The organism is Neisseria sp. DTU_2020_1000833_1_SI_GRL_NUU_006 (assembly GCA_032388755.1).
Taxonomy (GTDB): Bacteria; Pseudomonadota; Gammaproteobacteria; order Burkholderiales; family Neisseriaceae; genus Neisseria; species Neisseria sicca_C.
Window position 1 is genome coordinate 230687 of the sequence record CP135593.1, and the last position, 57220, is coordinate 287906.

General features: G+C 51.3%; 54 protein-coding genes and 2 pseudogenes (1 of these 56 only partly in view). 27 read left to right on the plus strand and 29 right to left on the minus strand.

Going from position 1 to position 57220, the window contains the following annotated elements; genetic code table 11:
• Positions 1–92: 92 nt before the first annotated feature.
• From RSJ68_01030 to RSJ68_01050, 5 genes are all read right to left on the minus strand, one after another.
• On the minus strand, positions 93–1283 hold the full coding sequence (locus RSJ68_01030) for an LD-carboxypeptidase (protein WNU97380.1): 1191 nt from the start codon (positions 1281–1283) through the stop codon (positions 93–95).
• 102 nt (positions 1284–1385) lie between these two features.
• Entirely contained in the window at positions 1386–1784 is a 399-nt protein-coding gene (locus tag RSJ68_01035) for an HIT domain-containing protein (GenBank protein ID WNU97381.1), read from the minus strand.
• 97 nt (positions 1785–1881) lie between these two features.
• Positions 1882–3141, minus strand: a complete 1260-nt coding sequence (gene rho, locus RSJ68_01040) for a transcription termination factor Rho (GenBank protein ID WNU97382.1) — start codon at positions 3139–3141, stop codon at positions 1882–1884.
• A 256-nt stretch (positions 3142–3397) separates the two neighbouring features.
• The gene (locus RSJ68_01045) at positions 3398–4315 is read right to left on the minus strand and encodes a BPSS1780 family membrane protein (protein WNU97383.1); all 918 of its coding nucleotides are present in this window, start codon (positions 4313–4315) and stop codon (positions 3398–3400) included.
• A 255-nt stretch (positions 4316–4570) separates the two neighbouring features.
• The gene (locus RSJ68_01050; GenBank protein ID WNU97384.1) at positions 4571–4729 is read right to left on the minus strand and encodes a hypothetical protein; all 159 of its coding nucleotides are present in this window, start codon (positions 4727–4729) and stop codon (positions 4571–4573) included.
• A 151-nt stretch (positions 4730–4880) separates the two neighbouring features.
• Between RSJ68_01050 and RSJ68_01055 the strand changes: the two are divergent.
• The 3 genes and pseudogenes from RSJ68_01055 to RSJ68_01065 all read left to right on the plus strand — a co-directional run bounded on the left by RSJ68_01055 (position 4881) and on the right by RSJ68_01065 (position 6207).
• Positions 4881–5650: pseudogene (locus tag RSJ68_01055) on the plus strand (IS5 family transposase).
• Positions 5651–5686: 36 nt separating this feature from the next.
• Positions 5687–5947 carry a transferrin-binding protein-like solute binding protein gene (locus RSJ68_01060; GenBank protein ID WNU98325.1) on the plus strand — a complete coding sequence of 87 codons (261 nt, stop codon included), beginning with the start codon at positions 5687–5689 and terminating at the stop codon, positions 5945–5947.
• 56 nt (positions 5948–6003) lie between these two features.
• Positions 6004–6207, plus strand: a complete 204-nt coding sequence (locus RSJ68_01065; protein WNU98326.1) for a hypothetical protein — start codon at positions 6004–6006, stop codon at positions 6205–6207.
• On the opposite strand, the gene RSJ68_01070 is transcribed toward RSJ68_01065, so the two are convergent.
• Positions 6166–7257, minus strand: coding sequence for a histone deacetylase family protein (locus RSJ68_01070; GenBank protein ID WNU97385.1), 1092 nt, complete (start codon positions 7255–7257; stop codon positions 6166–6168). The two genes, RSJ68_01065 and RSJ68_01070, sit on opposite strands and share 42 nt — an antisense overlap.
• Before the next feature lie 231 nt (positions 7258–7488).
• On the opposite strand from RSJ68_01070, the gene yajC reads away from it, so the two are divergent.
• The 3 genes from yajC to secF all read left to right on the plus strand — a co-directional run bounded on the left by yajC (position 7489) and on the right by secF (position 10623).
• On the plus strand, positions 7489–7755 hold the full coding sequence (gene yajC, locus RSJ68_01075) for a preprotein translocase subunit YajC (protein WNU97386.1): 267 nt from the start codon (positions 7489–7491) through the stop codon (positions 7753–7755).
• A 75-nt stretch (positions 7756–7830) separates the two neighbouring features.
• Entirely contained in the window at positions 7831–9684 is a 1854-nt protein-coding gene (gene secD / locus RSJ68_01080; protein WNU97387.1) for a protein translocase subunit SecD, read from the plus strand.
• 3 nt (positions 9685–9687) lie between these two features.
• Positions 9688–10623, plus strand: coding sequence for a protein translocase subunit SecF (gene secF / locus RSJ68_01085; protein WNU97388.1), 936 nt, complete (start codon positions 9688–9690; stop codon positions 10621–10623).
• A gap of 418 nt (positions 10624–11041) precedes the next feature.
• On the opposite strand, the gene RSJ68_01090 is transcribed toward secF, so the two are convergent.
• Positions 11042–11599: a hypothetical protein gene (locus tag RSJ68_01090; GenBank protein WNU97389.1), complete on the minus strand. Its 558-nt coding sequence runs from the start codon at positions 11597–11599 to the stop codon at positions 11042–11044.
• A 350-nt stretch (positions 11600–11949) separates the two neighbouring features.
• Here RSJ68_01090 and RSJ68_01095 point away from each other — a divergent pair, with 350 nt between their 5' ends.
• Positions 11950–13386 (plus strand): NAD-dependent succinate-semialdehyde dehydrogenase, encoded by a 1437-nt coding sequence (locus RSJ68_01095; GenBank protein WNU97390.1) that lies wholly within the window; start codon positions 11950–11952, stop codon positions 13384–13386.
• 180 nt (positions 13387–13566) lie between these two features.
• Here the strand turns inward: RSJ68_01095 and RSJ68_01100 are convergent, their stop codons facing one another.
• Positions 13567–14886, minus strand: a complete 1320-nt coding sequence (locus RSJ68_01100) for a DUF445 domain-containing protein (protein WNU97391.1) — start codon at positions 14884–14886, stop codon at positions 13567–13569.
• 270 nt (positions 14887–15156) lie between these two features.
• A complete protein-coding gene (locus RSJ68_01105) occupies positions 15157–15837 on the minus strand; it encodes a sulfite exporter TauE/SafE family protein (GenBank protein ID WNU97392.1) in 681 nt (226 codons plus the stop codon).
• Positions 15838–16284: 447 nt separating this feature from the next.
• Between RSJ68_01105 and RSJ68_01110 the strand changes: the two genes are divergently transcribed.
• The 3 genes from RSJ68_01110 to RSJ68_01120 all read left to right on the plus strand — a co-directional run bounded on the left by RSJ68_01110 (position 16285) and on the right by RSJ68_01120 (position 22421).
• On the plus strand, positions 16285–19554 hold the full coding sequence (locus RSJ68_01110; protein WNU97393.1) for a TonB-dependent receptor: 3270 nt from the start codon (positions 16285–16287) through the stop codon (positions 19552–19554).
• Between the two features lie 200 nt (positions 19555–19754).
• A complete protein-coding gene (locus RSJ68_01115) occupies positions 19755–20624 on the plus strand; it encodes a Slam-dependent surface lipoprotein (protein WNU97394.1) in 870 nt (289 codons plus the stop codon).
• A 330-nt stretch (positions 20625–20954) separates the two neighbouring features.
• Complete coding sequence (locus RSJ68_01120; GenBank protein ID WNU97395.1) at positions 20955–22421, plus strand: surface lipoprotein assembly modifier; 1467 nt, start codon at positions 20955–20957, stop codon at positions 22419–22421.
• A 240-nt stretch (positions 22422–22661) separates the two neighbouring features.
• Here RSJ68_01120 and RSJ68_01125 read toward each other — a convergent pair whose 3' ends face one another.
• Positions 22662–24020 (minus strand): MFS transporter, encoded by a 1359-nt coding sequence (locus RSJ68_01125; GenBank protein ID WNU97396.1) that lies wholly within the window; start codon positions 24018–24020, stop codon positions 22662–22664.
• A gap of 579 nt (positions 24021–24599) precedes the next feature.
• Between RSJ68_01125 and dnaG the strand changes: the two genes are divergently transcribed.
• Positions 24600–26372 (plus strand): DNA primase, encoded by a 1773-nt coding sequence (gene dnaG / locus RSJ68_01130; protein ID WNU97397.1) that lies wholly within the window; start codon positions 24600–24602, stop codon positions 26370–26372.
• A gap of 223 nt (positions 26373–26595) precedes the next feature.
• The gene (rpoD, locus tag RSJ68_01135) at positions 26596–28545 is read left to right on the plus strand and encodes an RNA polymerase sigma factor RpoD (protein WNU97398.1); all 1950 of its coding nucleotides are present in this window, start codon (positions 26596–26598) and stop codon (positions 28543–28545) included.
• Between the two features lie 90 nt (positions 28546–28635).
• Here rpoD and RSJ68_01140 read toward each other — a convergent pair whose 3' ends face one another.
• Positions 28636–29187: an NAD(P)H-dependent oxidoreductase gene (locus tag RSJ68_01140; protein WNU97399.1), complete on the minus strand. Its 552-nt coding sequence runs from the start codon at positions 29185–29187 to the stop codon at positions 28636–28638.
• A gap of 93 nt (positions 29188–29280) precedes the next feature.
• Between RSJ68_01140 and RSJ68_01145 the strand changes: the two genes are divergently transcribed.
• Positions 29281–29655, plus strand: coding sequence for a helix-turn-helix domain-containing protein (locus RSJ68_01145; GenBank protein WNU97400.1), 375 nt, complete (start codon positions 29281–29283; stop codon positions 29653–29655).
• 94 nt (positions 29656–29749) lie between these two features.
• On the opposite strand, the gene RSJ68_01150 is transcribed toward RSJ68_01145, so the two are convergent.
• Both RSJ68_01150 and RSJ68_01155 read right to left on the minus strand, forming a co-directional pair.
• Entirely contained in the window at positions 29750–30499 is a 750-nt protein-coding gene (locus tag RSJ68_01150) for a lysophospholipid acyltransferase family protein (GenBank protein WNU97401.1), read from the minus strand.
• A 114-nt stretch (positions 30500–30613) separates the two neighbouring features.
• Positions 30614–31363, minus strand: a complete 750-nt coding sequence (locus RSJ68_01155) for a GNAT family N-acyltransferase (GenBank protein ID WNU97402.1) — start codon at positions 31361–31363, stop codon at positions 30614–30616.
• A 230-nt stretch (positions 31364–31593) separates the two neighbouring features.
• Here RSJ68_01155 and RSJ68_01160 point away from each other — a divergent pair, with 230 nt between their 5' ends.
• The 9 genes from RSJ68_01160 to RSJ68_01200 all read left to right on the plus strand — a co-directional run bounded on the left by RSJ68_01160 (position 31594) and on the right by RSJ68_01200 (position 38950).
• Positions 31594–32733, plus strand: a complete 1140-nt coding sequence (locus tag RSJ68_01160; protein ID WNU97403.1) for an NADH-dependent flavin oxidoreductase — start codon at positions 31594–31596, stop codon at positions 32731–32733.
• 178 nt (positions 32734–32911) lie between these two features.
• Positions 32912–33691: a 16S rRNA (adenine(1518)-N(6)/adenine(1519)-N(6))-dimethyltransferase RsmA gene (gene rsmA, locus RSJ68_01165; GenBank protein WNU97404.1), complete on the plus strand. Its 780-nt coding sequence runs from the start codon at positions 32912–32914 to the stop codon at positions 33689–33691.
• Positions 33692–33708: 17 nt separating this feature from the next.
• Positions 33709–34437 carry an amino acid ABC transporter ATP-binding protein gene (locus tag RSJ68_01170; GenBank protein ID WNU97405.1) on the plus strand — a complete coding sequence of 243 codons (729 nt, stop codon included), beginning with the start codon at positions 33709–33711 and terminating at the stop codon, positions 34435–34437.
• A 95-nt stretch (positions 34438–34532) separates the two neighbouring features.
• Positions 34533–35024 carry a MepB family protein gene (locus RSJ68_01175; GenBank protein ID WNU97406.1) on the plus strand — a complete coding sequence of 164 codons (492 nt, stop codon included), beginning with the start codon at positions 34533–34535 and terminating at the stop codon, positions 35022–35024.
• Complete coding sequence (locus tag RSJ68_01180) at positions 35011–35370, plus strand: hypothetical protein (protein ID WNU97407.1); 360 nt, start codon at positions 35011–35013, stop codon at positions 35368–35370. Before RSJ68_01175 ends, RSJ68_01180 begins: the two co-directional genes overlap by 14 nt.
• 4 nt (positions 35371–35374) lie before the next feature.
• Entirely contained in the window at positions 35375–35809 is a 435-nt protein-coding gene (locus tag RSJ68_01185; GenBank protein WNU97408.1) for a protein YgfX, read from the plus strand.
• Between the two features lie 134 nt (positions 35810–35943).
• Positions 35944–37218 (plus strand): bifunctional tetrahydrofolate synthase/dihydrofolate synthase, encoded by a 1275-nt coding sequence (gene folC, locus RSJ68_01190; protein WNU97409.1) that lies wholly within the window; start codon positions 35944–35946, stop codon positions 37216–37218.
• A 12-nt stretch (positions 37219–37230) separates the two neighbouring features.
• Positions 37231–38451, plus strand: a complete 1221-nt coding sequence (locus RSJ68_01195; GenBank protein ID WNU97410.1) for a cell division protein FtsN — start codon at positions 37231–37233, stop codon at positions 38449–38451.
• Positions 38444–38950, plus strand: a complete 507-nt coding sequence (locus RSJ68_01200) for a CvpA family protein (GenBank protein WNU97411.1) — start codon at positions 38444–38446, stop codon at positions 38948–38950. Before RSJ68_01195 ends, RSJ68_01200 begins: the two co-directional genes overlap by 8 nt.
• A gap of 324 nt (positions 38951–39274) precedes the next feature.
• Here the strand turns inward: RSJ68_01200 and rplS are convergent, their stop codons facing one another.
• The 8 genes and pseudogenes from rplS to RSJ68_01240 all read right to left on the minus strand — a co-directional run bounded on the left by rplS (position 39275) and on the right by RSJ68_01240 (position 46608).
• Complete coding sequence (gene rplS, locus RSJ68_01205; protein ID WNU97412.1) at positions 39275–39640, minus strand: 50S ribosomal protein L19; 366 nt, start codon at positions 39638–39640, stop codon at positions 39275–39277.
• A 13-nt stretch (positions 39641–39653) separates the two neighbouring features.
• The gene (trmD, locus tag RSJ68_01210; GenBank protein WNU97413.1) at positions 39654–40403 is read right to left on the minus strand and encodes a tRNA (guanosine(37)-N1)-methyltransferase TrmD; all 750 of its coding nucleotides are present in this window, start codon (positions 40401–40403) and stop codon (positions 39654–39656) included.
• Positions 40403–40912, minus strand: a complete 510-nt coding sequence (rimM, locus tag RSJ68_01215; GenBank protein WNU97414.1) for a ribosome maturation factor RimM — start codon at positions 40910–40912, stop codon at positions 40403–40405. Before rimM ends, trmD begins: the two co-directional genes overlap by 1 nt.
• An 18-nt stretch (positions 40913–40930) precedes the next feature.
• Positions 40931–41179: a 30S ribosomal protein S16 gene (gene rpsP, locus RSJ68_01220; protein ID WNU97415.1), complete on the minus strand. Its 249-nt coding sequence runs from the start codon at positions 41177–41179 to the stop codon at positions 40931–40933.
• 76 nt (positions 41180–41255) lie between these two features.
• Positions 41256–43652 (minus strand): GNAT family N-acetyltransferase, encoded by a 2397-nt coding sequence (locus RSJ68_01225; GenBank protein ID WNU97416.1) that lies wholly within the window; start codon positions 43650–43652, stop codon positions 41256–41258.
• Positions 43653–44126: 474 nt separating this feature from the next.
• Positions 44127–45542 carry a HAMP domain-containing sensor histidine kinase gene (locus RSJ68_01230; GenBank protein ID WNU97417.1) on the minus strand — a complete coding sequence of 472 codons (1416 nt, stop codon included), beginning with the start codon at positions 45540–45542 and terminating at the stop codon, positions 44127–44129.
• 15 nt (positions 45543–45557) lie between these two features.
• Positions 45558–46235 (minus strand): two-component system response regulator MisR, encoded by a 678-nt coding sequence (misR, locus tag RSJ68_01235; GenBank protein WNU97418.1) that lies wholly within the window; start codon positions 46233–46235, stop codon positions 45558–45560.
• Positions 46236–46503: 268 nt separating this feature from the next.
• Positions 46504–46608, minus strand: a pseudogene (locus RSJ68_01240) (IS5/IS1182 family transposase).
• Positions 46609–46707: 99 nt separating this feature from the next.
• Between RSJ68_01240 and pheA the strand changes: the two are divergent.
• Positions 46708–47796: a prephenate dehydratase gene (pheA, locus tag RSJ68_01245; GenBank protein ID WNU97419.1), complete on the plus strand. Its 1089-nt coding sequence runs from the start codon at positions 46708–46710 to the stop codon at positions 47794–47796.
• Positions 47797–47865: 69 nt separating this feature from the next.
• Here the strand turns inward: pheA and RSJ68_01250 are convergent, their stop codons facing one another.
• The 3 genes from RSJ68_01250 to plsY all read right to left on the minus strand — a co-directional run bounded on the left by RSJ68_01250 (position 47866) and on the right by plsY (position 50908).
• On the minus strand, positions 47866–48609 hold the full coding sequence (locus RSJ68_01250; protein ID WNU97420.1) for an epoxyqueuosine reductase QueH: 744 nt from the start codon (positions 48607–48609) through the stop codon (positions 47866–47868).
• Between the two features lie 73 nt (positions 48610–48682).
• Positions 48683–50134, minus strand: a complete 1452-nt coding sequence (locus tag RSJ68_01255; protein WNU97421.1) for a patatin-like phospholipase family protein — start codon at positions 50132–50134, stop codon at positions 48683–48685.
• A gap of 162 nt (positions 50135–50296) precedes the next feature.
• Positions 50297–50908 carry a glycerol-3-phosphate 1-O-acyltransferase PlsY gene (gene plsY / locus RSJ68_01260; GenBank protein ID WNU97422.1) on the minus strand — a complete coding sequence of 204 codons (612 nt, stop codon included), beginning with the start codon at positions 50906–50908 and terminating at the stop codon, positions 50297–50299.
• Between the two features lie 56 nt (positions 50909–50964).
• Between plsY and folB the strand changes: the two genes are divergently transcribed.
• Both folB and RSJ68_01270 read left to right on the plus strand, forming a co-directional pair.
• Positions 50965–51315 (plus strand): dihydroneopterin aldolase, encoded by a 351-nt coding sequence (gene folB / locus RSJ68_01265; GenBank protein WNU97423.1) that lies wholly within the window; start codon positions 50965–50967, stop codon positions 51313–51315.
• 157 nt (positions 51316–51472) lie between these two features.
• Positions 51473–52006, plus strand: a complete 534-nt coding sequence (locus RSJ68_01270; GenBank protein WNU97424.1) for an NUDIX hydrolase — start codon at positions 51473–51475, stop codon at positions 52004–52006.
• A gap of 68 nt (positions 52007–52074) precedes the next feature.
• Here RSJ68_01270 and RSJ68_01275 read toward each other — a convergent pair whose 3' ends face one another.
• Together RSJ68_01275 and RSJ68_01280 are read right to left on the minus strand one after the other, a co-directional pair.
• Positions 52075–52497, minus strand: a complete 423-nt coding sequence (locus RSJ68_01275; protein ID WNU97425.1) for a YidB family protein — start codon at positions 52495–52497, stop codon at positions 52075–52077.
• A 193-nt stretch (positions 52498–52690) separates the two neighbouring features.
• Positions 52691–53674 (minus strand): hypothetical protein, encoded by a 984-nt coding sequence (locus RSJ68_01280; protein ID WNU97426.1) that lies wholly within the window; start codon positions 53672–53674, stop codon positions 52691–52693.
• 166 nt (positions 53675–53840) lie between these two features.
• Between RSJ68_01280 and RSJ68_01285 the strand changes: the two genes are divergently transcribed.
• Complete coding sequence (locus RSJ68_01285) at positions 53841–54809, plus strand: hypothetical protein (protein WNU97427.1); 969 nt, start codon at positions 53841–53843, stop codon at positions 54807–54809.
• A gap of 89 nt (positions 54810–54898) precedes the next feature.
• Here RSJ68_01285 and ruvX read toward each other — a convergent pair whose 3' ends face one another.
• The 3 genes from ruvX to RSJ68_01300 are packed head-to-tail and all read right to left on the minus strand — an operon-like array spanning position 54899 to position 56468.
• The gene (gene ruvX, locus RSJ68_01290) at positions 54899–55366 is read right to left on the minus strand and encodes a Holliday junction resolvase RuvX (GenBank protein WNU97428.1); all 468 of its coding nucleotides are present in this window, start codon (positions 55364–55366) and stop codon (positions 54899–54901) included.
• On the minus strand, positions 55359–55907 hold the full coding sequence (locus tag RSJ68_01295; GenBank protein WNU97429.1) for a YqgE/AlgH family protein: 549 nt from the start codon (positions 55905–55907) through the stop codon (positions 55359–55361). The genes ruvX and RSJ68_01295 overlap by 8 nt, the downstream gene beginning before the upstream one ends.
• Positions 55908–55919: 12 nt before the next feature.
• Entirely contained in the window at positions 55920–56468 is a 549-nt protein-coding gene (locus RSJ68_01300; protein WNU97430.1) for a CreA family protein, read from the minus strand.
• A gap of 197 nt (positions 56469–56665) precedes the next feature.
• On the opposite strand from RSJ68_01300, the gene RSJ68_01305 reads away from it, so the two are divergent.
• On the plus strand, positions 56666–57220 hold the 5' end (the start) of the coding sequence (locus RSJ68_01305; protein ID WNU97431.1) for a peptidoglycan DD-metalloendopeptidase family protein. It continues 1203 nt past the right edge of the window; only the first 555 of its 1758 coding nucleotides appear in the window; the start codon lies at positions 56666–56668; the stop codon falls past the right edge of the window.

A 57220-nucleotide genomic window follows, 5' to 3' on the forward strand; every position in this document is an offset into this window, starting at 1 on the left:
TACAAAAAAACATTAATCGGTTCAATGATTAGGGGATAAAAAAGGTCGTCTGAAAGCTTTTCAGACGACCTTCTCTTGGATCGGCATCTTGTTTATTCGGTAATTTCTTCAATTATAGGGCTGTAAGTAGCGCTGTCAAAGGTAGGCATAGGCGGGGGCAGCAGGTTGTTGAGGGTTAGGGCTGCGGGGTTCAGGGTAGGGTAGCCGCTGAAGGTTACGGTGTAGCCGCCGTTGGTTGTACTGTGGATTTTGGCATGTGCGCCTAATGGGAAGGTGCTTTTATTGGTAATGTGTCCGAAGGGGAAGCCTGTCAGGACGGGGACTTTGGCGGTGCGTGAGACGTGGTTGACGACGGCTGAGAAGTCGTAGCTTGAGTCGTATACGTCGCGGATGGTGCCCATGCGGAAGTCGCCGAAGATGATGGCGCGTTGTTTTTGCAGGATGCCTGCAAGATAAAGCGTGTTCAACATGCGTTCGATGCGGTAGGGTTGCTCGCTGACGTCTTCGACGAACAGGATGCCGCCTTGGATGTCGGGCATATAGGGCGAGCCTGCGAGGGAGGCTAGGACGCTGAGGTTGCCGCCCCACAAAGTACCTTCGACGTTAACGTTGGCGCGTTGGATGGCGGGAACGTCGATAATGTTGACGTTGTTGGTGGTGCCGCGTATGAACGAATCCATGGTGAAGACGCTGGGTTCGGGTTTGCCGAATTCGCTGTAAACCATAGGGCCGGCGAAGCTTGCCATATTGCCTTTGGCGAGCAGGGCGAGTTGGACGGCGCAAACGTCGCTGAAGCCGAAGAACAAGGTGCCGCGTTCGCGCATTCTGGCGCCGAGTGAGGCAAAGTCGATTTGCGGCAGGATGCGTGCCGCGCCGTAGCCGCCGCGCAAGCCCATGAGGACTTTGGGTGTTTCAACGCGGCCGGTGGCGACCTCTTGGAAGTCGGCGGCACGTTGGGCGTCGGAGCCGGCGAAGCGTTGATAGCGTCGGCTGCCTGCTTGTTGGTTGGTCACGGTAAAACCTGCGTTATAGAGGCGGGTCAAGCCTGCGTTGACGCGGTTGGGGTCTTCGGCAAAGCCAGAAGGGGCGACGACGCGGAGGAGGTTTTCGCCGGAGCGTGGGGGATGGTTGGTTTTGGGCTGCACGGGTTGGGCTTTCGCTGTGTTGCCGGTTTGAGTGGACGGGGTGACGGTAGTGCCGGTGCCGCAGGCTTGCAGCAGTCCGGCTCCGGCTGCGGCGGAGCAGGCGCGGAGGAAATGGCGGCGGGAGGTTTGCCAAGTCATATGGTTTCCTTTGGTTGGGTTTCAGACGACCTTTTCGGCAGGGGTCGTCTGAAAATCGGTTGATATGCGGTATCCGATACGCCTATTGAGGTCGTCTGAACGTTACGCCAGCAGGGCTTTGACTTGTTCCGTCCAGTTGTCCGGCAGGGTCATGCCGTGTTCGCGGACGGGGGCTGCCCAAATCGGGGCGGGAAAGTTGGCATCGTTTTCAAAGCGGGCGATGACGTGCCAATGCAGATGGGGGACAACGTTGCCCAAGCTGGCAAGGTTGATTTTGGCGGGATGGAATACCTGGCGCATGGCGGCTTCGACTTTATACACCATTTCCATGATTTCGGCGCGTTCGGCGGCTGAAAGGTCGGTCATCTCGGCGATGTGGTCGTTCCAGATGACGCGGCAGAATGCCGGGGCTGAGGCTTCGTTGTGGACGGCGATGACGCGCAGGTTTGGGGTTTGCAGCAAAATGTCTTCGTTGTCTGCGGTGCAGATGGGGCAGGTCATGGGGTTTTCTCGTTTGGATATGAGGGGACAGGTTGTCGGAAATGAGAAAGGTCGTCTGAAAACTTAATCCATCGTTTTCAGACGACCTTCGATGATTTTATTTTCCGCGCATCAGCTCGAAGAAATCGTCGTTGTTTTTGGAGTCTTTGAGTTTGCCCACCAAAAATTCGGTCGCCTCAATTTCGTCCATCGGATGCAGGAATTTGCGCAAGAGCCACATGCGCTGCAACTGGTCGTTCGGCACCAACAATTCTTCGCGGCGTGTGCCGGATTTGTTGATGTTGATGGCGGGAAACAGGCGTTTTTCCGCCATGCGGCGGTCGAGGTGCAGTTCCATATTGCCCGTGCCTTTAAATTCTTCGTAAATCACGTCGTCCATGCGACTGCCGGTTTCCACCAGAGCGGTGGCGATGATGGTAAGCGAACCGCCTTCTTCTACATTGCGCGCTGCGCCGAAGAAGCGTTTGGGGCGGTGGAGGGCATTGGCATCTACGCCGCCGGTCAGGATTTTGCCGGAAGTGGGTACAACGGTATTGTAAGCGCGGGCGAGACGGGTAATCGAGTCAAGCAGGATGACCACGTCTTTTTTGTGTTCGACCATGCGCTTGGCTTTTTCAATCACCATTTCCGCCACTTGGACATGGCGCTGCGCCGGTTCGTCGAAGGTAGAAGACACGACTTCGCCGCGTACGGAACGGCTCATTTCGGTAACCTCTTCGGGGCGTTCGTCAATCAAAAGGACGATGAGTTCGACGTCGGGATAGTTGGCGGTAATCGCGTGGGCGATGTTTTGCAGCATCACGGTCTTACCGGTTTTCGGCGGCGCAACCAAAAGGGCGCGTTGTCCGCGGCCGATGGGGGAAACTAAATCAATGGCGCGGCCGGTAAGGTTTTCTTCGGCTTTAATGTCGCGCTCAAGTTTGAATTGCTTGGTGGGGAAAAGCGGGGTGAGGTTTTCGAAGAGGATTTTGTGTTTGCAGACTTCGGGATGATCGCCGTTGATGCTGTCGAGACGGACAAGGGCGAAATAGCGTTCGTTGTCTTTGGGTACGCGCACGCTGCCTTCGATGGTGTCGCCCGTATGCAGGTTGAAGCGGCGGATTTGCGTGGGTGAGACGTAGATGTCGTCGGGACCTGCGAGGTAGGAAGTGTCTGCGCTGCGTAAAAAGCCGAAGCCGTCGGGCAGGATTTCGAGCGTGCCGGAGCAGGTGAAGCTTTCGCCCTGCTTCATCATTTGGCGGACGATGGCGAATACGAGGTCTTGTTTGCGGAAACGGTTGGCGTTTTCAATGCCGTGTTCTTCTGCCATTTCCAAGAGTTTGGAAATGTGTAGGGTTTGTAGTTCTGAAACGTGCATGATTTTTGACAGTTGTATTGGAAAAGAATGGGATTCGGAAGACAGAGGTCGTCTGAAAAGAATGGTGTACGGAATGTACGGTGATTTTTGAGAAACCTGAATTGTAGGCAGTCGGAGGGCGGGTGTCAAATTTAGGCGGGGCAAGGTTTGTATGGCATAGGTTTTGTTGCATGGCTGGTAACATCGAATTGAAAAAGTCGTCTGAAAATAGGTTTCAGACGACTTTGAGAAGAAATAATCATCTTCTACTGAAAGATTAGTATTTGTTCAGACGACCTTGGGGGAAAATACTGCGATAGGCGGTGTATATGCCGATCATTGCTACGGGGTAGAGAACCAGGTAAGTAATCAATAAGAAGATGAAGAACAAAATAAGGAAAGGGCCGGAGAGCGCGGTTGATTGCTGTATTGATGCTTCTGTTGCAAATGCGGAAATCATGACTGTCATAAATATGAAGCAAAACGCGATACTGATACCCAGCCAAATTAAGCCGTATACCAGCAGGGCGGGGATATTGCGGCGACAGGCATTGAAGCTGGCCTTAATGGCGGCAACAGGGTTCATATCCTCCAACATGATAAAGGCGGGAGCCAGCCAAAACATCATGGAGTAAATGGCGATAATAACCAACAGGATAATAAATAAAATCGGAAAGGCCGGCATAAAGTCTGCCCTTAAGAAATTTCCGTTGGCTAACATGCCGAAAGGAATAACAACGGCCAAAGCTAAAAGCAGGCATACGACGATACTCAGCAGTAAAAGAATCAGGAATGCTCCGCTTTTTTTAATCGAAAATCCGGCAAACAGAGAGCCGAAGTTGAAATTCTTACCTTGCGCGGTTTGGGCTGCAAGCAGCACGATGCCACCGAGGAAACAAAAGCCTACCCAATAGAAAAACAGATTGAAGAGCAATTCTCGGATTATTATGGTTGAGGTGAAATCATTGAAATCAGCGGGCGGGCTTTCAACGCCTAGCAAACCGAATAGAAAACCTACAAAGAGCGGAATAAGGCTGACTAAAATAATTGCGCCCATCCATTTGAATTTGTTTTTACTGAAAATACGCCATGAGTCGGTAAACCAGCTTACTCCTTCGCCTGCGCGTAGACGTTTGGGTTCGTTGACGGAGTTTTGGGGGGTGATAGGGTGCTGGGGAGGTTGCAGTGTTTCCATAAAAATAATTTCCAAGTTTACAGATGAGAAAGGCTATCATTATATCATAAGTGTATATGGTTATTTGTTGAGAGTTTGACAAAAGGTCGTCTGAAAATTTTTCAGACGACCTTTGTGTTTGGCATGAGGCAGTTTATAGCGTACCAAGATAAATTGCAGATGGGTTATTGGGCGATATGTTTCGAAATCTATCGGCAGACGGTTTTCTGTTTTGGGAAGGATACACTTAAAGAAACGATGGCGGCTTGTTGTCTGTCAGCTGAACCAAAAGCGGAAAACCAAATAAAAAACCAATGCCAACACGCCTGCCCAAACGATCAGCATAAATCCTGCAACGGCCTGCCCTAATCGGTAAACGGGATTTTTACGTTCGTCTTCGGGCAGGGAAGGTTGGGTGTTTTTAGGTTCGGTCATGTTGTCGGCTCCCGTCGGTAATCGGATAAAGGCGTAAGGTTACGCCGTGGCGGGGAAAGATTCAAGTTTGCTGCATTTTTACAGCGGGAGACCTTTGCAAAATTCTCCCCAAATCCCCTAAATTCCCACCAAGCCATTTAGGGAATTTTCCATGAGCACCTTCTTCCGGCAAACCGCACAAGCCATGATCGCCAAACACATTGACCGCTTCCCACTATTGAAGTTGGAACAGGTGATTGATTGGCAGCCGATCGAACAGTACTTGAAACGTCAAAGAACCCGTTACCTTAGAGACCACCGCGGCCGTCCCGCCTATCTCCTGTTGTCCATGTTCAAAGCCGTCCTGCCCGGAATGGCACAGCCTCTCCGATCCCGAACTCGAACACAGCCTCATCACCCGCATCGATTTCAACCTGTTTTGCCGTTTTGACGAACTGAGCATCCCCGATTACAGCACCTTATGCCGCTACCGCAACCGGCTGGCGCAAGACGACACCCTGTCCGAATTGCCGGAACTGATTAACCGACAACTGGCCGAAAAAAAACCTAAAAGTAGAGAAAGCATCCGCCGCCGTCATTGACGCCACCATTATTCAGACTGCCGGCAGCAAACAGCGTCAGGCCATAGAAGTCGATGAAGAAGGACAAGTCAGCGGTCAAACCACACCGAACAAGGACAAAGATACCCGCCGGACAAAGAAAAACGGCCTCTGCAAACTCAGTTACAAACAACATACCCGTACCGATGAGGAAGGCTATATCGAGAAACTGCACATCACTCCTGCCAATACCCATGAGTGCAACCATCTGTCCCCTTTGTTGGAAGGCATTGCCGAAGGTACGACCGTCTATGCCGACAAAGGCTACGACAGTAAGGAAAACCGGCAACATCTGGAAGAATATCGGTTGCCGGATGGCATTCGCCTTGTTTGTTCAAGGGGTAATGTTCAAGGGGTAATGAGTGTCTCTCTACCATCAGGGACAGCCAAGTATGCCGGCGAAGTGTTGAATTTCCGTGCACGCAACTTGGATGAAAAAGCAAACTGGATGGATGCAGGTAACAGCTACCGTACTGCCGGTTCGTTTACCGCCGATGTCGATGATGTCGATTTCGATGCTGAAACCATCGCAGGTAAAATCAATAGTGGTGATAACCGATATATGGATGAACAAGCCTTTACCGCAGGTATTTCAGGCAGTAGCTTCAACGGCAAGTGAATTCCGGTGTCGAAGGTTATATCTCAGGTGGATTCTATGGTGATAAGGCTGCCGAAATGGCGGGGCGTTACAGTTACAATAAGACGCCAGGCAATAAAGGTTCTTTGAGTGACAATGCCTTTGGCGTATTCGGCGGTAAAAAACAGTATCCGTCTGTTCAAACTGAAAACAAACCGCCTGAAAGGGCGGTTTGTTTTCAGTTTGGGCAGGAAGGGTTTTCAGACGACCCTTGTGGATGCAGGCGGCTGTTTACGGTCTAAAGATTTTTTTTCTTCCTGGCGGTTTTTCAAATGTTTTTCATAGGCTAAGACAAAATCCGCCTTGGGTAATCCCGCTAGAACACCAATATGCGCTGCAGCGGATTTTGCCAAAGGTTCGAGCGTGTAGCCGCCTTCCAGTACCGAAACGATTCTGCCGGGACAACTTGGAGCGGCTTGGATGATTTTGTGTGTCAACCAGGCGAAATCGGCTTCGTGCAGATTCAGACGACCTGTTTCGTCTTGTTTGTGTCCGTCGAAACCTGCGGACAGTAAGACCAGTTCGGGTTTGAATGCGGTCAGTTTGTTCAACCATTTTTCGCGTACGGTAGTGCGGAAGACGCGGCTGCCGGTGTTGGACGCGAAAGGCAGGTGTAACATATTGGCGCCGTTGGCGGAATGGTTGGTTTCGGGAAATGGGAAGAGGTCGGTTTCAAAAAGGTTCATAAACAGGACGCGCGGGTCATCTTTGAAGATTTCCGCTGTGCCGTCGCCGTAATGGACGTCGAAGTCGATGATAGCGATGCGTTGGAGTCGATATTCGGCGATGGCGTGCATGACGCCTGCGGCGACGTTGTTTAATAGGCAGAAACCGCCTGCCTTATCGCTGTGCGCGTGGTGTCCGGGTGGACGGACGGCGCAAAAAGCGTGCCATGCTTTCTTATTCATCACCATATCTACCGCCTGAACGACAGCCCCTGCGGCGTAACGGGCAGCTTTGAGCGAACCATGGCTCATGACGGTATCGTCGTCGAGGCGGTAGATTTTGTCCGCTTGGGGCTGGCAGGCTTCGAGCGAGCGCAGGTACTTGCGCGGGTGAACCAAGGCGAGGCGGGTATCGCTGATTTCTTCGGCTTCGGCAGTTTGAAGATGCCGCCAAATATCCTGGCCTTTGAGTTCCGCCTCGATAACGGCAGTGCGTTCGGGTGAGTCGGGATGACCTGCGTCGGGTTGGTGTTGCGCAAAAACGGGATGAGAAATCCAGACCGTACGCGCATTTTTACCCAAGAGGCGGCGTAGGCGCGTACGCAGTCGTCGAATGAGTTTTTTCATGAGGAAAAGGGCGCGGGGCTTGTCGTTGGTAGGAAGGAATCAGGTTTTAAATGTCGTTGAAACTTCATTTTCAGACGACCTGACATGATAAATATGGTTAATAAATAGGGAAAGGCTTGGAAATTTTTCAGACGACCTTTAGAATAGCTTAATTTTGCGGCTGTACCAATGCTTTTTTCTGTCGCAAGCAGTGTTTTACTTAATTTTAATCTCTTAGAAAACGGACAAATTATGAATCAAACTGTGGCCCAATTTGCCCCTTTAGTGCTGATTATGGTGGTGTTCTACTTCCTGATCATGCGTCCCCAACAAAAGAAATTCAAAGCACACCAAGCCATGCTTGCCGATCTGAAAGTCGGCGATAAGGTGGTTTTGGCAGCAGGCTTCAAAGGCCGTGTTACCAAAGTCGGCGAACAGTTTTTCACTGTGGACATTGGTCAGGGTGCAAAAATCGAAGTCGAAGTGGAACGTAACGCGATTGCCGCTAAAGCCGAGTAATCGGTATTTTTGCCAAGAGCCGCCTCGGAAAGCTGAGCGCGGCTGTTTGTCTTCATAATAAATCGAAGGTTTACCATGAACCGTTATCCTTTATGGAAATACCTGCTGATTGCGTGCTCGATTTTGGTTGCCGTAGTGTATTCGCTGCCCAACCTTTTCGGTGAAACGCCCGCAGTACAGGTATCAACCAACCGACAAGCCATAGTTATCAACGAACAGACCCAGTCCAAAGTGGATGCCGCGCTGAAACAGGCTGGTATTCAGACTGACGGGATATTTATTGCGAACAACTCGCTGAAAGTGCGTTTCAAAGATACCGAAAGCCAGCTTAAAGCCCGCGACGTTATAGAAAACACTTTGGGCGATGGCTATATTACTGCGCTCAACCTGCTGGCAGACAGCCCCGAATGGATGGCAAAAATCGGCGCCAATCCGATGTTCTTAGGCTTGGACTTGCGCGGCGGTGTGCATTTCACCATGCAGGTGGACATGAAAGCTGCGATGCAGAAAACGTTTGAACGTTATTCGGGCGACATCCGCCGCGAAATGCGCCGTGAAAAAATCCGCACCGGTACCGTCCGTCAGATTGAAAACGGTCTGATTGTCCCGATGCAGGACGCTGCCGACGTACAAAAAGCCATGCCTAAGCTGCGTCAGCTTTTCCCTGAGGCAAATTTAAATGCCGACGGCAATAACATCACGCTGACATTATCCGAAGAAGCGATTAACAAAGTACGATCCGATGCGGTGAAACAAAACATCACCACCTTGCATAACCGTGTCAATGAGTTGGGCGTGGCTGAACCTGTCATCCAGCAATCCGGTCTTGACCGAATTGTTGTTCAGCTGCCGGGTGTACAAGATACAGCCAAAGCAAAAGACATCATTGGCCGTACCGCGACTTTGGAAGTGCGCATGGTGGAAGACGACCCTGTCAAAGTGCGCGGAGCTTTGGAAGGTAATGTTCCGAGCGGTTTCGAGCTGTTGTCCAGTGGTGGCGATCATCCTGAAACCTTGCTGATTAACAAACAGGTTGAATTGACCGGTGACAATATCAATGACGCGCAACCCAGTTTCGACCAAATGGGTGCGCCTGCCGTCAGTCTGAGCTTGGATAGCGCAGGCGGCAGTATTTTCGGCGAATTGACCGCCGCCAACGTCGGCAAACGCATGGCGATGGTGTTGATCGACCAAGGCAAGTCCGAAGTGGTTACCGCACCGGTTATCCGTTCCGCTATTACCGGCGGGCGCGTGGAAATTTCCGGCAGCATGACGCAGGCGGAAGCCAATGATACTTCCTTGTTGCTGCGTGCCGGTTCTCTCGCCGCACCGATGCAAATCGTGGAAGAGCGCACCATTGGTCCGTCTTTGGGTAAAGAAAATATTGAAAAAGGTTTCCATTCGACCTTATGGGGCTTTGCCGCCGTTGCTTTGTTCATGGTGGTTTACTACCGCCTGATGGGTTTCTTCTCGACCATCGCCCTGAGTACCAACATCTTGTTCTTAGTCGGTATTTTGTCTGCCATGCAGGCAACGCTTACGCTGCCCGGTATTGCCGCATTGGCGTTGACACTGGGTATGGCGATTGACTCCAACGTATTGATTAACGAACGTATCCGCGAAGAGTTGCGCGAAGGCGTGCCGCCGCAACAGGCAATCAACCTCGGTTTCCAACACGCATGGGCAACCATCGTCGACTCCAACCTGACCTCGCTGATTGCCGGTATCGCCCTCTTGGTATTCGGTTCCGGCCCGGTCCGCGGTTTTGCCGTCGTACACTGTCTGGGTATCCTGACTTCGATGTACTCATCCGTCGTCGTCTTCCGCGCCTTAGTGAATCTTTGGTACGGACGCCGCCGCAAATTGCAGAACATTTCCATCGGCGCAGTATGGAAACCTAAAGCCGAAACAGCGGCTGGCAAGGAGTAAGACATGGAACTCTTTAAAATCAAACGCGACATCCCGTTTATGAGCTACGGCAAACTGACGACCTTTATTTCGTTGGTAACTTTTATTGCTGCCGTATTCTTCCTCATCACCAAAGGTTTGAACTTCTCCGTCGAATTTACCGGCGGTACCGTGATGGAAGTGCAATATCAGCAGGGCGTGGACGTCAACAAAACCCGTGAAAAACTCGATACCTTGAAAATGGGCGATGTCCAAGTTCAGGCGTTGGGTACGAACAAACACATCATGATCCGCCTGCCCAACAAAGAAGGCGTAACTTCCGCGCAGCTTTCCAATCGGGTTATGGAATTGCTGAAAAAAGAGCAGCCTGACGTTACCTTGCGCCAAGTCGAATTTATCGGCCCGCAGGTCGGCGAAGAGCTGGTGACCAACGGTCTGATGGCATTAGGCTTTGTTGTAGCAGGTATCATCGTTTACCTGTCGATGCGCTTTGAATGGCGTTTCGCCGTATCCGCCATCATCGCGAATATGCACGACATCGTGATTATTTTGGGCTGCTTCGCCTTCTTCCAATGGGAATTTTCACTGACCGTGCTGGCGGGTATCCTTGCCGTATTGGGCTATTCCGTAAACGAATCCGTCGTCGTCTTCGACCGTATTCGTGAGAACTTCCGTAAACCGAGTATGCGCGGACACACCGTTCCGCAAGTCATCGACAATGCGATTACCGCCACCATGAGCCGTACCATCATCACCCACGGCTCGACCGAGGCAATGGTCGTTTCCATGCTGGTGTTCGGCGGCGCAGCGTTGCACGGTTTCTCAATGGCATTAACCATCGGCATCGTGTTCGGTATTTACTCTTCGGTATTGGTCGCCAGCCCGCTCTTGCTGATGTTCGGCCTGAGCCGCGAAAATATCGCGAAGGAAGTGAAGAAAAAAGAAGAAGTCGTGGTCTGATGGCTATGATTGCGATGTGAAGAGGTCGTCTGAAAACTTGGCAACAGGTTTTCAGACGACTTTTTTATTTTGGGCAGTTGATTTGATAGTTGTGATGCGAATATGGCGGTATTGTTTTGACTGTATGGAAAGGAACACACTTTTCTTGTTTCAGATAGAGGAAGGGAAAGATTGGCTTAAAGGGAAGGGGTAATCGATTGTATAGTGGATTAACTTTAAATCCGGACAAGGCGACGAAGCCGCAGACAGTACAGATAGTACGGTAAGGCGAGGCAACACCGTACTGGTTTAAAGTTAATCCACTATATAAAACGGACACGTTTATACCTTTCTTGGTAATGTACTGCACAAAATGCAAAAAGGCCGTCTGAAAATTTTCAGACGGCCTCAAATTACCATTTACGGTTAGAGTTAGAAATTAACGTTTTGCTTTTGCGGCAGGTTTTTTAGGAGCCGGTTTTCCTGCTTTGGCGGGAGAGTTGGCAACGGAGCAGTATTTGGCAACGATTTGATCAACGACTTCTTCTTTGCCGTTAACGGTCGTTTTACCGCGTACGGTCAGCATATTGCCGTCTACTTTGTCGATATTGCCCAAATTGGCACGACCGGCCACCCATGCGACATTTTCGCCCCAGAAGGCGTTGACATCATCGCTGGAGCCGACGACGCGGAACAGGTTGGGTGTCAGTTCGTTTTTGTATTTCACTTGTGCTACAACAGGTTCGTTGCCTTTGAAACCGTACATAACGCTCAATGGGTCTTGACCGTTTTGACCGCAGCGGTAGTGTACTTCTTTGGTGCTGTCGATAGCGTCCACTTTAATAGTTTGAGGAGTGAAAGGTTGGTTTTGTTGCGCTGCTTGTTGCGGAGCTGGGGCAGGTTGCGCGGCAGGTTTTCCTTTGGAAGAGCTGGAACATGCAGACAGCGCGGCAGCGGCGATAACGGCAGAAATCATTAACTTGGTATTTTTATTCATCGGTTTACTCCATATAAATTTTTGATAAAAGGTTGGCGAAACATTAACACAATATCAGAGATGGTATATTTTGTCTTCAATTTGGACAAATCTTTAATAAAAGCATCAAAAGAATAAGTAAATTTACTTATGAAAAGATCATCCAAGTTCAAGCGTTTCGGCTCCATCTGTCCGCCCTGCTGACTGCCGGATACATTACGTCCACGGTGTTTTTCGGCAATCAAACCATTACAAAACTGCAAGGTCTGAAAATCGATGTTGTGTTATGTCATAGGTTTGCGCTTTACCCAAATAAGGGGAATAATGACTTTTCATTCATCAATTAAACTTCTATACACACGAGGGCAGGCATGAATTCTTTTGCATCATTGTTAAACCATCCCGATATTTCTTTTCTTCCGATTCCAGACAGTATCAAAGTCGGCAATCCGGCAACGGGCGAGACCTTGGCGTTTGTCCGCACGACTCGTTCAGACGGCCTCAAATTGCTGATTCAAAAGGCGGAGGCGGCACAAAAATTATGGGCGGCAAAAACTGCGTTGGAGCGCGCCGATGTGTTGTGGCGTTGGTATTTTTTGATTAAAGAAAACAAAGAAGAACTGGCGCGTATCATGACGATGGAGCAGGGAAAAAGTCTGACTGAGGCGCGTGGCGAGATTGATTATGCGGCTTCGTTTGTGCGCTGGTTTGCCGAAGAGGCGCGGCGGATTGACGGCGATGTGTTGACGAGTGTGAAAGCGTCGCAAAAACTGGTTGTGTTGAAACAGCCTATCGGTGTTACTGCGGCGATTACACCGTGGAACTTCCCATCTGCGATGATTGCACGTAAGGCTGCACCTGCTTTGGCGGTGGGCTGTGCGATGATTGTCAAGCCCGCGTCGCTCACGCCTTTGAGTGCGTATGCGTTGGCTGTACTGGCCTACGAAGCGGGTGTGCCTCAGGATTTGTTGCCTGTTGTCAGCGGTAGTGCTTCGGAAATCAGCAATGAATTTGCCACGAATCCGACCGTGCGCAAAATCAGCTTTACCGGCTCAACTGAAATAGGTGCGAAAATTTTTGCCGACAGTGCGGCGGACATTAAAAAACTCAGTTTGGAACTGGGCGGCAATGCGCCGTTTATCGTGTTTGACGATGCCGATTTGGACAAAGCCGTCGAAGGCGCGCTCGCCAGCAAGTTTCGCAACAGCGGCCAGACCTGCGTCTGCACCAACCGCGTGTACGCTCAATCGGGCATTTACGACGAATTTTGCCGCAAATTAAGTGAAAAAGTGGCCGCGCTCAAATTGGGCAACGGCTTGGATGAAGGCGTGAACCAAGGGCCGCTGATTGAGGAAAAAGCGGTGGAAAAAGTCGAGCAGCACATCGCCGACGCGCTCTCCAAAGGCGCGGTCTGCCTGACCGGCGGCAAACGCAGCGCGCTGGGCGGAACGTTTTTCGAACCGACTGTCTTAAGCGGCGTAACGGCGCAAATGGCGGTGGCGCGCGAAGAAACCTTCGGGCCGTTGTGTCCCGTGTTCCGCTTTGAAAGCGAAGCCGAAGTCATCGCGGCCGCCAACGATACGGAATACGGTTTGGCGGCCTACCTCTTCACTTCCGACACCGCCCGTCAGTGGCGAGTTGGCGAAGCCTTGGAATACGGCATGGTCGGCATCAATACGGGCTTAATCAGTAATGAAGTGGCACCGTTTGGCGGCGTAAAACGCAGCGGTTTGGGACGTGAAGGCAGCAAATACGGTGCGGACGAATATTTGGAATTGAAATATTTGTGTATCGATGTGGCGTATTGAGTTTGCTACTAGAAGCAACAGGTCGTCTGAAAAACAAATTTCATTGAAACCTTGTTTTCAGACGACCTTTTTCATATAGTGGATTAACAAAAATCAGGACAAGGCGACGAGGCCGCAGACAGTACAAATAGTACGGCAAGGCGAGGCAACGCCGTACTGGTTTAAATTTAATCCACTATACTATCCCGCCAGCCACAGCGATACCGTATAAATCGCCAATCCGACCAGTCCGCCGACAAGCGTGCCGTTGATGCGGATATATTGCAAATCCTTGCCCACGCTCAATTCCAGTTTTTCCACCATCAGGCGGCTGTCCCAGCCTTTGACTTTGTCCGAGACGAACAAAGCGGCCTTATCTTTATAACGCATCACAAAATCCCGAACCAAAAGCGAAATCCGCACATCCGCCCGCCGCATAAATTGCGGGTATGCCTGGGCTTGCGAACGCATATGATTCAGCAGCTTTTCCAGTTGAGCTTGGCACAAAGAGTCTTGTTTTTTCACATCTTCCCGCGCCCAGTCTAGAATGCCGCGCCATAAGGTCATGATTTGACGTTGCAGGGCGGGCGATTGCGCGAGCTGTTTTTTGAATTTGTCCAGGCGGCGGTGCCACAGGCGCGATGTGGTCAGGCGTTCGGTCAGTTCGTCGTATTGCACCAAGAATTGTCGGCGCAGCGCGTTATCCTGCTTGTCCGCAGTTGCCAAATAGCCGTCTATCCAAGCCAACGCTTTTTCTGCCGCCCAATCATCGACTTTCTCCACCAAGGTCGATTTCACCGCCGCTTTGAGCCTGTCCCAAGTACCGGGATTGCCGCCTTCGATTTTTGCTGCCCATTCGCGCAGGTTCTGCTCCAACATTTCACGGGTTTCCGGCGTTTTCAGCCAACGCCGAATCTGACGGAGCAGGCTTTCAAACGCTTTTTCGTGCATCCCTTGCGCTTTCAGCAGCCGCAAACCGTCGGCAAGCGCGTTGCCGATTTGTCCGCCGCTGTAACGTTCTTCCAGCAGCATCGCCGTAAAACGCGCCGTCTGTTCCGGTTTGGCGATGGCAAGCAGCGTCGGAATCTGCTTGGAAAGCCAGGGCAGCCAATGCGATTTTACGTCTTCGCCGTCCAGCCATTTCAATAATTTATCGCTGGGCTGCGCTTGGTAAATGCGCATGGCGATGGGTTTGCCCTGCAAAAAATTGTGTTCGATAAACCGCCCCAATTCATCGCCGATGCGTGCCTGATTACGCGGCAAAATCGCTGTATGGGGAATCGGTAGGCCGAGGGGTCGTCTGAAAAGTGCGGTTACGGCAAACCAGTCCGCCAGCGCACCCACCATCGCCGCTTCGGCAAACGCTTTGACAAATCCCAACCAAGGATATTGGCGCACATAAACGGCGGAGGCTGCAAACAGCCCACACGCCGCAAGCAGCAAGCCCGTCGCCCAACGCCTGCTTTTCGCCAACTTTTTGCGCGCCTCATTTAAGCGGACTTGTTCCGAAAGGGTGTGCATTTCTATTCCTGTCTTTTTTGTCTTTAGAGGGTTGCGAATAAATTGATTATTTTTTAATCAGCTAAAAATATTCAATAGGTTTCAAAATATTATCCAAGTTTTCCACAGAATGCACACATCAATCCGAATGCGGGTTGTGGGCAATATTTTGTATTGCCTGTTTTTTAATCATGATATTTTTATTTTGGAAAATCAAAAGGAAAGGAGAGTTGTTCACAAGCTGTTCACATGATTCTGCGGTATGGCTGTGTACAGGTTTTCAGACGACCTTTATGCCGTCCAACCTGAAACCGAAACCCAAAGCCGCCACAAGGCCCAAGCCGCCACCGTCAAACCTGCCAACAGGCGGATACTGCGTTTTTGCAAAAGCGTTTTCAACTGCGCCGCAAAGATGCCCATCGCCAAAAGGTTCGGCAGCGTGCCGAGCGCAAAAGCCAACATATATAAAGCACCGTGAACCGCGCTGCCGCTGCCCAAGGCGTAAAGCGACGCGCTGTAAACCAGGCCGCACGGCAGCCAGCCCCAGAGCATCCCCACGCCGAAACAGGCTGGGACGGAACGGATAGGCAAAAGCTTGTTTAAAAAAGGATTCAGCCGCTTCCATATCGGTTTGCCGATGCGTTCGATACGCGTTGCCGCCGTCGAAATTCCCGCCAGATAAAGCCCTAAAAGCAACAACAGAATGTTTGCCGCGATATACAGGCCCTGCTGCAACACACGGGTGTCATCCAAAGAAATCCCTGCCTGCCCGATCAGTCCGACTAGGAAGCCGATGAGGACATAGCTGCTTACACGTCCTAAGTTCAACAGGACAATCAATCCGAAACGGTTGAGGTTGGGCGGAAGCTGCAAGGCAAATGCGCTGCTTAACCCGCCGCACATACCGACGCAGTGGCCGCCGCCGAAAAAACCGAGCAGAAACAGAGTGAGGAAGGTAAGTTTTTCGTCCATATCAGATATATTTGAAATTGTTATCAGGCTGTTTCGTATTGTATCAATAACGGAGGAATGAGGATAAGAAAGGATGGAATAGGGACGAATTATTGCGAATCCGTTTGGAAAGGTCGTCTGAAAATCGCTTTGCCTTGATTGGACGGCATCGGATTTTCAGACGACCTTTAGACTACCCGATATTTATAAAGCCCTATTTTGAGAAAAATAATTTGATTTTATTTGAAAACAAAATGTTAAACGAATTGAATATTTCTGAACAAGATACCGAAGAAACAAGCAAATGTTTGCATATTATCGAGATTCGGTTAAAATTATCGGAAAATATATAAATAATAATCAAAATCATTCAATATCATTCAATCTATTTGCGGCAAAACCTTTCCGAGGTCGTCTGAACATTTTCAGACGACGCTGTCTGACATTCCGCCACACAAGGAATCCGTTATGAAGCCAGTCAAAGTCAACACCCTTGCCGCCTGCATCGCCGCCATCGGTTTCTCTCCCATCAGTTATGCTGCCGATAATACGCCGACCGTCATTCTCGATACTGTTACCGTCAAAGGCACGCGCAATAAAGACGAAATCGGTAAAAGCCGAGTTTATACCCGCGAAATCGTCAATCTTTACAAAGGCAAAAACGAAGTCGAAACCTTCAAAGGCAACACCGTATCCGACCTTTTAAGCGGTATGTCCGGCGTGTACAGCGGCGACGCGCGCAACAGCGGCGCACTGGATCCCAATATACGCGGCGTGCAGGGACAGGGGCGCATCCCCGTTACCATCGACGGCACGGAGCAGGCGATTACCGTCTGGCGCGGCTACGCAGGCGCAAACAACCGCAACTACGTCGATCCCAACATCATCAGCAGCGTTTCCATCGAAAAAGGTCCCTCGTTCAGCCGCGATATGAAAAGCGGCATAGGCGGCTCCGTCGCCCTGAAAACCATCGATGCCGACGATATTGTCCCCGAAGGGCAGAAATACGGCTTTGAAGTGAAGGCGGAAGCTTCCAATAATTCCATCAAGCGGCGTGAGAATGCTTATGAACATTCAGTCGATTATCGAACCTTGCCTGTTCCCGCAGTAGCAACGGGCGGTATTTGGCGTTCATTTTTTGACGATACCGACCGAATCGACCAGCGTTTCAACGGACGCAATAAATTTGGTGAGGATAAAGCCTACCGCATTGCCGCTGCCACCAAGCAGGACAATTTCGATGCCATGCTCGCCTATGCCTACCGCAGTAAAGGCAATTATTTTTCCGGCAAAAAAGGGGCGGAACGCTACGGCTATATCGGTCCTTGGACACAAGAAACTTTAGACGAATTAAAACGTCGTCAAGAAGAAGCCGCTGCCAAGGGCGAGAAATTTTACGGCAGTGAAAACATGCTGGGCGCACCCGATATTTCAAAAATCGGACTTTTCTACCATCCGGGCGGGGAAGTCAGCAATACCTCGCTCGAAACCAAATCATGGGTAGGTAAAACCACCTTCCGTCTGCCGAACCGACAAACGATCAAATTCGGCCTGCGCCATACCGATTCCACGTTCGGCGAAATCATGCCTTCGCGTATTATCGGTCCCATCAGTTGGGATGCGTCCGTCCTCAACAAAATTGCCGAATGGCCGCAGGCATGGGTCAAACAGCGTTCCTACAATATCGACTATTCGTGGAAGCCCGAGGGCAGCCGTTGGATAGATTTCGATGCCACGCTTTGGACAACGCGTACCAAATCCAAAACCAATACCGCAGGCGGCTCGCCCGGCGATACCGTTTATGAGGACAACAAATTTCAAATAGCATGGGACGAATACGACAGATGGCAGAAATACACCCCCGCAGAGCGGCAGGAATTGCTGGATGCAGGAATAGAAGCCCCCAAACCGCCCAAACCCGAAACGCCCAATACCAACGGACGCTTCAACACCATCGAAGGCAACGCCTATTACGCCCGTAACAACCGTACAGGCTTTCAATTCTCCAACCGTATGAAATTGAGCGACAAACTGTCGCTGACCTTGATGGGCGATTTTCAAAACGAAAAACTGACATCGCGCAATGATTTTTCAGACGAGCTGGAGCGAGGAGGATACGACAAATATCGGGAAGAACTCGAAAACAGCACCATCAGGGCAAATTATGAATTGAACCAATACGGTGTACCTCGAAACGGCAAGCGGCGCGAATACAATCTGGGCTTCAATTTCCGCTACGAACCCTTCCGCTGGCTGACTTTGACGGCGGGAGGACGATATACCAATTTCCAGCTTCAGGATAAAAGCAAACGTTTGGAAAGCGGTACGTATAAGACCGGCTATCCGTTAGAAATGAACAGGGGGATAAAATATTCGATCGGCAGGGTTGCCACGCTGCAAGAATACGCGGATTACAAGGCAATTGACGATGCTTTGGCGAATGGCAGTCTTGATTATGGACTTTTATATGCGACAGAGGAATACGCAGAACAAAGAAAAAAACATGCACAAATTAGCCTGTTGTTTCAAACCAATTCGCAATATATTCCGACTTTGACAGATGATCGCGAAAAATGGGTCAATCCCAATGAAAAGGTGGATTTCTATTGGTTGAAAGACGATAAAGGCCGTCTGAATATGCAGGATCATCCCCTTATCAATGGCAGCATTCCTGATTTGCACACTAAAGTCCCTAATCCTGTATATGACCCGTCTATTCCAGACAGTCCGCAGTTTGTGCCTAAGTATTATAACGTTGATGCAAGCGTATATACGACTCCAATGACCGAAGCCGAAAAACAGAGAGCAATGAAGCAGAAAGGCAGCGGTTGGGTGCCCGCATTTTCTGCCACTGTCAATTTTACTGATTACAGCCGCGCCTATTTGCGTTATACCGAAACTCTGCGCTACCCCAGCATTTTTGAAGGGACTTACGGCTTTTCTACCGCCGCCGGCTCATTCAACCGCATGGGCTATGGCTGGCGGCCCGAACACGCCAAAAACTGGGAAGTCGGCTACATCCATGATTTGACAGGACTGTTACCGAAAATGAAAAAAGCGGATTTCCGCATTAACTACTTCCATAACAAGACCAAAAACGTTATCGACAGGGACAGCAATCTCGAATTCGAACAATTCGACAGACAAATCCGCAGTGGTGCCGAGCTGTCCACCCGCTTCGATACCGGACGCGTCTTTGGTAGCCTGAACGTATTCCGCAGCCTGAAAAACAAAATGTGCGACGAAACCTTCCAATGGTCGACTGTGACTGCGGGAGATGTCGATGCAACATATTTTGCCGAAACCGGCAAAACCATGAGTCGCCCCGTCTGCAATCACGGAGGTTTGAGCGATTCGGGCTATCTGGCAAGCGCGCTTCAGCCACGCTGGTCGATTGATGCCGAATTGGGCAGCCGCTTTCTTGCCAACAGACTGGAAACAGGCGTGCGCCTTCATTACCACAGCCGCGTCTATGAAAACCGCAATGATGCGTGGCAGCCTCACTACAACGTATTCAATCAATATAGGGGAACTAATCATAAACCCCAATATAACGATATGCGCTGGCAGCCTGTTGCGGTATGGGATGCCTACCTGCGCTACAAAATCGGCAAAAACCTAACTGCCGAGCTGGTGGGCAGCAATCTGACCAACCGCTACTACCTCGACCCGATGAGCCGCTCCTATCTGCCCGCACCGGGTAGAACCATTAGGATAGGGATTACGGGCAAGTTCTAAAATAGTTTCTAGATTCAATTATCGAAATTCTGATATTATTGAATTGTAAATTTTCAGAAATGATAATAATTTATGTTTTTATTTACTAAAAATAGGAATATACTTACCTTACTTTTCCAAGAGGGCAGATTTGTAAGTTTGATTCAGATTCTTCTTGAGAAAGTTCGTTGATTTTGTAAATTTTTATTTTGGAGTGAATTATGAAACTCGTAAAAACCGTTGCGGTATTGAGTGTTGCGTTTGCCGCTTCTTCTGCATTTGCTGCCAATCCGGCTTCAGGCCTCTCTTTAAATAATGTAAAAGGGGTTAAACACATTGTCCCGACAGTGGAGACTAACCAAAACGACGCGAATTTCGGTAAGGCTGCCATTAATGTGGTTGACTTAAATGTAAAACCGACAAATAAAAATGGTCTTGCCAACAATCAGCCTGTTTCTTTTGCCAAAATTGATGCGACGGCAAATCGATTTTTTGTCAAAACGTTCGCTCACGGCATTTTGGGTAAAGACAAAAACGGCGTTACTGTTGCGAATCTGTACCGTATGAAAGGTATTGTTTGGGACAATATTCCAAGAATGCCCGACCATTCCCATTTAGGCCGTTTATCTTATTCCAAAGTCGGTAATATGGATGTTTACTTCGGCGACTGGTCTGCCGTTCCTTCCGGTGCGGCTGTCGGTACGAAAGGTACGAATTACACCGCCTTCTACAGCGGCACGGTCCGAACCACCAATCTGCCGACTACGGGTACTGCCACTTATACGGTTAAGGGTATCAACCAATATCATACGCAAAATACAGCCCTCTTAAACGGTACGCTGAAAGCCGATTTCGGTAAACGGACGCTGAACGGCGAAATGAAACGTACGGGTCTGACAGTTGCTGTTAACAATGCCGCCATCAATACGACTCGGGCTTCATTTGAAGGTAAAGCTACGGCAAACAAAGTGGCTGGTACGACCCGTGGTCATTTCTTCGGCAACCAAGGTGCAGCGATTGCTGGCGTGGCTGATTTTGGCCGAAACAGTGAACTCAACACTGCCTTTGGCGGTACGAAAACCGGCAAATAATGAATCATAATGCGATAAGGCGGACGGTTTTTGACGTTTCCCATTCCGTCCGCCTATAAAACACAAATCGTCCGACACACAATGCACATCGTACAGGGCCGTTCGGAAATATCGGGCTTCGCAATGCGTTTAAGCCGGTATTTTCCGAACGGCCCGTGAGTTTGAAAGCGTGCTGTCTCGATGGGTTTGAGAAGCTCATTTTCAGACGACTAGGCAGGTGCTTTCATTCAAATAAACAATGCTCTTGCCCGGTAAAGATATAAAATGTCAGTTTTTCTTTGAAAAGGTCGTCTGAAAGACAAAGCCGCCCGATACACAGGAAAGAATTTTATGAAACGCCTTTTGCTCCTTCCTTTTTTTATCAGCCTGCTGCCCCACGCGTTTGCCGACGACAGGGAAGATCGCTTCATGCAGCTCAAACAGGGGACGGAACTCCGCCGCGCGCAGCAGGAAAGGAACGAAGCGGACAATACGGCGATTGAGTTCGGCGCGGGAGAAGTGCAGGACGGCGAAGATTTGGCGTTGTCGCTGATGAAGGCGGTCAACGCGCAAAACGAAGAGGAAACGGCGCGGCTGTTGGACATTTACCGCCGTCAGGATGATTACGACCCCGATATAGTGCTGTTTGCCGAGGCCAATCAGGCGGTGTTCCGCGACGATTTGAAGGCCGCGCTGGTGAAATACCGCGAGCTTTACCGCAAAAATCCCGAATTTCTGCGCGGCCGCCTGGATTTGGCGCGGCTGCTGTTTATAGACAAACAAAATAAAGAATCGGCGGCATTGTTTGACGGCATCGATATTCCCGAAGTGCCCGCCGTCAATGAGAAAATCAAAGTGTTTGCCGACGCTTTGAAGAAACGCGATGCGTGGAGCGGCTCGGTTTCGTTCGGCGCGGGTTACGACACCAACTTAAACCAGTCGTCGGGCGCGACGGTTGTCCGCAATCAAACAAGCTGCGGTTTCGATTCGAACGGGCAGCCGATTCTGGACGATGCCGGAATGCTGTCCTGCCGCGACGAACAGCTTGACGCCTACGCGCCCGATGCGTTGAAAAACCGGATGTGGGTATATGACGCCAACTTGAGCAGACGCATTTCGCTCAACGGCCACCACGGCCTGCAACTGGGCGGCTACACATGGGGCCGGCTCTATCCCGGCAACAAAGAACACGGCGAACACAATATCAACGTCAGCCCCGCTTACAGTTTCCAGAGCAAAGACCATTCCTTCAGTATCGGCCCGCAGGTGCAATACGAATGGTCGGGCGGCAAACTGCGCGACAGCAGCGCCGGCATCAGCACGGCATACAGCCGCACCTTTTCCGACCAAGCCTCGCTGGGCGTGCAGCTCGACCACAAATACGACCGCTACCGCGGCGAATTAAAACATTTCAACGGCCCGCAGACGCTTCTGTTCACCACCGCCATCTACGCCCTGCCGAAAGACTGGCTGGTATTCGGCGGCTACGACTACCTGCGCAAAAACAGCCGTGAAAAAGTGGATTCCTACCGCCGGCACGGCCTGCGCGCGGGTGTCAACAAGCGTTTTGAATCCGGTATCGACGCCACCTTTCAGGCAATCTGGCGTAAAACAGCCTATCAGGACTACCATGCCTGGCTGGAAACACGCCGCCGTGATTTCGAACGCACCTACCAGTTGGACATCAAATTCGACCGCCCTTTCCTCCGCGGCTTCGTACCCGTCCTCACAGTAAAACACACCGACAACAAAAGCTCGTCCTGGCTGAACCGCTACAAACGCAACGAATTTACCGTCAAAGCAGAATACAGGTTTTAAGCACCCGAGGTCGTCTGAAAATGTCTGACAGTTTTGATTGGCGCACGTCCTTTTTTTTGTTTTTCTAATCTGTTGATTTGTGTTTGAATGAAGAATTTTGACGTTTGGATAATAAATATGAATGAATATGAATGAGGTTTGATGTGCCAAGGATAGCTTCAATCTGTGTCAGTCCTTAAAAAACACCCCAAAACAGTAAAACTCATCCTGTTTCGGGGTGTTTTGAGCGTCATGAAAGGATTACTGCGAAGCTGTTCCAGCTGCTTTTTGAGCCTCCAGTCTCAAAACGCCGCGATGTACCATGGCACAACAGAAAATACAGCCGACAACGGCGAAGAGCAGTAGGTAGAAACCGGCATCCCAGCCAAATCTGTCGGCTAAAATACCAAACAGAGCAGTACCGCCCGCGCTGCCTAATACATAGCTCAGCAAACCGCGCAGACCTGTTGCCGAACCTGCAGCAAATGAAGGCACTAATTCGATGGTTTGCAAAGAAGACAGGAACATAGGCACATAGATCAAACAGCCCACCAAGCCTGCGCCGATAGTTACCGTAGACAAGCTGGTGCCGTTTCGGTACAAGAAGATAGATGCGCCTACGCCTACTAAGGTGATGATGGATAAAGGCATACGTTTACCTTTAAAGTATGTATCAGTTATCCAGCCTGCCAGCAACGTGGAAGGGATAGCTGCCCATTCGAAAATGGCAAAGGCAAGATGCATATCCTTTTTGGAGAAGCCTTTAGTTTCCAAGAGATACAGTGGAAGCCAAGTCAAAACGCCAAAACGTATCATATAGGTGAATACGTCAATAAACGATACAAACCATACATTGATGTCTTTAAGGATGTATTGTTTGAAAATCTGCCATGTGGTCAGATCAACGTTTTCTTCTTTGGTTGCGATCAGTTCTTCATGAGAGTTGCACAAGATTTCGTTCATCGGTGGCAATCCCTCGTTGTAAGTCCGTCCGACTCCTGCAAAATAAACAATTGCTGCTACAACGGCCGCAATAGCTGCGGGTACAACGAAATGTGCCGACTGCCAATGAGTCTCACCCAACCAGGCAACAGCACCGCCGGCAATAGGGGCTACCAGACCGCCGCCAACATTATGCGAAATATTGAATACTGCCGTTGTGATACCGCGCGTTTTACGTGGGAACCAACTTGCTAAGACAACATAAGCCGGACCTGCTCCCATACCTTGGAAGATACCGTTGAGCATACACAGCAAAAAGAAAATCCAAAATGCCGTGGTGAAGCCCATCATCAAATTGACTAATGCGGACATGGCCAAGCCGAAAATCATAAAATGTTTCGGGTTGGATTTATCTGCTAACGCCGACATCAAGCCCTTACTGACGCCGTAAATAATCAACATTGTGCCGGATACGAAACCAATATCTTGTTTGGTAAAGCCGAAATCTCGAATTAAATCAGGAGATGATAAAAGGAAGTTGTTGCGCAAGATGTAATACGCAGCGTAGCCGATAAAAATTCCAAATAAGGCTTGCCAGCGCAAACGGTTGTAGCGATCATGCACTTCGGCTTCGGGTACCGGTTTCCCTTGTTTGGAAGCGAGGAAGGAAATCATCATGGACTCCATGTTGTTGAAGAAAGTTATATATGTAATTTGTTAACTTAGGTTTACGCTTTATACACGCGTTCCGATACGGACTTATTTATTTAAAATTAAAATAAATTCGATACGGTCAATAATCCAATATGATAGTAGATTTTCTATACTTTTAGCAATTGCGTCTTTAGGTAAAAATGTTTAGATATTTATGATTCTCAATGCGATTGAAAGTATGATTTGATTGGGTGTGGGATTATTAACTTATGTTGGAATGGGAGGTGTGGTAAAGGTCGTCTGAAAGTGTCAGATGACCTTTAATTATTGGTTTGGGCTCAATTTACTACTTGTGATGTGTCAATTATCTAATTTTGTTTGATATTTTTTGAGTTCTAACGAGGAGGTAGTAATAATCTTATCACTATACTTATTACATTTCAGAGTTGGTAATTTGTTTTTATATCGATTATTTTTTATCCCGAATCCACGTTATAATACGAACCTTGTTTTCAAACCGATTCGAGATTCCGTTTTCAGACGACCTTTAAAATAAAAGGTCGTCTGAAAACGTTTGTCCCGTCCATACGCATCCGCCGAACTATGATTCCATCCGATTTCATTGACGAGCTTCTGGCCAAAGTCGATATTGTCGATATTATCGACGAGCAGGTTCCGCTGAAGAAGGGCGGGGCGAACTATATGGCTTGTTGTCCGTTCCATAAGGAAAAGACGCCGTCGTTTTCAGTCAGTCCGACCAAGCAGTTTTATCATTGTTTCAGTTGTGGGGCGCATGGTTCGGCGATTGGTTTTGTGATGGAACATCAGGGGCTGTCGTTTCCGGAGGCGGTGCAGTTTCTGGCTGACCGTGTGGGCATGGCTGTGCCTAAAGTGCGCGGGCAGAACGATAATCCTGAAGTCCGTGCCGAACGTAAGAAAAAACAGCAGACGCTGGAGGAAACGACGGCTGCGGCGGCTGATTTTTATGCGCAACAGTTGAAATTCAATCCGGCGGCGAAAGCTTATTTAGACAAGCGCGGTTTGAGCGCGGAAGTCATCGCGCATTATGGTTTGGGCTACGCCCCCGACGGCTGGCAGCCTTTGGCGCAAGTGTTCCAACCGTATCCGAATACTGCGTTGGTGGATACGGGGATGGTGATTGACAATGAGGGGCGGCATTACGACCGCTTCCGTCATCGGATTATGTTCCCCATCCGCAATCCGCGCGGGCAGGTCATCGGTTTTGGCGGCAGGGTGTTGGACGACTCGAAGCCGAAATATTTGAATTCTCCTGATACGCCTTTGTTTGATAAGGGGAAAAACCTTTACGGATTGTATGAGGGGCGTGCCGCGGTCAAGGAAGCAGGGCGGATTTTGGTGGTCGAAGGTTATATGGACGTGGTCGCGCTGGCGCAGTTCGGCGTGGGCTACGGCGTGGCGGCTTTGGGCACGGCGACGACGGCGGAACACGTCAAAATCCTGATGCGTCAGGCGGACAGTATTTATTTCTGTTTCGACGGCGACAGCGCGGGGCGGAAGGCGGCTTGGCGCGCGTTGGAAAACGCGTTGCCGCAGTTGAAAGACGATAAATCGCTGCATTTTTTATTCCTGCCGGAAGAACACGACCCCGACAGCTACATCCGCGCCTACGGAAAAGCGCAATTTGAAGACGCGCTGTTGAATCAAAGCAAGCCCTTGTCGGAATATTTCTGGGAACATCTTTCAGACGACCTCAATCTCAATACGCAGGAAGGTAAGGCGGAATTGGTGAAAACCAGTTCGCCGCTTTTGGCGCAGATTACCGCGCCGGCATTGGCTTATTTGTTGAAACAACGGCTTAGCGAACTGGTCGGCATCGATCCCGACAATCTCGCCCAACTATTGGGGCAGGAAGCGCCGAAGCGGCACGTCAAACAAAAAAGCTACAAACTGCCTCCGATTTCCGTCAAACAGCCGGTCATGCTGACGCTGGTGCAACGGCAAATCCGCAGCCTCTTGATAAATCCGGATTGGGCTGCATATATAGACCTGCCCGATTATTTGGCGTTGGACGGCGATTTCGCCTGCCTTGCCAATCTCGCCGAAACCATTAAAAGCCATGCCGCCGTACCTGCTACCGCGCAGGTTTTAGAGTATATGCGCGGTTCTCCTTACGAAGAAACCGTGAACCAAATCTTCCAATCGACACTCTATTCTGAAGAAATGGAAGGCGGAGGCGAAGAAGACCGCGAAAATTTCCAAATCGGCATGAAGAAACTCCTTAACGAGTTAAAATACAAGCAAATCGAAACCCTCAAGCAGAAAAGCCTGCAATCGGGTTTGAATGAAAATGAAAAAAAACTCTTGCTGTCGCTTTTGACGGCAAAGCAAAATTGAACGAACGGCAATCCCTGCCGAATCCGGCAACCTTCAGGCCGTCAGAAAAGCATTGTCCCAAGCTGCGAACATGATGATCCCGCAGAACACCCGTTCCAAAGAGCTTTCAGACGACCTCAGCGTTACAACCCGGCAGATTGAATTTAAATCGGTTGTAACTCTGTTCCGCCTTCAGGTGCATCATGCAAACCGTCGGCACACCATCAGATCAAGAAAGTAATCCATGTCTAAAGACCAAAATCACGAAGACTATCAAGAACAGGACGACAACCGTCCGCTGACCCTCGAAGAGCAGCGCGCCCGCCTGCGCCAGCTCATCATCATGGGTAAGGAGCGCGGCTACATCACTTATTCAGAAATCAACGACGCCTTGCCCGACGATATGTCCGATGCGGAACAAATCGACAACATCGTCAGCATGATTTCCGGCTTGGGCATCCAAGTGACCGAGCAGGCGCCTGACGCGGAAGACATTTTGTTGAGCGACAACGCCGCCGCCGTAACCGACGACGATGCCGTTGCCGAAGCCGAAGCCGCCTTGTCCAGCGCGGACTCCGAATTCGGCAGAACCACCGACCCCGTGCGTATGTATATGCGCGAAATGGGGCAGGTTGACCTGCTGACCCGCGAAGACGAAATCATCATCGCCAAAAAAATCGAAAACGCCCTGAAAAACATGGTGCAGGCGATTTCCGCCTGTCCGGGCTCCATTGCCGAAATCCTCGAGCTGATCGAGCAAATCCGCAAGGATGAAATCCGCGTGGACGAAGTGGTCGAAGCCATCATCGATCCGAATGAAGTGTTGCTCAACGAATTGGGCTTGGGACACTTGGAAAGCGCGTCAAACGACGATGATTCCGGCAGCAGTGAAGAAGATGAAGCGGATGATAGTGAAGATGACGACGATTCCGGCAGCGATTCCGAAGCCGTGACTGCCGCCCATCTTGCCGAATTGAAACAAAAAGTGCTGGATCACTTCGCCTTCATCGATTGCGAATACGGCAAAATGATTAAAAAATTAGCAAAACACGGCAGCCGCCACCCCGATTATCTGGCGCACCGAGAAGCTATCGCCAACAAACTATTGGAAGTCCGCTTCGCTACCCGACAAATTGAGAGTCTCAGCGGCAGCCTGCGCAACCGTGTCGAAAACATCCGCAAGCTCGAACGCGAAATCCGTGATATCTGCCTTGACCGCGTCCATATGGAACGCGACTACTTCATACAAAACTTTCTGCCTGAGATCACCAACCTGAAATGGGTGGAAGATGAAGTCGCCAAAGGCAGGGTCTGGAGCGACGCGCTTGACCGCTTCCGCCACGCTATCCTCGAAAAACAAACCGAGTTGGCGGACATGGAAAAAGAAACCGGCATTTCAATTGAGGAGCTGAAAGACATCAGCAAAAACATGGTGTTGAGCGAAAAAGCAACTGCAGCCGCCAAGCAGGAAATGATTCAGGCAAACTTGCGCCTGGTGATTTCGATCGCTAAGAAATACACCAACCGCGGTTTGCAGTTTCTTGATTTGATTCAAGAAGGCAACATCGGCCTGATGAAGGCGGTAGATAAATTCGAATACCGCCGCGGATACAAATTCTCCACATACGCTACATGGTGGATACGTCAAGCGATTACCCGCTCGATTGCCGACCAGGCGCGCACCATCCGTATCCCCGTGCACATGATTGAAACCATCAACAAAATGAACCGTCTCTCCCGCCAATATCTTCAAGAAACCGGCGAAGAGCCCGATTCCGCGAAACTTGCCGAGTTGATGGAAATGCCGGAAGACAAAATCCGCAAAATCATGAAAATCGCCAAAGAGCCGATTTCGATGGAAACCCCGATCGGCGACGATGACGATTCGCATTTGGGCGACTTCATCGAGGATGCCAACAACGTTGCCCCTGCGGACGCCGCGATGTACACCAGCCTGCACGAAGTGACCAAAGAAATCCTCGAAAGCCTGACACCGCGCGAAGCCAAAGTCCTGCGTATGCGCTTCGGTATCGACATGAATACCGACCACACGCTCGAAGAAGTCGGCAAACAGTTTGACGTAACCCGCGAACGTATCCGTCAAATCGAAGCCAAAGCCCTGCGCAAACTGCGCCATCCGACCCGCAGCGACCGCCTCAGAAGCTTCCTTGACAGCGAAGACAGCAAATTGTAAACAAAAAACCGCAGGTTTATCCCTGCGGTTTTTTATGGATAAGAGGTCGTCTGAAACAGAAGTTGTACGTTTTCAGACGACCTGTATCCTCTAACTTTTTTTGTCCAATTTCCGCAATAATGTTACCAATCCTTCCGCGCAATCCTCTGCTTTGCTTTGGATTTCTTCGCGGCTGTATAAGGCGGGCGATGTGCCGTGGAAATAGAACGGGTCGATGTAGCGCATCTGCGTAAAATAGGCGGTCTGTTCCAGGTTTTTGCAGAATTCGTACACGCGGAAATGCGCTTCGCCATCGGCGCGGTAGTCTTGTTCGGGCGAGCCGACCGTTATGCTGGCGACGAAGTTTTTGCCTTTCAGTTTGTCCCCGCCCGTGCCGTAGGCAAAGCCGTAAGTAAACACGGAGTCGAAATATTGCTTTAGAATTGCGGGCATGTTGTACCAGTACAGCGGATATTGGAATACGACGGTTTGATGGTGCAACAGGGCCTGCTGTTCGGCGGCGGCATTGATGCGGTAGTCGGGATACAGTGCGGCGATGTCGCGGATTTCAACGTCTAAACCACTGCGGGTCAGATGTCCGATGACGGCTTTATTGGCGACGGATTGGGCGAAATCAGGATGTGCGAGGATGACGAGTGCCATGTTTCATTCCTTGTCAGGATGTTGGAGACGATAGGATTTTAGGCAGCTTCAAAACCTGCAAACAATAACTATCCGTTTGAATAGGTGTATCGGATGAAGACAGAGTGTCAAAGCGAGTGTTTCAGTTTCGGCGGCAAAATCTATCCTTGTCCGCTCAGTGTGGCGATGGATTTGGTCGGGGGGAAATGGAAGGCGGTCATCCTTTATCATTTGCAGGGCGGTGTAAAACGCTTCGGTGAATTGCACGGCAGCCTGCACGGGGTAACTGAAGCCGTATTAAGCCGTCAGCTCAAGCAGTTGGAACAAGGCGGGCTGGTCTCGCGCGAAGTATTCGGCAACAGGCCGCCGTTGAGGGCGGAATATGCGCTGACCGATTTCGGCAGGAGTTTCCTGCCTGTTTTGGAGAGGTTGACCGAATGGGGAAACCGTACGGTCTTGGAGTATGGGGAAGTGGTAGTCCGTGAATAAGGCGGGAAAAGCGTTTTGCCTGCCTTTATTGCAAAAGGTCGTCTGAAAACCGGTTTTCCTGTTTTTCAGACGACCTTTCATTTGTTTTGACTCTTTAGCCCAATTCTTTCAATTTCCGGCTCAAGATGCCGTGTACTTCTTGTACCGTTTCGTAGCGGTCTTCTTTGGCAGGAACCGGCTCCAGAAAATGCAGCTCCACCTTGCTGGAAGGCTGGCTGATGATCATACAGATGGATTGCCACAGGCTGGTATCGCCCACATAAGCCGCCTGAAGGTTCGGACTGGTACCGTCGGGATTGGGGTAGCGGCAGAGCATGGGGATAATGGGAACACCTGCGTCGTAGGCGGTTTGGAAAAAGCTGGGCTTGAACGGGAGGATTTCATAACCTTCCGTACTCGTCCCTTCCGGGAAAATGGTTACGGTATCGCCGTTTTTAAGGGCTTCGGTTACCGTGGCGATTTTAGCGGTATTGCCTTTGGTGCCTTTATTGCGCGAAACGTAAACGGTTTGCGCCTGTGTAGCGAGATAGCCGACCACCGGCCATTTGGCAACATCGTCTTTTGCCACGAAGCGTCCTGGGAATGCACCGTTGACCGCCATGATGTCCAACCAAGAGATATGGTTGCTGATTAACAACTGCGCCTGTCCTTCCTGAGGCAGCGTGCCGAAGGTTTCCAGCTTCATGCCGCATGAAGCGAGAACGCGCAGCGACCAGATTTGGATGGCACGCAGTTTGCGCCGTTTGCTGTAAAAGGGAAACAGGAAGAACATTTCCGCCATACCGTAAAGCAGGCAAATGCCGATGCAGAGCAGGCGGAAGGTAAAACGTAGTTTGGCAATCATAAGGTTGTGGTGTGTGCAATCTTGGTATAGGGTGAAACCGCTAAAAATCGGTTATTTGCTGATTTCACAATAGTTGAGGTCGTCTGAAAAGGTTTTCAGACGACCTTTTGGTCTTTATGGTTTAGGGGCGAAACGTTGGAGGTAACGGTCTGCCAGGCGGGTGATGTCCATCATGATGAGCACGTCGGCGCAGTTGAACGCTTCATCGACGCAAGGCTCGCCGCAGAACCATGCGCCCGCATTGAGGTAGCCTTTAATCAGCGGCGGGACGTCCGGTTTGTCCGACGGGGTGATTTCGTCCCACTTGAGCGGATTGAGCGGCTTGACGCACCATTTTTCAGGCGCAAGGTATTTAGATTTCAGAGCATGATACAGACCCGCCGCATCGCTGCCGCCATCGTGCATATCGATGCTGCCGCAGCCTATCATGAAGCGCAGGTTTTCGTCTTTCATGAATTTGACCAAACCCGACCACAAAAGCATAACCAAACCGCCGTTGCGGTAGTCGGGATGGGTGCAGGCGCGGCCGAGTTCGACGGTTTGCGGCAAGATGTCTTTCAAAGGGGACAAGTCAAATTCGTGTTCGCTATACCAGCCGCCGACTTTTTTGGCGGTTTCTTCGGTAATCAGGCGGTAGCAGCCGATGACGTCTCCGGTTGCGTCGTCAAAAGCCAAAAGATGGTGGCAATATTCGTCGTAAGGATCGACATCGCGACCGTCGTCGCTTTCGATTTCCGCCCCCAGTTCTTGGGCAAATACCTGATAACGCAAGCGTTGTGCTGCTTCAATTTCCGCCTGCGTTTCCGCAAGGCGCACGCTCAGACCGATTTTGGGGCCGGTTTGGTTGAAACGGCTGGAGGACATTTGACTTCCTGTCGGATGAAAAGAGTTGATTATAGCGGATATGGCAGAGGATTTATATTTCTACCCCTTTGGATGCCTTCATTTGCCGGTTGGCTGCTCTTAAAAGTGTTGGCAAAAGATCGTCTGAAAACATTCCGTTTCTCCGAAACCGTGTTTTCAGACGGCCTCGTTCTTGATAATTCCCTATTTGTCCCAATTCTGTCGAAGTTATTAATTTTCGACAGAACAAAATGAATCCCAAATACGCTCCGCTTTTCCAATCGTTCACACTCAACAACGGCGTAACCGTCAAAAACCGACTCGCCGTTGCGCCCATGACCCATTTCGGTTCGCACGCCGACGGTTTAATCAGCGACCAAGAGCGCATATTTCTCGGCAACCGCGCAGGCGATATGGGGCTCTTTATCTCCGCCGCCACTTTGGTTCAAGAAGGCGGCAAGGCCTTTCGAGGACAGCCCGAAGCTACGGGCGAACACTGCCTCGACAGCCTGAAAGAAACCGCCCAAATCATTCAAAAACAAGGTGCGAAAGCGATTTTGCAAATCCATCACGGCGGCTCTAAAGCGATGGCGGAACTCAACCGCCGCGACAAAATCAGCGCGTCCGCCAGCGAAGAAGAAGGTGCGCGTGAAGCGAGTGCCGCAGAAGTGGAAGAACTCATCGCCTCCTTCGCCCAAGCTTCCGATTTGGCACTTCGCGCAGGCTTCGACGGCGTGGAAATCCACGGCGCGAACGGCTACTTAATCCAACAGTTTTACTCCGCCCAAAGCAACCGCCGCAGCGACCAATGGGGCGGCAGCTTGGAAAACAGAATGCGCTTTCCGCTCGCCGTCGTCGATGCCGTTGCCGCCGTCCGCAACAAACACCAACGCAACGACTTCATCATCGGCTACCGTTTCTCGCCCGAAGAAGCAGGCGAAGACGGGCTGACCATGACCGAAACAGGCGCACTGATTGACGCGCTGGTGCAAAAGCCGCTGCAATACCTGCACGTTTCCTTGTGGGAATTTGATAAGAAAATCCGACGCGGCGGCGATACGGCGCAAACCCGTATGCAGTTCATCCACGACCGCATCAACGGCAAACTGCCCCTTATCGGCGTGGGCAACCTGTTTACCGCCGACGATATTCTGGCGGCGTTTGAAACCGGCTGGGCGGAATTTATCGCATTGGGCAAAACCGTCATGATCAATCCGCACATCGCCACACAGATCAGTGAAGGCCGCGAAGCCGAAATCGAAACGCAACTCGACCCGAAGCGCGCCGACCATTACGGCTTACCCGACATCCTGTGGGAATTTTCCGCCAGCGGTACGCAATCTTGGCTGCCGCCGGTAAAAGGTGCGGACTGGAAGCCGGTGGATGCTTGATTAAACAATTCAGCCGCCTACCCGCTTTTCGAGTAGGGTAGGGGATGAAATTGCCGTTACAGCTAAAGAGGTCGTCTGAAAAACGTTTTCAGACGACCTCTTTCTTGTCCGACAAAACGCTATGTTTTTCAGTTACAATACGCGCTTATTATAATGATCGACAGTTTGAAGAGACGCGATGAAAGAACATAAGGCCCGGAAACGCTTCGGGCAGAATTTTTTGCAGGATACGCGGATTATTGCCGATATTGTCAACGCCGTGCGTCCGCAGGCGGATGATGTGGTGATTGAAATCGGGCCGGGCTTGGCGGCGATTACCGAGCCTTTGGCGAAGAAGCTGAACTGTCTGCACGTTATCGAAATCGACCGCGACATCGTACGTCGTCTGAAAACGCTGCCGTTTGCGGATAAGCTCGTGATTCATGAAGGCGATGTATTGCAGTTTGATTTCAACAGCATCGCGGGCAAAAAGAAAATCGTCGGCAACCTGCCGTACAACATTTCCACGCCGCTTTTGTTCAAGCTGGCGGAAGTGGCGGACGATGTCGTCGATATGCACTTTATGCTGCAAAAGGAAGTGGTCGAGCGCATGGTTGCCGTGCCGAAAAGCAACGACTACGGCCGCTTGGGCGTGATGCTGCAATATTTTTTCGATATGGAGCTGCTGATTGACGTGCCGCCCGAATCGTTTGACCCTGCGCCGAAAGTCGATTCGGCAGTGGTGCGCATGATTCCGGTGAAACACCGCATCGGCAAGGCGGACGATTTCGAGCATTTCGCCAAACTGGTGAAACTCGCCTTCCACCAACGCCGCAAAACCATACGCAACAATTTAAAAGAGCTTGCCGGCGACGAGGATTTACAGGCAGTCGGCATCAGCCCGCAAGACCGTGCCGAACATATCGCGCCGGAGAAATATGTGGAACTGAGCAATTATCTCGTCCGTAAGGTCGTCTGAAAACATCTGGAAACAACATGATTAAATTCAAAAACGTACATAAACATTTCAAAGACCTGCACGTCATCAACGGCGTCAATCTGGAAGTGAAGCAGGGTGAAGTGGTGGTGGTTTGCGGACCTTCGGGCAGCGGCAAATCGACGCTCATCCGTACCGTCAACCAGCTTGAAAGCATTGAGAGCGGCGAGATTTGGGTGGACGGTATCAATGTTGCCGATCCGCAAACGGATTTGAACAAGGTGCGTGAGGAAGTGGGTTTTGTGTTTCAAGGCTTCAATCTGTATCCGCATCTGACCGTATTGGAAAACATCATCCTGTCGCCGATGAAGGTGAAAAAACAAAGCCGCGAACAGGCTGAGGAAAAGGCGATGGAGCTGTTGGAACGCGTGGGTTTGGCGCATAAAAAAGATGCATTCCCCAGCCAGCTTTCCGGCGGACAGCAGCAGCGCGTGGCGATTGCGCGCGGGCTGGCGATGGAACCGCGCGTGATGCTGTTTGACGAACCGACTTCCGCGCTCGACCCGGAAATGGTCGGCGAGGTGTTGAAAGTGATGCAGGACTTGGCGGAAAGCGGCATGACCATGATGTGTGTCACGCATGAAATGGGCTTTGCGCGCGAAGTGGCCGACCGCATTATTTTTGTGGATAAAGGGCAGATTTTGGAAAACGAAACACCGGAAGAGTTCTTTACCAATCCGAAACACGAACGTGCCAAACAGTTCTTGCAGCAAGTGATGACGCATTAACAGCTTGTCAAAAGGTCGTCTGAAAGACAGATTTAGGCTTTCAGACGACCTTTGGCGAATGCAACTGACATCTCTAAAGACAAGACAATAAAACAATGAAAATGACAGACATTCTTCATAGGTATTATGGTGACTTTGATCTGATAAAGGAAAAATGGAATGAAGACTATGAAAGCATTTTAATTAAGACAAAGTATGATCAAAAATATAAAAGATGTCGTTTGGCAAAGAAAACACCCAAAAAAGAAGGCTACTTTACAGTCTTTTGGAAAAAAGACCAAGAGAACAAAAATATCCCTTATACCGATGAGGACTTGGGCGATGAACTGATTATTGTCGTGATAGACGGCTGTCATTGCGGTTTATTTATAATTCCCAAAGAGGTGGCTATCAGTAAAAAAATTCTCTCTACAAAGGATTGTAAAGGAAAGATGTCCATGCGATTTTATCCACCCTGGTGCACAAATTTAAATAAAACAGCCCAGAAAACACAAAAATGGCAAATGGATTATTTTAGAATAGATATAGACGGTAAAGAGACTATCTCCGATTTTGCCGTAGCAAAGGAAAACCATGTATTTTGTTGACCGTACCGCCGTCGTGCTTAAGCCGACCGCCCGTTTTTTGGAATGGCTGAAATCCGCCGATGAAAATATGCCTGACCTGACCATCGAGCAAATCCGTGCCAACTGCTCCGTATTCCTCGTGCCGCAGTTTGACGAGCCGGAAGCCGTGATTGCCTATTTTGACGAACGCTACCAACAGATTTTCGAGGCGGAGTTGGCAGGCTGGGACATCGATAAAAGCAAGTGGCCGCAAGACATGAGCCTGAAGGCGTTTTGGGAATTTTTCGATACCGAAATCCACGATATGGTTTTGGACATGGAAGAAGCGGAATTGAGCATTACGCCCGTGTTCGACAATATGATGTAGGGCGATGCGCGCTTTTCAGACGACCTTGAAGCCGTCCCGTTCTTTAAAAGCCTTGTCCGTTTTGTTGCATTTGTCCGCAGTTGCCGTGTGCCTGATATGGTTTTACGGTTGGATGATGTGGTTCGGGCTGGCGGCGTTGGCGGGCAGTTTTGTCCACGCTTGGCGCGTGGTGAATTTGCGGACGGCGGGTGCGGTAAAGAAAATCGCCATCGACCGCCATGCGCGCGCTTCCGTATTTTGCGGAAACGGAGAAGGGCAGGGCGCGGTGTTGGACGGTGCGACCATGCTGACTCCTTACGCTTTGTTTTTACAGTGGAACGCTGATGGCAAAACGATACGGCAATGCGTGACGCCCGATATGGCGGATAAAGAATCTTACCGTCGTCTGAAAGTTTGGGCGCGCTGGTGTCAGGCTCAGAATGCCGGGCATCCGCTTTAATTCAACAAGGCGATTTCCCGCCTTGTCCTATACAAATTAAACCCAATATAAAAATAGTCCACACAAGTAGCAGTAACCGTCCCCATTATTCCGAAACGACGGTTTCAGACGACCTTTTGAAAAACGAAACACACATGAAAACATTACAAGACTGGCTCTCGCATTTGGAAACCGCCCACAGCGGCGGCTTAATCGACATGGGCTTGGAACGCACGGGCGAAGTGAAAAAACGCATGAAGCTCGAGCCGCAATGCCCCGTCGTCGTCGTTGCGGGAACAAACGGGAAAGGTTCGGTCTGCGCCTATCTGACGCAGATTTACAAACAGGCAGGCTTCAAAGTCGGTACGCTGACCAGCCCGCATTTATTGCGTTACAACGAACGCATCGCCGTCAACGCCGAGCCGGTTTCAGACGACCTCATCACCGCTTCCTTCGAGCGCATCGAAGCGGCGCGCGGCGAAATATCGCTAACCTATTTTGAATTCAATGCCTTGGCGGCGGTCGATATCTTCATACGCGAACAAGTCGATGTGATGATATTGGAAGTCGGCTTGGGCGGACGTTTGGACGCGGTCAATGTGTTCGACTGCGATTGCGCGGTGGTTACCAGCGTGGATTTGGACCATCAGGCGTTTTTGGGCGATACGGTCGAACAGGTCGGCTTTGAAAAAGCAGGCGTGTTCCGCAGCGGCAAACCCGCAATCTGCGGGCAAAACCCCGCACCCGAATCGTTGGTCGCACACGCCGAAGCCATAGGCGCGAAACTGCTGATGGTGCAGCGCGATTTTGATTTCGCCTCATTGGAAAACATCCAATGGAACTACCGCTTCCATCCGCAGCATTCAGACGACCCCGCGCGCAACCGCAATTCCCTGCCGTTCCCCGCATTGCGCGGCGCATACCAGCTTTCCAACGCAGCCTGCGCGTTAACCGTGTTGGAATGTTTGAACGACAAATTGCCGGTGGACATCGGCGCCATCAAACGCGGATTGCTGCTGGTTGAAAACCCCGGACGCTTCCAAGTCCTGCCCGGCCGTCCGCTGACCGTTTTGGATGTCGGACACAATCCCCACGCTGCCCGCGCCCTGCGCCGCAGCCTGATTAATTTGGCGTTTGCGCAAAAACGCACCGCCGTGTTCAGCATGCTGTCCGACAAAGACATAGACGGCGTGTTGGAAATCGTTAAAGACCAGTTTGACGAGTGGTATATCGCGCCTTTGGACGTGCCGCGCGGCATGACGGCGGAAGCCTTGCAGGCGAAACTGGAAGCACAAAATATCGAAAATATACAAACTTTTACCTCCGTTCGCGAGGCGTACCGCGCAGCTTTGGCTAAGGCGGGCGAAAATGATAGAATCGTTGTTTTCGGCTCATTTCATACCGTTGCCGACGTGATGGCGGCGTTGTAAAAGGAAATCTCCATGTCTGACAATAAGCAAAATGAAGTTCTGACCGGTTACGAACAGCTAAAACGCCGCAACCGCCGCCGCTTGGTTATGGCATCGGGGTTGGTGGCGGCATCGACCGTTTTATTGGGCGTCGCCCTGTCAACCGGACCGGAAAACAAGCCAGAAGAAAACGCCCAAACTACAACCATCCAACAAAACAACGCCAACGCAGAACCTGCCAACTTGGCGGATGCGACCGTGTTGGAACCTTCTACCAAAGAAGATTTGGAAGCGGCGGCAGAAGCGGCTAAAAATGCCGATGCCGAAGTAGCGGACAAACCGCAGGAAACCGCCGCGCCGGAGCAAACTGCGCAAGCCGAGCCGCAACCTGATGCGCCGCCAGCCGCGCCCGAAGATGTAGGCCCGCCTTTGGTGTTGATTAACGATACGCTGTCAGACAGTGACATCAAAGGTTTGGAAGAATCCGAGAAAATCCAAAAAGCCGAAGCCACCAAACGCGAAGCAGCCGAGAGACGCGCGGAAGAGCGCCGCCGTAATCGTGAAGAACAGCGTAAAGCGCAGCAGCTTCAAGCCCAAGAAGCAGCGGAACGCGAAGCCAATGCCGCAGCGCGTAAACGTGCGCTTCAAGCTGCCAAAGCCGAGAAGGCCGAGCGTGCCGCTGCAGCCGAGCGCAACAAATTGGCACAGTTGGAAAAAGCCGAGAAAGCCGTTGCCGAACGTAAGGCATTAAAAGCCAAAGAAGAAACGGCGGCGAAACACAAAGCGGCAGCGGAAAAAGCCAAAGAAGCCGTCACAGCATCCGCATCCGAACCTAAAGAAAGAATTCGGGTAGATGCTTCCAAATACGAAAAAATCGAAACAGCCGGCAAAAAAGCTTCCGCGGTAAGGGAAGCCGAAGCGAAAGTTGCCAAAGCCAAAACTGAGCAGACGGCCAAGGCAGAGAAAGCCGCTACTGCCGAAAGGTCGTCTGAAAAGGCAAAAACCAAAACCGCCGAAGTCAAATCAGGTAAAAAAGCCGCCATTCAGGCAGGTTATGCTGAAAAAGAACGCGCCTTGAGCCTGCAACGCAAAATGAAAGCGGCAGGTATCGACTCAACCATTACCGAAGTGATGACGGATAAAGGCAAGGTTTACCGCGTCAAATCGGGCGCATACAAAAACGCCTACGACGCCGAGCGCGACTTGAACAAACTGCGCGTACACGGTATTGCCGGACAGGTAACCAATGAATGATATTCCGTTAGCCGACATACTCGCCTTCGGCGTGATCGCAGCGTGTATCGTGATGTCGATGATACGCGGCGTCATTGCCGAAGCGGGTTCGCTGTTTGCGTGGGTGATTTCCTTTTTGTTGGCTAAAACGTTTGCCGTGCCGTTTTCGGAAGTGGCGTTTAAATCGATTCAACCGCGCGCCTTGGGCGTTGCCATTTCGTTTGTCGTGATTTTCTTTTTGGCGCGTTTTTTACAGCAGTTTTTGCGCACCATACTGACCAACGCAGCGTCATCGATGGGCTTGGGCAGCGTCAACAGAGTATTGGGCGGCGTGTTCGGCGCAGCCAAAGGCGTGTTGCTGGTGACTTTGGCGGTCATGGTCTGCGCCCACACCGATTTGCCCGAAACGGAAGATTGGCAAAGCTCGTACAGCATTCCTTATTTCCAATCATTGTCTGAAGTCATCATGCCTTATCTGCCCGGTCAGAAGGACAAGGCGGAAGATAAGGCAGAATCGTAAATCCACCGGTTTCAGACGACCTCGATTACATCAAAGGTCGTCCGAAACCGGTTTTTATTAGGATACATTGTTGTATAGAGAGTTAAGTTTAAACCTGGGTAGCTTTACTTTGATCTAGTTTGAAAAGGATAATTTTCTATTGAGTTATTAGGGTAATAAGTTAAATAGTTTTATGCATCTTGCTGTCGGCAGCCTCATCACTTTGCTCTGATTTAAGTTTAACTCAATATTTTTTGGATCAAATTTCTGCAAATATCCGTTATAAGGGTTTCAAAATAAAAATCCCCACTGAAAAGTGGGGATTTTGCTTTGCAATTCTTTTGCTTAACCTTTACGGGCAGGCAATTTTTCTTTAATACGGGCAGCTTTACCGGTCAGGCCGCGCAGGTAGTACAGTTTGGCGCGACGAACGTCACCGCGGCGTTTTACTTCGATTTTTTCTACGGTAGGGGAGTAGAGTTGGAAGGTACGCTCAACGCCTTCGCCGCTGGAAATTTTGCGGACGATGAAGTTGCTGTTCAAGCCACGGTTACGACGGGCGATAACAACGCCTTCGTAAGCTTGCAGACGGCTGCGTGAACCCTCTACTACGCGTACGGAAACGACTACGGTGTCGCCCGGTGCGAATTCGGGGATTTCTTTGTTCAGGCGAGCGATTTCTTCTTGCTCTAATTGTTGAATCAGGTTCATTGTTTTTCCTAAATTATGATTGGATTTCCTGTTGCTCTTGCAAGATTTCTTTTAAGAGGCGGGATTCCTTTGGGATTAAACTGCGCTTTTCCAGCAGGTCTGGTCTGCGCTCCAGGGTGCGCCGCAGCGATTGTTTCAACCGCCATTCGGCTATCAAGCCATGATTTCCCGAACGCAATACGTCAGGGACGGTCATGCCTTGGAATTCTAAAGGTTTGGTGTAATGGGGGTAGTCTAATAGGTCGTCTGAAAACGAATCCTGTTCGGCCGACTGTATGTCGCCCAATACGCCGGGTATGAGTCTGAGTACGGCATCCATCAGCATCATGGCGGGTAGCTCTCCGCCGGAAACGACAAAGTCGCCTATGCTGATTTCTTCATCGACGCTGCTTTGCAGCAGGCGTTCGTCAATTCCTTCGTATCGTCCGCAAAGCAGTATGAGATGCGGGGATTTTGCAAGTTCTACGGCTTTTTTGTGGGTCAGCGGTTGACCTTGCGGACTAAGGTAGATGACTTTTGCAGGCGCTGAAGATGTTTGTTTGGCTTCTTCTATCGCTGCTTGCAGCGGCGGCGCCATCATAATCATTCCCGGACCTCCGCCAAAGGGGCGGTCGTCAATATAGCCGAGTTTGTTGTCGGCGAATTTGCGGGGATTGATGGCTTGGAATTGCCAAAGGTTTTGTTTTTTTGCGCGACCGGTTACGCCGTATTCGGTAATGCTGTCGAACATTTCGGGGAAGATGGTGATGGCTTGAATCAACATCAGTAGTCTAAGCCCCAGTCGGCGGTAATGGTTTTGCCTTCGGTATCGACGGTTTCGATGTAGTTGGATACGAACGGGATCAGAATTTGACCATGTTCGCCATTAATCATCAAAACATCGTTGGCGCCGGTTTCCATCAGGTTTGTGACTTTGCCAAGCACGATATTGTCTTTGTTGACAACGGTCATGCCGACTAAATCTGCCCAATAATATTCGTCTTCCTCGGTAGGAGCGAATTCTTCTCGGGGGATTTCGATGGTATAGCCACGCAGGGCAAAAGCTTGATCGCGATCGTCTATGCCTTCGAATTTGACCTGAAGCTCCCCGCTGACGATTTTGCCGGCTTCGAGTGTCACATTCAGGGTTTTACCGTCTTTGCTTAACTGCCACTCAGGGTAGTCCAGGAGGCTGTCGGCGTATTCTGTATTGGCGGCTATTTTGAGCCAGCCTTTGATGCCGAATACGCCTTTGATGTAGCCCATGGCTACCCGTTGCTGAGTGTCGGTCATAGCAAGATTAGTCGGTGATTAAGCAGCAGCTTTTTGTTCTTTGATCAGTTTTGCAACTGCGTCGCTGACTTGTGCGCCTTGGGCGATCCAGTGGTTCAGGCGGTCGGCTTGGAGGCGTACGCGCTCTTGTTTTTCATTGGCAACAGGGTTGTAGAAGCCAACGCGCTCGATGAAGCGGCCGTCGCGGCGGTTGTGGGAGTCGGCAACGACTACGTGGAAGAAGGGACGGTGTTTAGAACCACCGCGAGCCAAACGGATAACTACCATTTTGAGTCCTTTTGAGAAAATCGGATAGATAAGAAACCGCTAATTTTAGGATATTTTGCGTTGTTCATGCAAGTTTTTATTTGTTTTTGTTGCTGTTTTGCGGAGTGGTCAGGTTGAGGCGTGCTTGGCACAAAGTGTTGTCTTCTTCTGAAGGGGTGATGGTAAAGCCTGATTTTTCAGCAAGTTTAAGCATAGGAGTGTTGGATTTGAGTATTTGGGCACTCATGACGCGGTAGCCTTGTTGTGTTGCCGATTGGATAATCAGCTTCATCATTTCTGCTGCCAACCCTTTGCCGCGCACGTTTTCAGCAAGCGTGATGCCGAATTCGCATTCGTTGCGGTTGATGCGGCTGAAGCGGCTGACGGCGACGATGAGGTCGTCTGAATTGCGCGCCGTCCATGCGGCTTCGCTGTGGTAGTCGAGTTTGCTGAAGCGTGCGAGGGTGGGGATGGGCAATTCGTTGGTATGGGTCATAAAGCGGGTGTAGCGCGCTTGCGGAGACAGGCTGCGGACGAATTGTTGCTTGGCTTCCGCGTCTTCGGGAGTGAACGGGTGGATGGTTACGGTTTCGCCGTTTTTCAGGGTAAGTGTGGCAGGATGTTCGCTCGGGTAGGGGGCAAGCACGTTTTGGATGGGGGCTTCGCTTTCGGTTTTTGAGCCCAAAAGTTCGGCGGCGGCTTCGCCGGTGTTGCGGAGGAACTCGGCGGCAGTCGGATTTTTGCTGCGCAGGTATTCCGCTGCGGTCTGTACTTTGGCGGCGGCTTGTTCGAGCTTGAGGGTGGCTATATTGGTTGGTTTATTTTTGGGGGAAGGACGTTCGTCAGCATGTAAGACAAAGTCGCTGCTGTATTGGTCGCCGTTGAGGTTGAGCAGGATTTCGCCGATGTATTGCTGCCGTTGGCTGAGTGTGTTTAGGGTGTGTAGGAGCTGGTTGAGGGTGTGTGTATTGTCGAGTTGGGCGAAACGGGCGATGTGTTCGCTGTCCAGCGTAGAGAACGGCGGGAGCGCGGCGGTGGTTTTGCCTTGATGGCATACGGCCAGAATGTCGCCATAGACGGTATGGCGTTGAAAACGGAATTGCACCGCGTTATGCACGGTGTGCCGATAGGCAGGCAGGCATAGGGCTTCGGCAAGCAGGGGCAGGTCTTTTGAGGTGAGGGCTTTGGTAATGTTTCTTGCTTGCGGGGTTTTCAGACGACCTTTTTTAGGCGTGGCGATGCGTCGCTGCTCTTTTTGCAGTTGGTCGGCAATGTTGCGGAACGATACGGCTTGCAGGGCTTGTTCGGGACGGTCGAAATGCAGGAGGTCGTCTGAAAAGCGGCTGCTGACAAGCAGGGGTTTGGCAGTTTGTTTCGCCAGCATGCTCAGGGTGCGGGTCAGATTTTTTTCGTCGGGACTGTCGGTCGGGGCAACGATGGCGAGCAGGGCTTCGGCATGATGGGTATTTTGAAGGTGTTGGCTGGCGATGCTGTGGTAATGAGCGGGCGTGGGTGTGCTGCCGATGTAGCCTTGGCGGATGTGCGGCTGCTTGGTGGGGAATTGGAGTTTTAGGTTTGGGGGCGCACAGGTTTCCAGCCACTCGGCAGGGGTGTCGGACAGGATGTCGATGCTGTTCAGAGGTGGGAGGTCGGATAAACGTGCATGCAGGGCGGCTTCGAGTTCGCTGCTGCTGAATGTGGCGAGGAAGTTGCAATGGCGCGCAAGGCAGCGTAACACGGCTTTTTCGGTGTCGTCTGAACGGTGGGTAACGTGGAGGATAAGCGGGGTGTGGCGGGTGAAGTGGCGTATGGCGCTGAACAGGTTGCGTTGGTTTTCGGCTGGGTTATGCTCGATGACGGCAACTTTAGTGTGGCGGTTGTGGCCGAAACGGTTGAGCCAGTCGGCAGAGGTGGTGGGGCTGAGCGAATAGTTGAGGCTGATGTGGCGTGAAATGCCCTGTCCCATTTTTTGCAGCATGAGGTTGATTTCGCTGCTGACGGAGGCGTGTCCGGTCAAAAGGGCGGTGTAGCCTGCCGGATGGTCGGGTTGGGAACTGATGTTGAGGCTTTGCGATGGAAGCTGCACGCCCGCGGGGCTGCACACGCTGATGTTGAGTTCGTTGCCGTGGTGTTTTTTGATGGCGGCTTCGGCGGTGTGCCATTCGTCGTCGGACAGGCTTTCCCAGTCTTGGATGAGGATGATGTGGCCGAACTGTTTTTTGCGGCAGGATTTGAACAGGGCGTCGTAGCTGTCGGGCGGCGTTACGGCGATGACGAGGTCGGCGCTGCCGGGGATTTTGTTGAGGTTGGTGTAGGAGGTGAGTCCGGCAACCGTGCGGTGGCGGAGGTTGACGGGTGTGATCTGACCTTGAAACGGTGCGCTCAGGAGGTTGCTCAGGATGCGTTCGCCCAAGCTGTATGGGCGTTCGCTCGCGCCCACGAGAATGATGTGGTTGGGCATGAAGAAGTAGCCGGACATGGATTGGGCGGACATGGTGCCTCCTTTTCGGTGTGTGGACGCTGCGTTTCAGACGACCTTTCGGGCGGTTTGGGTTGGAAGGGGTGTGTGATGAGTGAACGGGATTGGGCGTTCGTTGTTGGTTTTGTTATCAATGGATAGTTTGTTTCGCTGCTCTTTATGGCGGAACATGCGGACTTTAAATGATTTAATTATTCACTTGCATTATATATGACAAATGGCATAAAAGGTCGTCTGAAAGGCAGGAACGTAAGGGTTTGTTCTTTTCAGACGACCTTTTGTAGGCTTGGGGTGTGGCAATTTGTTTATAGTGGATTAACTTTAAACCAGTACGGCGTTGCCTCGCCTTAGCTCAAAGAGAACGATTCTCTAAGGTGCTGAAGCACCAAGTGAATCGGTTCCGTACTATCTGTACTGTCTGCGGCTTTGTCGCCTTGTCCTGATTTAAATTTAATCCACTATACAAACCCCGATGGGCAATATTCATGGTCAAGAGTTTTTAGGATGCGGCTTTTCCGTTTTGCCGTTCACTTTCTTTTTGGGCAGGATAAAGTGCATTTTCAAACCATTCGGCTTGATATTTTCGGCCATGATTTTGCCGTTGTGCTGCTCCATGATGTGTTGGGTCAGGGCAAGGCCTAAGCCCGTACCGGGCTTGCTGGCGCTGGAGTCGGCACGGTAAAAGGCGGTGAAAATGTGCGGCAGTTGCATTTCGTCCACGCCGGGACCGTTGTCGGTAACGTCCACAATCCAATGCTTGCCGTCTTGTCCGATATTGACACGGATGGTGCTGCCTTCGGGGCTGTAATTGATGGCGTTGCGGATAACGTTGTCAAACGCGCGGTACAAATAGCCTTCGTTGGCGCAGACCGTGGCATTTTCGGGGATTCTGGGTTCGACCGAAAGGGTAACGGTTTGTTTGTTCTGCTGGGCAATGCTTTGGTTGTCTTCCACGATGTTTTTCAGGAAGGGGACGAGCTTCAGGCTTTCTTTTTCCAGCGGGATATTGGATGTTTCCAAACGGGAAAGCGTCAGCAATTCGCCAACCAAGGTATCCATGCGGGTCAATTCGCCTTCCAGCCTTTTCAGGTATTGCTCCTGCTTTTGCGGCTGCGCCTGAATCAGTCCGACAATCGCCTGCATACGCGCCAAAGGGGAGCGCATTTCGTGGGAGACGTGGTGCAGCAGGTGGCGTTCTTTGGCAACGAGTTTTTCCAGTTTTTCCGCCATTTTGTCGAACTGGATGGCAAGGTGGGACAATTCGTCGTCGCGGTCGTCCACTTGCTGGGAAATACGTGTTTCAAGTTCGCCGTTTGCCACCCTGTCCATACCGCTGCCCAAGATTTTGATGGGCTTGGTAATGTTGCTGGCGAGGATGTACGCCATCAGTAGGCCGACGACGATGATGAAGGAGAGGATGATAAATTCGTGCCAAATCGGGGCGAGCGGCAGGCCCGGGATAAAAAGCGGGCTGGGCAGGCGTTGCGCCTGATGGCTGTCCCAACCTTTGATAAAGAAGAGGTATTCTTCGCCGAAACGGTCGTATTCGATGTGCGCCAAATCGGAATTGGGATTATTGATGGCAAACACGCGGGCGCGTTCGATGGTGTGGTTGTCGATGTTGCGGTCGAGGATGTCTTTTTTCTCGTCGCCCAAAATGACGTAAACGGAATTGGAGACGGGGCTGTCTTCCCATTCCGCCAATATTTCGCGCGCACCGCTGTCCCCGCGCGCCCTAAAGGCAGAGAGGATGCTGTTCATCAAAGTGGTTTCGATGGTGCGGCGTTGGTTGAATTGGTTTTCGGCGAGGGTATTTTGCACCAGCCAAAAAGAAAAACTCGCCACAAAGATTGCGCAGACGATGACTGCGCAAAATGTGGCGAAGATGCGTTGAAACAGTTTCATTGATCTGTTTTATCTTTAGTTTTTAACAAACAGGTAGCCCAAGCCCCGTACGGTCTGAATCAGCGAGGCATCGCCCAGTTTGTGGCGGATGCTGGAGATGTGGACGTCGATGCTGCGGTCGAATTTTGCCAGTTTGCGGTCAAGCGCTTCGATGGACAAAGTTTCTTTGCTGACGACTTGTCCGGCATGGCGCATCAGGACTTCGAGCAGGTTGAACTCGGTGCTGGTCAGCTCAAGCGGAGTGTCTTTGATGGTCGCCTGACGTTTGGCGGGGTAGAGGACGACGTCGCTGACGGAAATGCTGTTTGGCGCGTTGTTCGGCTCGCCGCTTTGTTGCGCACGGCGCAGGATGGCGTTGATGCGTGCCAACAGTTCGCGCGGGGTGCAAGGTTTCGGAACATAGTCGTCCGCACCCATTTCCAATCCGATGATGCGGTCGATGTCGTCGCCTTTGGCGGTCAGCATGATGATGGGAACGGTGCTTTGGGAGCGGACGTTTTTCAATACGTCCAAGCCGTTCATTTTCGGCATCATGGAGTCTAATACGACGACATCGTACTGGCCGGTCAGAATTTCGTGTACACCGGCTTCGCCGTCCGGAACGCTGTGGACGTTCAATCCTTCGGCGGTAAGGTATTCGGTGAGCAATTCGGTTAGCAAAGCGTCGTCATCTACGAGTAATACGCGACTCATGGGATTTCCTTTTCGTGATTGTATGCGCTGCGCAAACCCGAAATAAACGGGTGCGGCGGATAGTGATGGCTAATCTTAACACGCATTTTGAGTTTTTTGATAGCTTGTTTTCCTATGCTTTTGCGCTTTTTTGCATTGCAGGGACGCTGTCTTTACATTTTCAGACGACCCCTGTACCAAATCCCCAAAATATACGCCGGATACGCGCCAAACGGGCGGCAAAATAATGCCGGTAAAGGCTGTGTTCGAGAAAGAACGGGGGATTCTATAGTGGATTAACTTTAAACCGGTACGGCGTTGCCTCGCCTTGCCGTACTATCTGTACTGTCTGCGGCTTCGTCGCCTTGTCCTGATTTAAAGTTAATCCACTATAAAACAGGTCGTCTGAAAACGTATTCAGGCTTTCAGACGACCTGTTTGATGTTAAAATGATTGTTTATATTGATGAATGAATCACAAGGGGCTTGTCGATATGTCCTTATCCATTGACGAACAGCTTTTGCCGCACCGCAATGCCATCGATGAAATCGATGCCGAGATTTTGCGCCTGTTGAACGAGCGCGCAGGCCATGCGCACGCCATCGGCGAATTGAAAGGAACGGGCGCGGTGTACCGTCCCGAGCGCGAAGTCGCAGTATTGAGGCGGATTCAGAGTTTGAACCAAGGCCCGCTGCCTGACGAATCCATCGCAAGGCTGTTTCGCGAAGTGATGAGCGAATGCTTGGCGGTGGAGCGTCCGCTGACGATTGCCTACCTCGGCCCGCAGGGAACGTTTACCCAGCAGGCAGCCATCAAACATTTCGGCCATGCCGCCCATACCGCCGCGTTTCAAACCATAGACCAGTGTTTCCGCCAAGTCGAAACGCGGCAGGCGGATTATTTGGTCGCGCCGGTTGAAAATTCGACCGAAGGTTCGGTCGGCCGCACCTTAGACTTATTGGCGGTAACCGCATTGAAAGCCTGCGGAGAAGTCATTGTCCGCATCCATCACAACCTTTTGCGTAAAGGCACACACGAATTGGGCGGCATCACAAAAGTCATCGCACACGCCCAAGCGCTGGCGCAATGCAACGACTGGCTCGGACGCAACCTGCCCAACGCCGAACGCATCGCGGTTTCCAGCAACGGAGAAGCGGCAAGGCTGGTGGCAGAATCAGATGACCCCAGTATCGCCGCCATCGCAGGACGTACCGCAGCAGATATTTACCATTTGAACTATGTCGCCGAATGTATCGAAGACGAGCCGAACAACACCACGCGTTTCTTGGTTATGGGGCATCAAGATACAGGCAGCAGCGGCAACGACAAAACCTCGCTGGCAGTCTCCGCGCCCAACCGCGCCGGCGCCGTCGCCGCGCTGTTGCAGCCGTTTACCGAATCGGGCATTTCCATGACCAAGTTCGAAAGCCGCCCGAGCAAATCCGCGCTGTGGGAATATCTGTTCTTCATCGACATCGAAGGGCATCAAAACGACGAAAAAGTCCAAAACGCACTGCGGCTCTTGAGCGAACGCGCATCGTTTGTCAAAGTCATCGGGTCCTATCCGGCAGCCGTTTTGTGATGCAGCAGGAATAAAGAAGGTCGTCTGAAATTTCAGACGACCTTTTTCTTCATAGCAAAACCGGCTCAATTATTTGTCCACGACGATTTTGGCAGCCTGTCCGTCAGGCGAGGGTTCGTATTGTGTGGATTCGTCGCCGTAATACAGCACGCCGAGTTTGATGGGGATGCGGCCTTGCGATTTGCGGTGGGCGTTGGAGTCGCGCAGGGAGTAAGCGCAGCCGCAGTATTCTTGTTGGTAGAAGTGTTCGCGTTTGCTGATTTCGATCATGCGCGCGCTGCCGCCGCCTTTGCGCCAGTTGAAATCCCAATACACGACGTCGTCGTAGGGTGCGGCGGCGCGGTGGCCGCAGTCGTTGATTTGCGCCATGTTTTTCCAGCGGGAAATGCCCAGCGAGCTGGTGAAGACGGGGAAGCCGTTTTCGTGGGCGTATTGGGCGGCTTTTTCGAAACGCATGTCGAAACACATGGTGCAGCGGATGCCGCGTTCGGGTTCGAATTCCATGCCTTTGGCTTTGGCGAACCATTCTTTGCGGTCGTTTTCGTAGTCGTCGTCTTTGTCGATGAAGGGGATGCCGAATTTGTCGGCGAAGCGCATGTTTTCTTCTTTGCGCAGCATGTATTCTTTGAGCGGGTGGATGTTGGGGTTGTAGAAGTAGATGGTGTAGTCGATGCCGCTGGCGAGCATGGCTTCCATCACTTCGCCGCTGCACGGGGCGCAGCAGGAATGCAGCAGGACTTTTGTATGGCCGCCGGGTGGGACGAGGACGGGGCGGTTGATGTCGGTAACGATGGGGCTGGTTTTATCGTTCATGATTGGGGTGTTCCGTTTGTGGTGCTTCAGACGACCTTTGGGTTATGGGTCGTCTGAAATGGTTGTGGTGTGGTTATTGGATGGGTTTGTTTTGTTTTTTGGCTGCCTTGCCGTCTTTGGGGGCGGGTGGCGGCGGCTCGGCGAAGATGGTTTCGGGGTTGGGATGTGCGGCAAATTCGTGCAGCAGTTTTTGGTAGTCTTGGGACTGTTTCATCAGCTCTGCCGCTGCGGTCCGCAGGTTGTCCACGTCTTCGGGCGGGAGGTAGAAGCTGGTGGGGATGTTCAACACTTTGTCGCGCAACGCGGACGGCGGCAGGTCTTTGAGGTTGAGGCTGACAAAGGAGAAGCTGATTCCGTCGCCGCTTTGTCGGTTGGCTTCGTTGCGTTGATCGACAAAGGCGCGGAAGCGGCGCAGGGATTCTTGGGTGTATTGGTCGATGGGAATACTGACAATGGCGGTAACGACGTCGCGGAATCTCGGCACAGCGGCGGTTTTGTCCATATTGCTGCTGATTTGGTTTTGGGCATTGACGCTGATGACGACGATGTGGCGCAGGTTGCGGCTGCGGATTTGTTGTTCCAACACTTTGTCGGGATAGATTTCGGTCATGTCCAAGAGGCTGCGCATGCCGAGGTTGTCGGTCAGACCGCCGTCTATCAGGTGGATATAGGGGCGGGTTTTGCTGTCGCTGTATTTGTTGAACCTGTTTTTAAATTCTTGATAGGTGGGGTTTTGCTGCTTTTGGGGCTCGAGGCCGATCATTTGCAGCTGCGGCGGCAGGGTGTAGCCGCAGTTGCCGCCGTTGTTGTTGAGGGTAATCGGGGCGAACACCATGGGCACTGCGCTGGAAGCGGCAACGGCGCGTGCAAGGCGCAATCCGCCCAAGTCGATACACATGGGGTCGAAGTATTCTTGCGTGAAGTTCAGGCGTTCTCCAGCGCCCATGTCGGTAGCGGAAATGATGGCGAACGGGCCTTTGCCGTACCTTTCCAAATCGCGGAAGGTGGCTTTGCCGAAAAGGTGGTTTTCAAACTGCTCCTGCAAGAGGTCGCCGCGTCCGTATTCGGATGAGGCGAGGCGGGGCAGGTTGGACATGGAAAAGGCTTGCTTGACGGCTTGGCGTTGGAAGTTTTGGTGAAGGAAACGCTTGTAAAACATGGGGATGGTTTCTTCGCCTTTGAGCGCGAAGTAGGCGGCGAGGACGGAGCCGCCGGATACGCCGACTACCAAATCGACATTGGACATCAGCGACTTGCTTTTGCCGCCGATGGTAACTTTTTGCTGCTTAAGCTGTTCCAACACGCCGTAGCCCAACGCCGCCGCGCGCGTCCCGCCGCCGGAGAGCATCAGGATGATGAAGGTGTCGTCTTCTTCGCGCCGAAACTGGCTGGTTTCAAAACGATAGCCTTGGTTCATGTCAATTTTATTGATGGTGGCGACAGGCTGATACTTGACCAGCGAGCAGGCAGACAGCGCGGCAAAGGTAAAGGAGGTCAGGATGGTTTTGAACGGGCGTTTCGGCATGGAAGTTTGGCTGTGAACAAAAGAGCTTGATTATAATGGATTAAATCTGTTTTCGATACCGTGCGGCAGGTTAAGGCGATGCCGCAGCGTAGATTGGAAGGTTTTCAGACGACCTTGGTTCATTCCGCAATCGGACAGGTCGTCTGAAAAATAAAATCAGGTTTAAGGCTTGTCCGCCTTGTCTCCGATTTTGCCTTCTTTGCCTTGAAGTAGGTTTTGGATATTGCTTTTATGGCGGTACAACACCAGCACGGCGATGACAACGGTCGCCCAAGCCCAAGAAGGGTAGGGCATCAGCCAGAGGGCGACGAGCGGCGCGGCTACGGTGGCGGCGAGCGCGGCAAGCGAGGACACTTTAAAGCCGAATGCCATCACCAGCCAAATTGCCGCGCAAACCAAAGCCGTTGCAGGAGAAAGCGCCAGCAGTACGCCCAACGCAGTTGCCACGCCCTTGCCGCCTTTAAAGCCGAAAAACAGCGGCCACATATGTCCGACCAACGCGGCGACGGCAACCGCTGCTATGGTGATGACCGACAGATTCAAAGCATCTTGCAGACAGCGTGCCAAAACCACCGCCACCAAACCTTTGAGCGCGTCGCCCAGCAAAGTCAGCGCCGCCGCCTTTTTCTTGCCGCTGCGTAAAACATTGGTCGCGCCGGGGTTGCCCGAGCCGTAAGTGCGCGGATCGTCCATGCCGTAATATTTGGAAACGATGACGGCAAACGACAGCGAACCGATTAAATAAGCCGCGATAACGGCGGATACATTGAACATTTCAGATGCTTTACTTAAAATGGGACGCTCATTTTATCAAAAAAACAGGCAGGCAAATGGACAAAATCTTTTTACGCGGCATGAAGGCGGACACCTTGATCGGCGTGTACGACTGGGAACGCGAACGCCCCCAAACCCTGATTTTGGACTTGGACATCGGCATCCCCGAACAAAGCGGTCAAGACGACCACATCGGCAATACCGTCCACTACGGCGAAGTCTGCGAAGCCGTCAGGGCAAGCCTTGCCGAACAAAGCTTCCTCTTGCTCGAATCATTGGCGGAACACATCGCCAAACTCATCCTTGACAATTTCGGCGCGTTGAGTGTGCGCGTCAAAATCATCAAACCCGGCATCCTGCCTGATGTCAAAGAAGTCGGCATTGAAATCGAACGCAGCAAGGTTTAAAACAGCACAAACGTTTTAGCGAAACCCGCTTCGCTCCCTTTCAGACGAGCCTTTTCATGACTCAAGAGGTCGTCTGAAAGCTCGGCTTCAACGAAGTTAAAACCCATTCCCGATTTTCAGACGACCCCGTATCAAACTTTACAAAGAGAACACGCAAATGGATTTGAAAGAAACCAAACTCAGCAGCGAGCCGATTTACCAAGGCTCATTTGTTACTATCAACCGCGACAAAGTCCGCCTGCCCAACGGCAACGAAAGCCAGCGCATCGTCATCCGTCATCCCGGTGCGGCCTGCGTTTTAGCGGTTACCGAAGAGGGCAAAGCCGTACTCGTGCGCCAATGGCGTTACGCCGCAGACGCTGCCACGCTCGAGCTGCCCGCCGGCAAACTCGATGCAGGCGAAGACCCCGCCGAATGCGCCCTGCGCGAGCTGGCGGAAGAAACCCCGTACACCGCCGACCGCGTCAAACTCATCAGCAGCTTCTACACCGCCATCGGCTTCTGCGACGAAAAAATGTACCTCTATCAAGCAGAAGGCGTGCGCCTCGGCAGCACCTTGAGCAACGACGAAGACGAAATCACCGAAACCGTCCTGATGAGCAAGGAAGAAGTCCGCACCGCTTTGGAACACAACGAAATCAAAGACGGCAAAACCTTAATCGGGCTGCAATATTGGCTGATGCAGGATTGATGTGAAAAGGATGTAAAAAGGTCGTCTGAAAGAATGTTTTCAGACGACCTTTTTGTTTAAAGTACCGCTTATTTGGTGAAGTTTTTCAGTATGGCGGAGGCGATGTCGTCCAAGCCGAAACCGTCGGCTTCCTGCGCCGAGCCGTTGGGTGTGGCTTTATCGACGAGGTTGGGCAGGACTTGAGCCAGCAGGTCGCCCGCCTGGTTGGCATCGATGCCGAACTTTTGCGCCACTTGGCTGATGGTGTCGCTGCCCAGCGCGTTTTGCAAATCGCTGCCGGATATGGGCGCGTTGTCTTGTTGGTTGGAAACCCAGCTGTTCAATACGTCGCCTAATCCGCCTTGTTGCAACTGGTTGATCAGACTGCCCACGCCGCCTTGCTGACGTACCAAATCCATCGCCATATCGGTCAGAGAGTTTTGTGCGCCGCTACCGTCTTTACCGCCCAGTGCTTGTGCTGCCGCGTTCAGCAGACTGTCCATTAATGCCATGATGTTTCCTTTGTGTGAAGTGTAAAATGCCGAGTGTAACAAAATTCCGTCATTTAATTCGCGGTTTAACTCAATTAAACCCGGCTTAGGGAGAATTGACGCGAAAACAAAAAAGGTCGTCTGAAAGCCTGTGTTGCACTTGAAATCCGAATCCAAGACCCCTTTATTTCAAGCCGAGGCAGGAAGGTTTCGGCTATTCCCCGTCTTGGAAAATCACGTCGTTTTCAAACCGCGCCATATTGTGCAACCCGTCGGTCAGGGTAATGCCTTTCAGTTCGTGGCGGCGAACCAAGTCCAACACGGCTTCCTTGCCGGAAACGGGATGGCAGCCGGCAGGACCCATGTGTTGGAAACGGTCGGTGTAAAAAAGATATAAATAACCGTCCCGCGCGTAAAGCCCGCCTTCTTTACGGCTTATCCCAACAAAAAGCGGCTGCTCCGCCAGTTGGTTCCAAACGATATACTTCACGGATTTCGCCAAATCCGCCGAATATTTTTCCACCAGCCCGATCAGCAATACATTCTCTTGCGGCGTATTGCCGGCAAAAAAGTCCAGCAATTCGTCATCTTCGACATTCGTAAACTGCTTGAACAATTCTTCCGCACGCGCCGGTGTAACTTTATAGGGATTGGAAAAACCAACGATGGCTATCGGGTGAAATTGCAGCGGCAGTTTGGCATCGGTGCCGATGGACAATGCCTCCATTTTTTCTCGGGAAGCTGCCATGCTGCCCGCGCCGTTCACGCGCATCAGCCAAGAAAGCGCACATTCAAAATGTTCGCCGTCCTGCCCTCGGTATTCCATCAGTTGAATGCCCAGCGAGTGCGCGACACGCAAGACATTGTTCAGATTGTTGAACTGGTCTGCCTTATCCAACGCACCGACCAAGCCGATCCCGTCTAAAGCGCCGTCCTGCCCGTCAGAAAAAGCCCGCGCGGCTTCATAGGTTTCAAACAGATACAAAACCGTCCGCCCGTCTTTCAGACGACCTATATAAGGGATGCCCGTTCCTTCCGATACATCCGCCTGCATGGCAGACAGCGGCACATACACTTTATCTTTCGCATAAATCGCCCGTGCCGCGCCCTCGCTTTTTTCCTGCGCGGAAAGTTTGCGCGGCTCTTGTGCCGTTTCGTCGGACGGCTTGTTCCCAAAAATTTTAGACAAAATACTCATTCGGTTTTCCTTAATGTATTGGTATGCGCCCGCCTGACTGCTTTTCTGCACAACAGAACGGCGGCAAATCGGGCGCGCAAGATTTTATCACAGCCTTTTTCAGACGACTTGCATTACCCCTAAGATACCGTCCATAATAGCTTTATGCTTTAAGCTAGGAAAAACAATGACTCTCCGAACCTCTACGTTATCCCTATTCACCCTGCTTATCCTCTTGCCGACCGTTGCCGCCGCGAACGACGAACCACCCGCCGACGGCGACACTTGGTTGGACCACCGCCACAAAGGAGTTTCCAAACGCTTGGACAAATGGTCCAACCGCATAGACGACTGGTTTGGCGAACCAAATCCCGACCATCCTGCCGATGCCAACCTTCGCGTCATGCTCGATACCGAATGGAACCCTGACGACAAGTTTACCGTGACGCCACGCGTACGGGGTCGTCTGAAACTGCCGACTTTGGAGAAAAAAGTCCATGTGGTTTTCGGTGATGACTCTTTGGACGACGAGTTGAAACACGAAGCCAACGCCTACCGCAACCGTACCAATACCAACGGCAGGATATTCGACGCCTCCCAAAGCCGCGACAACAACGCCTCTCTTGCCGTCCGCTGGACCGAAGCATTCGCGAAACAGCGCACCAATACCGACTTCGATATCGGTATCCGCTCCGGCAGCGACCTGTTCGCCCGCGCCAAAAGCTCGAGCAATTGGCAACTGACCGACCACATCGACACTAGCTTGGAACAAATCTACCGTTACGGCATCAAGAGCAAACACCATGTCCGTACCAACTGGGAAACGCGCTACATCCCCAGCGAAAGAAGCTTTATCGCCAATCAGGCACACCTGCAATACGAACACGATAAAACCGAAGACTGGACATGGGGCAACAGCCTCTTCCGCCAACACAACCTCGGCAAACACCGCCACGTCAACTACGGCGTGTACACCGGCGGCAATATTGAAAAACGCAAAGCCGCCCTCAATACCTACGGTCCGTTTACCACTTACCGCCAACCGATTTGGCGCAACTGGCTGTTCACCCAAACCGAAGTCAACTACTACAACAACCGCAAGGAAAACCAAAAACACCGCGTCGGCGCGCTGTTAAGGATTGAAGCCTTGTTCTGATGCAAAAAGGTCGTCTGAAAGCCTGTTGCCGGATTCCAATCCCGCCAACTCCACTTTCAGACGACCTTTTTCAAACTATCTCAAACAAATTATTCTTCCGAACCTTCTTCCCTGCCGTTGAAATACTCCGCCGCACCGCCATCGAAAAAGCCCTGCAAAATCGCTTGCGCCGCCACTTGGTCAAGTACCGCCTTCTGTTTGCGCCCGAATACCTGCGCTTCGGCAAGCAGGCTTTCCGCATATAGCGAGGACATCCGTTCGTCCACCCAATATATGGGCAGGTTGAAACGCCCGTGCAGGCGGCGGCCGAATTTGCGGCTGAGGCGGGTCAACTCGTGTTCCGTACCGTCGGCGTGGGTCGGCAATCCGACGACCAAATGCTTGGGCTGCCATTCCCGTATCAGCTTGGCAATGGCGTTGAATTTCTCGTCGTTGCTGTTGCCGGTCACAGTCGCCAAAGGATGCGACAAGCCAAGCTCCGCATCGCCCTGCGCCACACCGATACGCGCCTCGCCGAAATCAAACGCCAAAACCGTCCCTGCCGGTGCTTTATGCATGACCGGCTCCACATACAAGCGCATCGGGCTGGATGCCCAGCTTGGCGAATGCAGCGGCGTAGCGGTGTTCATAAGGCATATCGAACAAAATATGTTCGTCCGCCTTCACCGTCAGCCAGACATTGTCCGCCAGCTCGCGTTCAAGCTGCCCTTTGCTCCAGCTCGAATAGCCTATGCTGATTAAAATTTTGTCCACCGCGCCTTCACGCGATAAGTTTTCAATCACATCGCGCGAAGAAGTCAGGGCAATGTCGTCTGAAACAATCATACTGTTTTGCCAGTTGCCCACGGGCGTATGCACGACATAGCCGCGGTCGATTTGTACCGGCCCGCCCATCATGACGTGTTCGTGCTGCATCCGCAAAGGGATATTGCGGTCAGACGCCGCAAAAATCATGTCCATCGTAATCGGCGACGGTTTGTTGATGATGATGCCCAACGCGCCCTCTTCGTTGTGTTCGCACACATAAATCACCGAATTTTCAAAAAACGGATCATCCATATCGGGCATGGCAATCAAGAAATGGTCGGTTAGGTTCATATCGCTTGTCTTTTATTTGGTCGGCACAGGCGCATCCACGACGCACGCACCGTAAATCTGTTTGCCTTCCGCATCGGCAATTTGCTGCGCATCCGCTTTAGCACCGCCAAAGCAAGAGACCGCACTCAAAGAGTTCTTCGGCGAACCCTGAACGATTTTGTCGCTGTAAATCAGATACGCAAACGCCTTACGCTTAGGATCGTAATAACGGATAATCTGCTGGCTCTTAAACGCCAAACTCGCACTGCGTTTAAACACCTCCCGCGGCTTGGCGACAGCTTGCTCTTTGTAACGGATAACCTCCGCCGTCTGCACGCACGACACGGAAGCATCGCTCGCATCCTCCTCCAAATTCACCGTTTCTTTCAAACCGCCTTTTTTCGCATAAGAAATATAACAGGCAACCCCTTGCACATCAGGATCGTCAAAACCCTCAACTTCAATACGGTCATTTTTCCCCAGCATATGAAAAACCGTGCTGGCACGTCCGATTTTGTCGGTATCGTTACCGCAAGAAGCAAGAAGCAGGGCGCAAAGCGCAGGCAGAATGATTTTATTCATGTAAATTAAGAAACCTTTGGGGGTTGAAAATAAAGAAGCTAACACCGTAGCTCCTACTATATAAGACCGCTTGTTCAGATTACAAGCATAATTGACGGCATTATCGGAGTAAATATGGACAGATGTTATTTTCAGACGACCCCGCTGACTATATAATTCCGCCTATTGCCTTTATTTTAACGATCTAGAACCCAATCATGCGTTACAAACCTCTTTTACTCGCCCTGCTCATCGGTTTCGCTTCTCCCTCTTTTGCCGCCAAAGAGGCGCCTAAGGAGAAGGCTGCGCCTGTCAAAAAAAGCATCAAAGCCAAAAAGGACGCTGTCGAACCTGCTAAAAAAGAAGCGGCCAAAGACAAAGCGAAACCTGCCACCAAAAACACTAAGGACAAGGCAGAAGACAAGCCCGTAGCCAAAAGCAAAAAAGAAACTGCCGAAGCGGCGAAAAACGAGCGTGCCAAAGAACGTAAAAACGACAAAGAAGCCAAAAAACAAGATAAAGCCGACAAAACCAAAAAAGGCGAAACCAAAGCGGAAGAGAAGGCAGGCAAAGCCGTTTCCGCAAAAAACGAGCCTGTAAAAGGCAAAGACAAAGCGGCAGACAAACCCGCAGCCAAAAATAATGTAAAGGCAAAAAAAGAAGCCGCCGAGTTGCCTAAAAAAGACGAAGCAGCGGCAAAACAAGACAGAAAAGCCGTCGAGAAAAAAGCGGACAAAGCCGATAAGAAAACCGCTGCCGCCGATTCAGACGAC

Bases quoted from the DNA above. Each gene is read 5' to 3' on its own strand.
- RSJ68_01030 (WNU97380.1), bottom strand. From the start codon at position 1,283: ATGACTTGGCAAACCTCCCGCCGCCATTTCCTCCGCGCCTGCTCCGCC.
- RSJ68_01035 (WNU97381.1), bottom strand. From the start codon at position 1,784: ATGACCTGCCCCATCTGCACCGCAGACAACGAAGACATTTTGCTGCAA.
- rho (WNU97382.1), bottom strand. From the start codon at position 3,141: ATGCACGTTTCAGAACTACAAACCCTACACATTTCCAAACTCTTGGAA.
- RSJ68_01045 (WNU97383.1), bottom strand. From the start codon at position 4,315: ATGGAAACACTGCAACCTCCCCAGCACCCTATCACCCCCCAAAACTCC.
- RSJ68_01050 (WNU97384.1), bottom strand. From the start codon at position 4,729: ATGACCGAACCTAAAAACACCCAACCTTCCCTGCCCGAAGACGAACGT.
- RSJ68_01060 (WNU98325.1), top strand. From the start codon at position 5,687: ATGAGTGTCTCTCTACCATCAGGGACAGCCAAGTATGCCGGCGAAGTG.
- RSJ68_01065 (WNU98326.1), top strand. From the start codon at position 6,004: ATGGCGGGGCGTTACAGTTACAATAAGACGCCAGGCAATAAAGGTTCT.
- RSJ68_01070 (WNU97385.1), bottom strand. From the start codon at position 7,257: ATGAAAAAACTCATTCGACGACTGCGTACGCGCCTACGCCGCCTCTTG.
- yajC (WNU97386.1), top strand. From the start codon at position 7,489: ATGAATCAAACTGTGGCCCAATTTGCCCCTTTAGTGCTGATTATGGTG.
- secD (WNU97387.1), top strand. From the start codon at position 7,831: ATGAACCGTTATCCTTTATGGAAATACCTGCTGATTGCGTGCTCGATT.
- secF (WNU97388.1), top strand. From the start codon at position 9,688: ATGGAACTCTTTAAAATCAAACGCGACATCCCGTTTATGAGCTACGGC.
- RSJ68_01090 (WNU97389.1), bottom strand. From the start codon at position 11,599: ATGAATAAAAATACCAAGTTAATGATTTCTGCCGTTATCGCCGCTGCC.
- RSJ68_01095 (WNU97390.1), top strand. From the start codon at position 11,950: ATGAATTCTTTTGCATCATTGTTAAACCATCCCGATATTTCTTTTCTT.
- RSJ68_01100 (WNU97391.1), bottom strand. From the start codon at position 14,886: ATGCACACCCTTTCGGAACAAGTCCGCTTAAATGAGGCGCGCAAAAAG.
- RSJ68_01105 (WNU97392.1), bottom strand. From the start codon at position 15,837: ATGGACGAAAAACTTACCTTCCTCACTCTGTTTCTGCTCGGTTTTTTC.
- RSJ68_01110 (WNU97393.1), top strand. From the start codon at position 16,285: ATGAAGCCAGTCAAAGTCAACACCCTTGCCGCCTGCATCGCCGCCATC.
- RSJ68_01115 (WNU97394.1), top strand. From the start codon at position 19,755: ATGAAACTCGTAAAAACCGTTGCGGTATTGAGTGTTGCGTTTGCCGCT.
- RSJ68_01120 (WNU97395.1), top strand. From the start codon at position 20,955: ATGAAACGCCTTTTGCTCCTTCCTTTTTTTATCAGCCTGCTGCCCCAC.
- RSJ68_01125 (WNU97396.1), bottom strand. From the start codon at position 24,020: ATGATGATTTCCTTCCTCGCTTCCAAACAAGGGAAACCGGTACCCGAA.
- dnaG (WNU97397.1), top strand. From the start codon at position 24,600: ATGATTCCATCCGATTTCATTGACGAGCTTCTGGCCAAAGTCGATATT.
- rpoD (WNU97398.1), top strand. From the start codon at position 26,596: ATGTCTAAAGACCAAAATCACGAAGACTATCAAGAACAGGACGACAAC.
- RSJ68_01140 (WNU97399.1), bottom strand. From the start codon at position 29,187: ATGGCACTCGTCATCCTCGCACATCCTGATTTCGCCCAATCCGTCGCC.
- RSJ68_01145 (WNU97400.1), top strand. From the start codon at position 29,281: ATGAAGACAGAGTGTCAAAGCGAGTGTTTCAGTTTCGGCGGCAAAATC.
- RSJ68_01150 (WNU97401.1), bottom strand. From the start codon at position 30,499: ATGATTGCCAAACTACGTTTTACCTTCCGCCTGCTCTGCATCGGCATT.
- RSJ68_01155 (WNU97402.1), bottom strand. From the start codon at position 31,363: ATGTCCTCCAGCCGTTTCAACCAAACCGGCCCCAAAATCGGTCTGAGC.
- RSJ68_01160 (WNU97403.1), top strand. From the start codon at position 31,594: ATGAATCCCAAATACGCTCCGCTTTTCCAATCGTTCACACTCAACAAC.
- rsmA (WNU97404.1), top strand. From the start codon at position 32,912: ATGAAAGAACATAAGGCCCGGAAACGCTTCGGGCAGAATTTTTTGCAG.
- RSJ68_01170 (WNU97405.1), top strand. From the start codon at position 33,709: ATGATTAAATTCAAAAACGTACATAAACATTTCAAAGACCTGCACGTC.
- RSJ68_01175 (WNU97406.1), top strand. From the start codon at position 34,533: ATGAAAATGACAGACATTCTTCATAGGTATTATGGTGACTTTGATCTG.
- RSJ68_01180 (WNU97407.1), top strand. From the start codon at position 35,011: ATGTATTTTGTTGACCGTACCGCCGTCGTGCTTAAGCCGACCGCCCGT.
- RSJ68_01185 (WNU97408.1), top strand. From the start codon at position 35,375: ATGCGCGCTTTTCAGACGACCTTGAAGCCGTCCCGTTCTTTAAAAGCC.
- folC (WNU97409.1), top strand. From the start codon at position 35,944: ATGAAAACATTACAAGACTGGCTCTCGCATTTGGAAACCGCCCACAGC.
- RSJ68_01195 (WNU97410.1), top strand. From the start codon at position 37,231: ATGTCTGACAATAAGCAAAATGAAGTTCTGACCGGTTACGAACAGCTA.
- RSJ68_01200 (WNU97411.1), top strand. From the start codon at position 38,444: ATGAATGATATTCCGTTAGCCGACATACTCGCCTTCGGCGTGATCGCA.
- rplS (WNU97412.1), bottom strand. From the start codon at position 39,640: ATGAACCTGATTCAACAATTAGAGCAAGAAGAAATCGCTCGCCTGAAC.
- trmD (WNU97413.1), bottom strand. From the start codon at position 40,403: ATGTTGATTCAAGCCATCACCATCTTCCCCGAAATGTTCGACAGCATT.
- rimM (WNU97414.1), bottom strand. From the start codon at position 40,912: ATGACCGACACTCAGCAACGGGTAGCCATGGGCTACATCAAAGGCGTA.
- rpsP (WNU97415.1), bottom strand. From the start codon at position 41,179: ATGGTAGTTATCCGTTTGGCTCGCGGTGGTTCTAAACACCGTCCCTTC.
- RSJ68_01225 (WNU97416.1), bottom strand. From the start codon at position 43,652: ATGTCCGCCCAATCCATGTCCGGCTACTTCTTCATGCCCAACCACATC.
- RSJ68_01230 (WNU97417.1), bottom strand. From the start codon at position 45,542: ATGAAACTGTTTCAACGCATCTTCGCCACATTTTGCGCAGTCATCGTC.
- misR (WNU97418.1), bottom strand. From the start codon at position 46,235: ATGAGTCGCGTATTACTCGTAGATGACGACGCTTTGCTAACCGAATTG.
- pheA (WNU97419.1), top strand. From the start codon at position 46,708: ATGTCCTTATCCATTGACGAACAGCTTTTGCCGCACCGCAATGCCATC.
- RSJ68_01250 (WNU97420.1), bottom strand. From the start codon at position 48,609: ATGAACGATAAAACCAGCCCCATCGTTACCGACATCAACCGCCCCGTC.
- RSJ68_01255 (WNU97421.1), bottom strand. From the start codon at position 50,134: ATGCCGAAACGCCCGTTCAAAACCATCCTGACCTCCTTTACCTTTGCC.
- plsY (WNU97422.1), bottom strand. From the start codon at position 50,908: ATGTTCAATGTATCCGCCGTTATCGCGGCTTATTTAATCGGTTCGCTG.
- folB (WNU97423.1), top strand. From the start codon at position 50,965: ATGGACAAAATCTTTTTACGCGGCATGAAGGCGGACACCTTGATCGGC.
- RSJ68_01270 (WNU97424.1), top strand. From the start codon at position 51,473: ATGGATTTGAAAGAAACCAAACTCAGCAGCGAGCCGATTTACCAAGGC.
- RSJ68_01275 (WNU97425.1), bottom strand. From the start codon at position 52,497: ATGGCATTAATGGACAGTCTGCTGAACGCGGCAGCACAAGCACTGGGC.
- RSJ68_01280 (WNU97426.1), bottom strand. From the start codon at position 53,674: ATGAGTATTTTGTCTAAAATTTTTGGGAACAAGCCGTCCGACGAAACG.
- RSJ68_01285 (WNU97427.1), top strand. From the start codon at position 53,841: ATGACTCTCCGAACCTCTACGTTATCCCTATTCACCCTGCTTATCCTC.
- ruvX (WNU97428.1), bottom strand. From the start codon at position 55,366: ATGCATAAAGCACCGGCAGGGACGGTTTTGGCGTTTGATTTCGGCGAG.
- RSJ68_01295 (WNU97429.1), bottom strand. From the start codon at position 55,907: ATGAACCTAACCGACCATTTCTTGATTGCCATGCCCGATATGGATGAT.
- RSJ68_01300 (WNU97430.1), bottom strand. From the start codon at position 56,468: ATGAATAAAATCATTCTGCCTGCGCTTTGCGCCCTGCTTCTTGCTTCT.